Annotated in this window: 49 protein-coding genes and 4 pseudogenes (1 of these 53 running past the window's edge); 34 read left to right on the plus strand and 19 right to left on the minus strand. The window is 70.4% G+C overall.

All coding sequences use genetic code 11. From position 1 onward, the window contains the following. Positions 1-494: 494 nt before the first annotated feature. A complete protein-coding gene (locus BIV25_RS20995; RefSeq protein ID WP_071373912.1) occupies positions 495-2696 on the minus strand; it encodes a putative Ig domain-containing protein in 2202 nt (733 codons plus the stop codon). 974 nt (positions 2697-3670) lie between these two features. Between BIV25_RS20995 and BIV25_RS21000 the strand changes: the two genes are divergently transcribed. The 4 genes and pseudogenes from BIV25_RS21000 to BIV25_RS51170 all read left to right on the plus strand — a co-directional run bounded on the left by BIV25_RS21000 (position 3671) and on the right by BIV25_RS51170 (position 6064). Beyond that, positions 3671-4486, plus strand: coding sequence for a cytochrome P450 (locus BIV25_RS21000; RefSeq protein ID WP_071373913.1), 816 nt, complete (start codon positions 3671-3673; stop codon positions 4484-4486). Next, positions 4487-4615 (plus strand): hypothetical protein, encoded by a 129-nt coding sequence (locus BIV25_RS52950; protein WP_256255949.1) that lies wholly within the window; start codon positions 4487-4489, stop codon positions 4613-4615. Between the two features lie 2 nt (positions 4616-4617). Beyond that, a pseudogene (locus BIV25_RS54455) lies at positions 4618-4812 on the plus strand (TetR family transcriptional regulator); the annotation flags it as partial. 667 nt (positions 4813-5479) lie between these two features. Beyond that, positions 5480-6064, plus strand: a complete 585-nt coding sequence (locus tag BIV25_RS51170; RefSeq protein ID WP_256255950.1) for a TetR-like C-terminal domain-containing protein — start codon at positions 5480-5482, stop codon at positions 6062-6064. An 89-nt stretch (positions 6065-6153) separates the two neighbouring features. On the opposite strand, the gene BIV25_RS21010 is transcribed toward BIV25_RS51170, so the two are convergent. After that, positions 6154-7857 carry an NAD-dependent malic enzyme gene (locus BIV25_RS21010; protein WP_071373982.1) on the minus strand — a complete coding sequence of 568 codons (1704 nt, stop codon included), beginning with the start codon at positions 7855-7857 and terminating at the stop codon, positions 6154-6156. A gap of 602 nt (positions 7858-8459) precedes the next feature. Between BIV25_RS21010 and BIV25_RS21020 the strand changes: the two genes are divergently transcribed. Further along, positions 8460-9572, plus strand: a complete 1113-nt coding sequence (locus tag BIV25_RS21020) for a hypothetical protein (protein ID WP_071373916.1) — start codon at positions 8460-8462, stop codon at positions 9570-9572. A gap of 336 nt (positions 9573-9908) precedes the next feature. Here the strand turns inward: BIV25_RS21020 and BIV25_RS47260 are convergent, their stop codons facing one another. After that, a complete protein-coding gene (locus tag BIV25_RS47260) occupies positions 9909-10994 on the minus strand; it encodes an LUD domain-containing protein (protein ID WP_079176776.1) in 1086 nt (361 codons plus the stop codon). 151 nt (positions 10995-11145) lie between these two features. Here BIV25_RS47260 and sigJ point away from each other — a divergent pair, with 151 nt between their 5' ends. The 5 genes and pseudogenes from sigJ (at position 11146) to BIV25_RS21050 (ending at position 15612) form a co-directional block, all read left to right on the plus strand. Beyond that, a complete protein-coding gene (gene sigJ / locus BIV25_RS21035; RefSeq protein WP_079176777.1) occupies positions 11146-12204 on the plus strand; it encodes an RNA polymerase sigma factor SigJ in 1059 nt (352 codons plus the stop codon). A gap of 1055 nt (positions 12205-13259) precedes the next feature. Beyond that, on the plus strand, positions 13260-14015 hold the full coding sequence (locus tag BIV25_RS21040) for an AAA family ATPase (protein ID WP_079176778.1): 756 nt from the start codon (positions 13260-13262) through the stop codon (positions 14013-14015). Between the two features lie 244 nt (positions 14016-14259). Continuing rightward, positions 14260-14495, plus strand: a pseudogene (locus BIV25_RS52955) (hypothetical protein). Between the two features lie 117 nt (positions 14496-14612). Beyond that, positions 14613-15080: a hypothetical protein gene (locus tag BIV25_RS21045; protein WP_177235354.1), complete on the plus strand. Its 468-nt coding sequence runs from the start codon at positions 14613-14615 to the stop codon at positions 15078-15080. Positions 15081-15228: 148 nt separating this feature from the next. Next, complete coding sequence (locus tag BIV25_RS21050; RefSeq protein ID WP_071373984.1) at positions 15229-15612, plus strand: hypothetical protein; 384 nt, start codon at positions 15229-15231, stop codon at positions 15610-15612. 233 nt (positions 15613-15845) lie between these two features. Here the strand turns inward: BIV25_RS21050 and BIV25_RS21055 are convergent, their stop codons facing one another. Beyond that, a complete protein-coding gene (locus tag BIV25_RS21055; protein ID WP_071373919.1) occupies positions 15846-16448 on the minus strand; it encodes a TetR/AcrR family transcriptional regulator in 603 nt (200 codons plus the stop codon). Between the two features lie 108 nt (positions 16449-16556). Between BIV25_RS21055 and BIV25_RS21060 the strand changes: the two genes are divergently transcribed. Then, complete coding sequence (locus BIV25_RS21060) at positions 16557-17492, plus strand: alpha/beta fold hydrolase (RefSeq protein ID WP_079176779.1); 936 nt, start codon at positions 16557-16559, stop codon at positions 17490-17492. Between the two features lie 21 nt (positions 17493-17513). On the opposite strand, the pseudogene BIV25_RS54460 reads toward BIV25_RS21060, so the two are convergent. The 4 genes and pseudogenes from BIV25_RS54460 to BIV25_RS21075 all read right to left on the minus strand — a co-directional run. Next, positions 17514-17652 (minus strand): annotated as a pseudogene (locus BIV25_RS54460) (IS5/IS1182 family transposase); the annotation flags it as partial. Between the two features lie 141 nt (positions 17653-17793). Further along, on the minus strand, positions 17794-18357 hold the full coding sequence (locus BIV25_RS21065; RefSeq protein WP_071373985.1) for a GNAT family N-acetyltransferase: 564 nt from the start codon (positions 18355-18357) through the stop codon (positions 17794-17796). Positions 18358-18793: 436 nt separating this feature from the next. Continuing rightward, entirely contained in the window at positions 18794-19768 is a 975-nt protein-coding gene (locus BIV25_RS21070; RefSeq protein ID WP_071373921.1) for a magnesium transporter CorA family protein, read from the minus strand. Between the two features lie 383 nt (positions 19769-20151). After that, positions 20152-20394, minus strand: coding sequence for a hypothetical protein (locus BIV25_RS21075; protein WP_071373922.1), 243 nt, complete (start codon positions 20392-20394; stop codon positions 20152-20154). 36 nt (positions 20395-20430) lie between these two features. Between BIV25_RS21075 and BIV25_RS52960 the strand changes: the two genes are divergently transcribed. Then, positions 20431-21096 carry a hypothetical protein gene (locus BIV25_RS52960; RefSeq protein WP_256255953.1) on the plus strand — a complete coding sequence of 222 codons (666 nt, stop codon included), beginning with the start codon at positions 20431-20433 and terminating at the stop codon, positions 21094-21096. Beyond that, positions 21069-21541 (plus strand): annotated as a pseudogene (locus BIV25_RS47270) (IS5 family transposase); the annotation flags it as partial. The gene BIV25_RS52960 and the pseudogene BIV25_RS47270, both read left to right, overlap by 28 nt. 40 nt (positions 21542-21581) lie before the next feature. Here BIV25_RS47270 and BIV25_RS21085 read toward each other — a convergent pair. Next, positions 21582-22511, minus strand: a complete 930-nt coding sequence (locus BIV25_RS21085) for an NADP-dependent oxidoreductase (RefSeq protein WP_071373923.1) — start codon at positions 22509-22511, stop codon at positions 21582-21584. Positions 22512-22609: 98 nt separating this feature from the next. Here BIV25_RS21085 and BIV25_RS21090 point away from each other — a divergent pair, with 98 nt between their 5' ends. Next, on the plus strand, positions 22610-22909 hold the full coding sequence (locus BIV25_RS21090) for a helix-turn-helix domain-containing protein (RefSeq protein ID WP_256255967.1): 300 nt from the start codon (positions 22610-22612) through the stop codon (positions 22907-22909). A 367-nt stretch (positions 22910-23276) separates the two neighbouring features. Beyond that, positions 23277-23825 (plus strand): hypothetical protein, encoded by a 549-nt coding sequence (locus BIV25_RS51175; RefSeq protein ID WP_071373924.1) that lies wholly within the window; start codon positions 23277-23279, stop codon positions 23823-23825. Here BIV25_RS51175 and BIV25_RS54465 read toward each other — a convergent pair. Then, positions 23718-24308, minus strand: a complete 591-nt coding sequence (locus tag BIV25_RS54465) for a MauE/DoxX family redox-associated membrane protein (protein ID WP_079176780.1) — start codon at positions 24306-24308, stop codon at positions 23718-23720. The two genes, BIV25_RS51175 and BIV25_RS54465, sit on opposite strands and share 108 nt — an antisense overlap. 584 nt (positions 24309-24892) lie before the next feature. On the opposite strand from BIV25_RS54465, the gene BIV25_RS21100 reads away from it, so the two are divergent. After that, positions 24893-25372 (plus strand): C40 family peptidase, encoded by a 480-nt coding sequence (locus tag BIV25_RS21100; protein WP_177235357.1) that lies wholly within the window; start codon positions 24893-24895, stop codon positions 25370-25372. Between the two features lie 131 nt (positions 25373-25503). On the opposite strand, the gene BIV25_RS21105 is transcribed toward BIV25_RS21100, so the two are convergent. Beyond that, entirely contained in the window at positions 25504-26265 is a 762-nt protein-coding gene (locus tag BIV25_RS21105; protein WP_071373926.1) for an SDR family oxidoreductase, read from the minus strand. A 414-nt stretch (positions 26266-26679) separates the two neighbouring features. Here BIV25_RS21105 and BIV25_RS21110 point away from each other — a divergent pair, with 414 nt between their 5' ends. Continuing rightward, positions 26680-28701 (plus strand): SpoIIE family protein phosphatase, encoded by a 2022-nt coding sequence (locus BIV25_RS21110; RefSeq protein WP_071373927.1) that lies wholly within the window; start codon positions 26680-26682, stop codon positions 28699-28701. Between the two features lie 261 nt (positions 28702-28962). On the opposite strand, the gene BIV25_RS21115 is transcribed toward BIV25_RS21110, so the two are convergent. Beyond that, positions 28963-29877 carry an MBL fold metallo-hydrolase gene (locus BIV25_RS21115; RefSeq protein ID WP_071373928.1) on the minus strand — a complete coding sequence of 305 codons (915 nt, stop codon included), beginning with the start codon at positions 29875-29877 and terminating at the stop codon, positions 28963-28965. Between the two features lie 24 nt (positions 29878-29901). Further along, positions 29902-31164 (minus strand): MFS transporter, encoded by a 1263-nt coding sequence (locus tag BIV25_RS21120; RefSeq protein WP_071373929.1) that lies wholly within the window; start codon positions 31162-31164, stop codon positions 29902-29904. Between the two features lie 132 nt (positions 31165-31296). On the opposite strand from BIV25_RS21120, the gene BIV25_RS47285 reads away from it, so the two are divergent. The 3 genes from BIV25_RS47285 to BIV25_RS21130 all read left to right on the plus strand — a co-directional run bounded on the left by BIV25_RS47285 (position 31297) and on the right by BIV25_RS21130 (position 33750). After that, complete coding sequence (locus tag BIV25_RS47285; RefSeq protein ID WP_079176783.1) at positions 31297-31506, plus strand: hypothetical protein; 210 nt, start codon at positions 31297-31299, stop codon at positions 31504-31506. Beyond that, positions 31493-32884, plus strand: a complete 1392-nt coding sequence (locus BIV25_RS21125) for an amidase (RefSeq protein ID WP_071373930.1) — start codon at positions 31493-31495, stop codon at positions 32882-32884. The genes BIV25_RS47285 and BIV25_RS21125 overlap by 14 nt, the downstream gene beginning before the upstream one ends. A gap of 302 nt (positions 32885-33186) precedes the next feature. Beyond that, entirely contained in the window at positions 33187-33750 is a 564-nt protein-coding gene (locus BIV25_RS21130) for a TetR/AcrR family transcriptional regulator (RefSeq protein ID WP_177235358.1), read from the plus strand. 548 nt (positions 33751-34298) lie between these two features. Here the strand turns inward: BIV25_RS21130 and BIV25_RS21135 are convergent. Both BIV25_RS21135 and BIV25_RS21140 read right to left on the minus strand, forming a co-directional pair. Next, positions 34299-34625, minus strand: a complete 327-nt coding sequence (locus tag BIV25_RS21135; protein WP_218158471.1) for a putative quinol monooxygenase — start codon at positions 34623-34625, stop codon at positions 34299-34301. A gap of 661 nt (positions 34626-35286) precedes the next feature. Further along, complete coding sequence (locus BIV25_RS21140; protein WP_071373932.1) at positions 35287-35703, minus strand: hypothetical protein; 417 nt, start codon at positions 35701-35703, stop codon at positions 35287-35289. 636 nt (positions 35704-36339) lie between these two features. On the opposite strand from BIV25_RS21140, the gene BIV25_RS21145 reads away from it, so the two are divergent. The 12 genes from BIV25_RS21145 to BIV25_RS21195 all read left to right on the plus strand — a co-directional run bounded on the left by BIV25_RS21145 (position 36340) and on the right by BIV25_RS21195 (position 51478). After that, a complete protein-coding gene (locus BIV25_RS21145) occupies positions 36340-36909 on the plus strand; it encodes a chorismate mutase (protein ID WP_071373933.1) in 570 nt (189 codons plus the stop codon). An 881-nt stretch (positions 36910-37790) separates the two neighbouring features. Further along, positions 37791-40205, plus strand: coding sequence for a DNRLRE domain-containing protein (locus tag BIV25_RS21150; protein ID WP_143076671.1), 2415 nt, complete (start codon positions 37791-37793; stop codon positions 40203-40205). After that, a complete protein-coding gene (locus tag BIV25_RS21155) occupies positions 40202-40447 on the plus strand; it encodes a hypothetical protein (RefSeq protein WP_143076672.1) in 246 nt (81 codons plus the stop codon). Before BIV25_RS21150 ends, BIV25_RS21155 begins: the two co-directional genes overlap by 4 nt. A gap of 953 nt (positions 40448-41400) precedes the next feature. After that, positions 41401-41568, plus strand: a complete 168-nt coding sequence (locus BIV25_RS51180; protein ID WP_177235359.1) for a hypothetical protein — start codon at positions 41401-41403, stop codon at positions 41566-41568. 150 nt (positions 41569-41718) lie between these two features. Next, a complete protein-coding gene (locus tag BIV25_RS21160) occupies positions 41719-43305 on the plus strand; it encodes a radical SAM/SPASM domain-containing protein (RefSeq protein ID WP_071373936.1) in 1587 nt (528 codons plus the stop codon). Between the two features lie 109 nt (positions 43306-43414). Further along, positions 43415-45298, plus strand: coding sequence for a carbamoyltransferase C-terminal domain-containing protein (locus BIV25_RS21165; RefSeq protein ID WP_256255958.1), 1884 nt, complete (start codon positions 43415-43417; stop codon positions 45296-45298). 37 nt (positions 45299-45335) lie between these two features. Beyond that, positions 45336-46238, plus strand: coding sequence for a phytanoyl-CoA dioxygenase family protein (locus BIV25_RS21170; RefSeq protein WP_079176785.1), 903 nt, complete (start codon positions 45336-45338; stop codon positions 46236-46238). After that, the gene (locus BIV25_RS21175) at positions 46231-47505 is read left to right on the plus strand and encodes an MFS transporter (protein ID WP_256255959.1); all 1275 of its coding nucleotides are present in this window, start codon (positions 46231-46233) and stop codon (positions 47503-47505) included. Before BIV25_RS21170 ends, BIV25_RS21175 begins: the two co-directional genes overlap by 8 nt. 3 nt (positions 47506-47508) lie before the next feature. Next, complete coding sequence (locus tag BIV25_RS21180; protein ID WP_071373938.1) at positions 47509-48444, plus strand: NAD(P)/FAD-dependent oxidoreductase; 936 nt, start codon at positions 47509-47511, stop codon at positions 48442-48444. A gap of 40 nt (positions 48445-48484) precedes the next feature. Beyond that, a complete protein-coding gene (locus BIV25_RS21185; protein WP_256255960.1) occupies positions 48485-49402 on the plus strand; it encodes an Inducer of phenazine A in 918 nt (305 codons plus the stop codon). A 17-nt stretch (positions 49403-49419) separates the two neighbouring features. Continuing rightward, positions 49420-49620 (plus strand): hypothetical protein, encoded by a 201-nt coding sequence (locus tag BIV25_RS21190; RefSeq protein WP_071373939.1) that lies wholly within the window; start codon positions 49420-49422, stop codon positions 49618-49620. A gap of 1 nt (position 49621) precedes the next feature. Then, the gene (locus BIV25_RS21195; RefSeq protein ID WP_218158472.1) at positions 49622-51478 is read left to right on the plus strand and encodes a carbamoyltransferase; all 1857 of its coding nucleotides are present in this window, start codon (positions 49622-49624) and stop codon (positions 51476-51478) included. A gap of 209 nt (positions 51479-51687) precedes the next feature. Here the strand turns inward: BIV25_RS21195 and BIV25_RS21200 are convergent, their stop codons facing one another. From BIV25_RS21200 to BIV25_RS21210, 3 genes are all read right to left on the minus strand, one after another. Continuing rightward, a complete protein-coding gene (locus BIV25_RS21200) occupies positions 51688-52314 on the minus strand; it encodes a class I SAM-dependent methyltransferase (RefSeq protein ID WP_071373941.1) in 627 nt (208 codons plus the stop codon). 699 nt (positions 52315-53013) lie between these two features. Then, positions 53014-53631, minus strand: coding sequence for a hypothetical protein (locus BIV25_RS21205; RefSeq protein WP_071373942.1), 618 nt, complete (start codon positions 53629-53631; stop codon positions 53014-53016). Between the two features lie 979 nt (positions 53632-54610). Beyond that, a complete protein-coding gene (locus BIV25_RS21210) occupies positions 54611-55519 on the minus strand; it encodes a LysR family transcriptional regulator (protein WP_218158473.1) in 909 nt (302 codons plus the stop codon). A gap of 114 nt (positions 55520-55633) precedes the next feature. On the opposite strand from BIV25_RS21210, the gene BIV25_RS21215 reads away from it, so the two are divergent. Both BIV25_RS21215 and BIV25_RS21220 read left to right on the plus strand, forming a co-directional pair. Next, entirely contained in the window at positions 55634-55915 is a 282-nt protein-coding gene (locus tag BIV25_RS21215) for a hypothetical protein (protein WP_071373943.1), read from the plus strand. A gap of 28 nt (positions 55916-55943) precedes the next feature. After that, positions 55944-56276, plus strand: coding sequence for a putative quinol monooxygenase (locus tag BIV25_RS21220; RefSeq protein WP_071373944.1), 333 nt, complete (start codon positions 55944-55946; stop codon positions 56274-56276). Between the two features lie 478 nt (positions 56277-56754). Here BIV25_RS21220 and BIV25_RS21225 read toward each other — a convergent pair whose 3' ends face one another. Beyond that, positions 56755-57671, minus strand: the 3' portion of a protein-coding gene (locus tag BIV25_RS21225; RefSeq protein ID WP_071373945.1) for a serine hydrolase. It continues 289 nt past the right edge of the window; 917 of the gene's 1206 nt are visible here — the last part of the coding sequence; its start codon lies beyond the right edge, outside the window; the stop codon is at positions 56755-56757.

Below are 57671 nucleotides of genomic sequence, written 5' to 3' on the forward strand. Positions count from 1 at the left end.
CGTGGCGAGGGCGGCCGTGGCGAGGGCGGCGGGGACGAGGGCGGTTGGGACGACTGATCCGAAACCGACCGCGTGATATGGGGCCCCGGCCTGCCGCAATCGGGCCGGGGACCCCATGCCTCACCATTGTCTGACAAGACATGCGCCATGCACGCATCACCGGGCCCGGACTCCAGGTGTCACACCCTGGTGTCCGGGCGGCGTCGTTTCGCTCCGCAGGGGTCCCCACCTGGGGTTTCAGCTTCGAGGGCGCCCGCCGGGCCCGCCTGCCCGCGTCCTCGCCAGTGGCTTGTTTCCCGGCGTTTCCCAACCGCCGAACGGGTGAGATCGGCACTGTACGAGCCGCGTTTGCCCCCTGCACACGCACCGAGACGCACGCCCCGCCCGCCTCGTGTCACGCACCCCCAGGTCAGTGACGGTGGCGGTCGTGACCCAGGAGACTGTGTCGGGGGCGCGGCCGGGAGGCCGGGCTCCCTTCGGGTTTGGTTGAGGGGTCAGCTGACCGTGAGGGTGGTGTCGTCGAGGACGAATGAGGTCTGGAGGGACTGGTCCTCGGTGCCGGTGAAGGTGATGGTGACGTTCTGTCCGGCGAGGGAGGAGACGTCGAGGGTCTTCTGGGTGTAGCCGGTGGTGGCGTTGAGGTTGGAGTAGGTCGCCAGCGTGGTGGTGCCTGCTTTGACGGTGAGTGTGTCGTACGCGGTGGAGGTGGTCGTCTCGGCGGTGTCGATGTGGAGGTAGAAACTGAGAGTGGCTCTGCAGCCGGTCGGGATGGTCACGGGCTGCGAGAGGGTGTCGGTGTGGGAGCTGCCGTAGCCGTCCAGCCATGCGTCCCATGTGCCACTGTGCGGGGGCTCGCCCTGTGAGCCGTACTGGCCGATGACGCCCGAGCTGGCGGACCATGTCGTGTTGCCGGATTCGAAGCCCGGGTTGCCGAATTTCTGGCCTGTGCCGGTGCAGGTGCCGCCGCCGGCGGGGTTGACGGTCCAGGTGAAGGTGGTGGAGCCGGCGACGCCTGTGTCGTCGGTGGCGGTGGCGGTCACGTGATAGGTGCCGGCGGTGGTGGGTGTGCCGGAGATCAGGCCGGTGCCGGAAGCGATGGCGAGTCCGGGGGGCAGGCCGGTCGCGCTGTAGGTGAGCCTGGCGGACGAGGAGGAGTCGGCCGCGGTGATCTGCAGGCTCGCGGTGGTGCCGACGGTGCCGGTCTGGTCGCCCGGGGCGGTGACGGTGACGGTGTTGCCGCCCGGCTGTCCGGTGCCGATGGGCAGGCCGCCGGTCGGCGCGTACATCGCCACGTCGAAGGTGCTGCCGCTGGGGGCGTGGGCGATGGGGAGCACGGTGACGGCGTTGCCCCCGGACAGCACGGAGGTCGATATGTAGTCGCCGAACATCCGGCCTTGCGTGGTGTTCGGCAGCCAGGCCAGGGTCATGGGGCCGGCGAGTTGGGTTGGTGCCGACCACGTGGCGCCGCCGTCGGCGGAGGAGACGTAGCCGGCGTCGAGCTGGCAGGTGGTGTCCGTGCAGGAGGCGTTCGGGTAGTAGTAGTACGCCAGCCCGAGGCGCGCGGTGTTGCCGGAGCTGCTGGGGTCCACACCGATGCCGGGCACGAAATGGTCGGCCGGGCTGTTGGCGGCGTCGATGGGCACGCGGGCCGGTGAGCTCCACGAGGTGCCGTTCGTGGAGGTCGACATGATGATGTCGTTGCTGGTGCAGTTGGTGCGGAAGCGGCAGTCGGACCAGACCACGTAGACCTTGCCGGAGGCGTCGATCTCGGCGGACGGCAGAGGTCCTTCGCGCAGCGTGTCCAGCCGTGACATGTCGGCGGCGTCGTCCTCCAGCCCGGCGACCGGGTGGTGCGAGACGGTGGCGATCTGAACGCTGGAGCCCCAACTCCCCCCGCCGTTCGCGGAGATGAAGGCTCGCTCGCTGTCCTCGCTGCCGGAGGAGAAGGGGACGACGACGGTGCCGTCGGGCTGCACGACCGGCTGCCCGCCGAGCCCGCTCGGGCTGTCGGCCGGGCTCTGCTGTGTGCCCCAGGTCGCGCCGCCGTCGGTCGAGGTCTTCATGTGCTCGGCGTCGCCGGCGTCGGCGTCGTCGTATTCGGTGTAGCAGTGGCCGTAGTACGGGCTGGAGGAGTGGTTGTCGCAGGCCGTCCAGTTCTTGTCGTCGAAGGTGCCGGTGGAGACGGTGACCGGGGCGCTCCAGGTGTGGCCGCCGTCCGTGGAACGGCTCAGGTCCACATCGACGTCGTTTCCGGAGCCGATGCCCAGCCAGGAGATCATCCACACACCGTCCTTGGCGTCATAGGCCACGGAGGCGTCACTGGCGGCGGAGTACGGGCCGCCGGTGTTCGTGGTGGAGCTGGGCAGGAAGCCGTGCGTCCAGGTCTGCCCGCTGTCGGTGGAGGTCGCCCACCCGATGTTGGAGGCCCCGCCGCCGGAGACCCGCCCGACCTGGAAGCCGGCGACGACGGTGCTGCCGTAGCTGTAGGTGTCCGGCTCGACCTCGGTGGCGTGCTGGGCCTGCGAGTCGGAGTACGGGTCGCTGCTGACCTGGGCCAGGGTGGGGGCAGTGGCCTGGGGGACCGCTGAGGCGGTGGGGGAGGTCGACGGGGTGCCGAAGGCGGGGGCGGCGAAGGCCATCGCCGCGGTCAGCGTCCCGATGAGTACGGGGATTCTTCGTCTTGCCTGTCTGGACATGTCTCTCCTGCGGTGTGTGGAATCGCGAGGGCTGTCGGTGGAGGTGGCAGAAGCGGCGGTGACGCGGCATGGCGGAGGCGCGTCAGGTGCTGTCAGGTGTCGCGGGCACAGTGCGGGTGGGCTGCACGACGGGCCGGCGAAAGGCGTGTCGTTCGCGGCCGTTGACGCGAGCGCCGCTGTGATGGCGGATCAGCGCGGAGGCGCACCCCGGGCAGCGGCCACGTGAGGCGGCTGGGCGTGCTGACAGCGCCCTTGGGGCGGGGGGGAATGGCGTCGCTCCCGCCTCGCGGCTGCCGCCGGGGTGCGCCGGCTGTCGCCGTAGGCCGGGTGAAGGCGGTGTTGAGGATCTTCCGCCGGTTGTGGAGCGTGACACTGAACATCCCTTCAGACAGCCGGCGGGGATCCGGCGGTGGGGGTGAAGGACGTTCGCGCAAGGTGCACGCGTGTTCGCACGCCGGAGTCTGGACCCGTACATGACACCCCGCAAGGGGGTGGCACCAAGTTCGTTCTCGCGAACGGGAGCCGCCTGCGGCCGACGACGGCCGATGGTTTCCCTTCTGGTGGTGTAGTCGATCAGGGTGGCGGAATCCCCAGGTCACGGATCGAATCGCCCTCCCTGGAAACGCTGTTGGGGTTCGCCGAGCCGTGACCAGCGGCGATCGCCAGGAAGCCCGCGGTGGCAGGCACCGGACGGCTCCGAAGCGGAGCCGACAGACCGTGATCGGCTCCATCACCACGAGGGACACGGCCCGACGGCACCGGCACCGGCACCGGTTTCGGCAGGAGTCGGTTCTGTGCCGGTTCGCGGAAGGCGGGGCCGCTGAGATGGGCTCGGTCGTTGACCGGCGATCGTGCCGCTCGCGCCGACGCCTGGCTCGGAGGTGGACGACAACAGCGTTTCCGCTCCGTTCGTCGGCTCGGACGTCGCTCGGCTCGGGTGACGTGGGGCCGCGGGGCGGGGCGCGAGCGGTCCGATGGCCCCGCCCGTTCGCCCGGCGGCCTGGCGGCGGATGGCCGGCAAGTGGTTCACCGCCATGCGCATGCAGGCGCTGGTGCCCAGGATCGAGGCGATGACCGACCGGCTCATCGACGGCATGCTGGAGCATGGTCGGCCGGCCGACCTGGTACGGCACCTGGCCTTCCCGCTGCCGGTGTACGTCATCTGCGACATGCTCGGCGTCCCGGAGAGCGACCGGGACGACTTCAAGAACTGGTCCGACACGTTCCTCAACCTCTCCAAGTGCACCGCCGCCGAGATGGCGGCAGCGCACCGCGACTTTGCCGAGTACATGGCCGCCCTGGTCGCCGAGAAGCGGAGGGAACCGCAGGACGACCTGATCAGCCAGCTGATCGCGGCCACCGACGCCGAGGGCCGCCCGATGCCCGAGCCGGCTCTCGCCGCCACGGGGCAGGCGCTGCTGCCGGCCGGGCACGAGACCACCGCCGGCCCCATCACCACCATGGCGGGCGTGCTGCTCGCCGACCGCAGCCGTCGGGAACGTCTGCTGGACGATCGCTCGCTGATCCGCTCAGCTGGGGAGGAGGTGCTCCGCCTCGAGCCCTGCACCGGCTTCGGCATGGTCCGCTACGTCCATGAGGACACCGAGGTGCCGAGCGGAGCCGTGCCGGCCCAGGGCACCACCGTGGTGTGCAGCATGGCCGCGGCCAACCGTGACACCGGCACCTTCGCCGGCGCCGAGGACATGGACCTGGGCCGCACGCCCAACGCCCACCCCGCCTTCGGTGCCGGGCCGCACTCCTGCCTCGGCCAGCCGCTCGCCCGCGCCTAGATGCAGACCGTGCTCGGCGTGCTGCTGCGCCGCCTTCCCGCCCTCGAACTGGCCGTAGATCCCGACGAGTTGCACCGTGCCGAGGGTCTCATCACGATGCCGCTGAGCGAGCTTCCGGTGCGGTGGTGACCATGGGCGGTGGAAGCGTGCGCTCGGCCCGGACCCTCCGCACCGAGCGGGCCGGCGAGACCCGCGAGGCGATCACGGACGCCGCCGAGCGGCTCTTCGCGGTGCACGGTCCGGCGGCGGTGTCGAGCCGTCAGGTCAGCGAGGCGGCAGGGCAGGGCAACAACGCAGCGGTGGGCTACCACTTCGGCGGCAAGGCCGGCCTGATCCGCACGATGATCGACCGGAGCGCAGAGCCCGTCGAGCGCACCCGGGAGCGACTGCTGGCGGAGATCGCGGGCAGCGACGACGTCCGGGACTGGGCCGGCCGCCTGGTGCGGCCGGTCACCGAGTACCTGGCCTCGCCCGGCACGCCCTCCTGGTACGCACGCTTCGCCGCCCGGGTGATGACCGACCCCGTCCTGTGCGCGGTCGTCAGCGAGGCGGTCGCCGACCGGCCGCCACTGCGTCGAGCCCTGCACGAACTCGGTCGCCGCCTACCGGAGTTGCCGAGGCCCGCGCGTCACGAGCGCGGTGACATCGCACGGCTGCTGATCGTGCACACCTGCGCCGAACGGGAGCGCGCCCTGGCCGAGAGTGCGGACACGCTCCGTCCCTCGTGGCAGCACCTGGCAACGTCGCTGACCGACGCGATCACCGGCCTGCTGCCCGCCCCGTCACACCCCGACCCCTGGTTGCGAGCTATGCAGCTATCGCAAGTCGCCTTGCTTTGTAAGCTACGTCCGTCGGTCACATATCGCAACTGCACCTGCGTCACGCTCTGTGTCAAGACGGGTGAGAAGGAGGCGCCACCGCTCAGGCGTCGCGGCGAACGGATGCGGCAGGCCGTCCTGGCCGCCACCGCCGAGCTGCTGGCATCCGGAAGGGTTGCCCGCGACCACCTTGGCCGCCGTCGCGCGCGCGGCCGGCGTCCACGAAACGTCTGTCTGTCGACGCTGGGGTACCCGCGAGAACCTCATCTTCGACGCGCTGGCCAGCCATTCCGACCACGCCCTGCCGACCCCCGACACGGGCGACGTGCACACGGATCTGACCGTGTTGTTCACGGCGCTGGCCCGATACCTCGCGACGCCGGCGGGTGCTGCGCTGCTGCACCTCGGTACGGTGCGCGGAGAGAACGACCTGGAAGAAGGCCGGGCGCTCCTACTGGAGCGCCCGGCTGGAGCGTGCGGAGATCCTGGTCCGGCAGGGTGTCAGCGGGGGGAACTGCCCGCTGACACCGACGCGCACCTGCTCGTGGAGGCCATCACGAGCCCCCTGCTGGCGCGGGTCCTGCTGACCGGTGAGCCACTGGAAGAGACCTTGGTCCCCCGTCTGGTCGACTTGGTCCTGGACGGTGCGCGAGTTCGCCCTCCAGGCCGCCGTCAGGCCGTGCCTCTGCCCGCGGGTGAAGCGGGTGACCGTCGCGCCTCCCATCCAACGCGGCCACCGACATCGCGTCAGCGTCGGTAGACCGTGGCGCGCGACACCTGCCCGCGCGCAGCCTTCTCCACGAGGCGCTTGCTTCTCGGCATGTCGACCGTGCTGCCCGTGCCGGCCCGTCAGACCGCGACGACCGGCCGGTAGACCGGCTCCCACATCGCCTGGTGCACGCGCTCCTCGATGGTGTCGTACACGGTCTGTCCGGCCACTCCGTCCGCGGCCGCGGCGCGGGCCACGGCGACCGCCACCGCGGCTGACGTCCGGCGCAGTTCTGTCGTGAGCGGCAGCAGCGAAGCCCCGGGAGTGGTGGGGTCGACCTGGTGGGCGACGGCGTGGGCCGCGGCGGAGAGCATGGCGTCGGTGACCCGGGTGGCGCGGGCGACGACGGCACCCAGGCCCAGGCCGGGGAAGACCAGCGCGTTGTTGGCCTGGCCGATCTCGTAGGTGATCCCGCCGACGGTGACCGGGCCGAACGGGCTGCCGGTGGCGACGAGAGCGCGGCCGTCCGTCCAGTCCAGCAGTTCGGAGGGCACGGCCTCGGCCAGCCGGGTCGGGTTGGACATCGGCAGGATGATCGGGCGTTCGGTGTGCGCGGCCATTTCCCGCACGACGGTCTCGGTGAACGCGCCGCCCTGGCCGGAGGTCCCGATCAGGACGGTGGGCCTGACCCGGCGGACGACTTCCTCCAGGGAGATGCCTCCGACCTGGTCGTCGCGCTGCCATTCGGCGACCTCCTCGGCGGGCCGGGCGTAGGGGAGCTGGAAGTCCCGCAGCTCCTTCTGGCCGTGGCTGATCAGCCCGTAGCGGTCCACGGCCCAGATCCGTCCGGTGGCTGATTCGCGGGTCAGGCCTGCGGCGGTCATGGCGTCCCGCAGCTGGTCGGCGATGCCCATCCCCGCCGTACCGGCGCCGAAGACGACGACGCGATGCTCGGGCAACGGCACTGCGCTGGCCCGTACGCCGGACAGCACGGCGGCTAGGTTGACCGCGCCCGTGCCCTGGATGTCGTCGTTGAAGACGAAGTGCTCGCCGCGGTAGCGGTCGAGGATGCGGCGCGCGTTGGCCGGCCCGAAGTCCTCGAAGTGCAGCAGGGCCCCGGCGAACAGGCGCTCTGTTGTGGTGACGTACCTTTCGATGAAGGCGTCGTATGTCTCCGTGTCCACGCGGGGGTGACGATTGCCCAGGTACAGCGGGTCGTCGAGGAGTTGCTCGCGGTTGGTGCCGACGTCGAGGACGACGGCCAGGGTGCGCGCCGGGTCGATGCCCGCCGCGGCCGTGTACACGGCGAGTTTGCCCACTGAGATGTCGATGCCGCCGACACCCCAGTCGCCGATGCCCAGGATGGCTTCGCCGTCGGTGGCCACGACGAGGTCGACGTCCTCGGCCGTCAGCCCCGAGGCGCGGAGCGCGCGTTCCATGTCCTCGGGCGCGTCGACCGACAGGTAGATGCCGCGGGGGCGCCGGTACTCGTTGCTGTACCGCTCGATGGCGGTGCCGACCGTCGGTGTGTAGACGATGGGGAGCATCTCGGCGAGGTGGTCGCTCAAGAGCCGGTAGAACAGGACCTCGTTCCGGTCGTGCAGGGCGGTCAGGTTGACGTGCTTGGCCAGGTCGGTCGGCTGGGCGACGTACTGGGCGTAGGCGCGCTCGGCCTGCTGGTCGAGGGTCAGGACGCGGGGCGGGATCAGGCCGTTCAGACTCAGGTCCCGGCGCTCTTGTCCGGTGAAGGCCGTGCCCCGGTTCAGCCGGGGATCGGCCAGTACGGCGCGGCCTCGCGTGGAGGTCTCGAACCGGTTCTCCCGTGCGTTCCACCGAGTGTTCATCATCGCCTCCGTGAGGTGTGCGGGATGGCGGACGACCGGACGCAGCCCTGTCTTGTCCTCCAGGGTTGTGGTGGCTCGTTTCACGCGTCGTGCTACGCCGCCTTGATACGCACCATTCCATGCCTCAGTGGCTCGAATTCCGTGGAGGTGCAGGTGCTGCGGTGTTTCGTCGCCGTGGCCGGCGGTGAGTACGAACTGGCCTCCAACCTGGTCCGCGACGACGTCGAGACCCCCGGCGGTATCAAGCCCGACCTGCGGGTTTCCAAGGTCCGGCCCCGTGTCGTCCCGGTGCCGTACGGCCGATACGGCCCTCTCGTCTGCGCCACCTGCTGCCGGCATCGCCGCACCGGCGAGCCGGCGGGCTGTGCGCCCGCTGCGGCCGTACCAAGCCGGTCAGCACCTCGTCGGCCGATCGGGCCGGTCTGCTTGACCTGCCACACCGCAGTGCTCCGCTCACCGGCCGAGTGCCCGTGCTGCGGCTGATCCAGCGGCTGATCGCGCGGTATGACGACGACGCCGGGGCATGCGGACCATGTGTCGGCACTGCCGCCGACGACACGCACCAAGCTGATCACCCACCCCTCAAGCGCGAATATAGGCCCATGGAATACATCTCCGGCGCGACCGGGGCCCTGATCCTCATCCTGGTCCTGAGCAGCATCCTGCGCACACTCGTGGTACCCCGGGGCCTCTACTCCGCGCTGGTCTTTCGCCTGTGGTGGAGCCTGCGCAGACTCCTGCGGCTCACAGCCCTCCGAGGCGGCTACGACGCGATGGACCGCGGCCAGACCTGGCTCGCCCCGCTGATGCTCATCGGCATGCTCACCAGCTGGCTCGCCGGCGCGCTGCTCGGCTTCGGCCTCCTGCTGTACTCGCTGTCCCCGCTGTCCTGGACCACCGCGTTCCGGGAAGCGGGGTCCAGCCTGTTCACGCTCGGCTTCGCCGGCGGAGCCCGGTTGAAACTGTCGGTGCTCGACTTCATCGCGGCGGCCACCGGTCCGGTCCTGATCGCCCTCCAGATCGCCTACCTGCCCACCCTCTACGCCGCCTACAACCGCCGCGAACTGGAGGTCACCCTGCTCCAGGCGAGGGCCGGCGAGCCGGCGTGGGGGCCTGAGATCCTCGCCCGGCAGTGGCTCGTGGACACCGAGACCGCGCTGCCGGCGCTGTACCGGGCCTGGGAGCGCCTCGCCGCGGACATGGGCGAGAGCCACTCGACGTATCCCGTCCTGTTGACCTTCCGCTCCCCGCGTCCGCACCGCAGTTGGCTGGTCGGGTTGATCGCGGTGATGGACGCGGCGGCGATGCAGCTGGCCCTGGACCCGCGGATCGCCCCGCCGGAGGCCCGCTTGGTGCTGCGAGCCGGCTTCACCGCCCTGCGCGACATCGCCCGCGCCCTGCGTATCCCCTTCGAGGCGGACCCGTCGCCGGACGCGACGATCCGGCTCACCTTCGCCGAGTTCGACGCGGCCGTGGACATGCTGGAGTCTGCTGGGTTCCACGCCGAGCGGTCGTCCAAGGAGGCCTGGCCGCACTTCCAAGGCTGGCGGGTCAACTACGAGGCGATCGCCTACGAGCTGTGCCGCCGCTGCGACGCCGTACCCGCACTGTGGACCGGTCCCCGCGACTTTCCCGGCGGCCCGATTCCGCCCGCGCGCCCGGCGGACCGGCGGCCTGGCGCAGGGCCGGCGGAACTGCCCCCCGTCACCGGGTAGTTCCCGGCTCGTGGTGGGACGACCCCCGCGAAAGAGCAGGCTCCGACAGGCAAATGCGGGGCGGGAGACGGCCAAGGGCATCGACCCCTGGCAAGGACCGGCGGGCGCTGCCGCCTCGGGTCCTGTGCTGACATCTCCAGTACCCGTGCGGGTACGCCGTCCCGTCCTCGGTGTGCCCGGAACCGGCGGTGTCGCCGTGACCAACGGCGTGCTCCTCGTGGAGACGCCGGGGGAGAAGCGTCCGCCGGCCGACATCCTGAATCGATCAGCCGGACGCGACAGTAGTCACACCAGGCAGGGCCCCGTGGCGATCCGACGTACTCGTCACGCGCGACGTCAGAATCCGATGGCCTCACGCAGCAGCAGGACGGTGCCGCGCCCGGGCTGGGGCTCGGCGTTGAGGACGAGCAGACGGTTGACGGCACTCGGTCGCCCGTAGACCGCGCGGGACCGCGCGGACTCCAACGGAAGGGCGTACTCCTCGATCCGGCGCAGGGCGCTGCTCAGGTCGGGCACCACCTTCTGCGCCCCGACGACCCAGATCGCCTTTGCGGCGCCGCCGGCGGAGGCGGGCAGCTGGCTGCCGCTGCCCGAGGCGATGACGAGCGAACCGGTCTCGGTGACGGCCGCGACGCTGGCGACGAAGACGTCGGGGGTGGCCACCAACCGGCGGATCTGGTCGAACTCGGTGGTACGGTCCATCTCCAGTACGCGCGGCCGAACGGCCTGGTATCGGGCGCCCGTCTCGATGTCCTGCGCGATGCCGGAGAGCCGAAGCGTCTCGCTGGCCCCGGTGAACACACTCGCGCCCTCGGGGATCAGATCCTTGACGCGGGCGCGGGCCGCCGCGGCGTCGTCGAGCAGTTCGGCGGCAAAGCCGTTCGCCTGCAGCGTCCCGACCGCCCGGTCCAAGTGCTCGGCAGACGCCGGTTCGCTGAAGTCGTCGGCTGCCCCGGTCGTACCCGAGCCGTGCGCCTGAGTGCCGGGGCCGGGCGCCGAGCCCTCCAGCGGGGTGGTGTCGACGTACCGGACCTCGTAGACCCGCTCGGCGAACTTCCATCCCTGCGGAGTGCGCCGGTAGGTGTCGTGGTAGATGGCGAAGTTCAGCCCCGAGCGGCCGTCGAGGAGACGCGCGATCTCCTGCATGTAGGTGCGACCGGTGGCGGTGTCGCCGTCGATCCGGATCATGCCCGGGTGGCTGTTCTGCACGAAGAAGTCCCACTGGCTCTGCAGGCGTTCGCCGCCGGTCCTGATCTCCTCCCGTCCGATGAGCTCGACCGGGACGTTGGGCATGCGCAGAACGCCGATCGGGGTGAAGAGCGCGGCGAGACGGGCCCGGTCGCGCATCATCGCCGCGTCGGTGAACTCGCCGCGCAACGCCTCGATCTCGACGCGGTCGGCGATCTCCTGGAAGTCGTTCATGCTCAGCGTCCCGTCCTGTGGATGGTGTGTTCCTCTTCACCAGTCCGACAACGCAGCCCCGCCGAATGTGAGGCGAGCGGGCGACCTCACGATCCGCCGCTCTGATTTGTCGTAACGGAGAGGGAACGCGAACGAGGGAGCCGGAGAGCGTATGACCACCCCGTCGGAACAGGCACAGCGGCATGCGGACGAGCAGCGGGACCCGGGCCTGCGCGTGATCATGAGCGAGCGGCGACAACTGCTCAATCTCGCCTACCGGCTGCTCGGGTCCCTGGCCGACGCGGAGGACGTCGTCCAGGAGACCTACACCCGCTGGTACGCGATGTCCCGGGCGCAGCAGGAGGCCGTCGAGTCCCCGGGCGCGTGGCTGACCAAGGCGGCCAGCCGCATCTGTCTGAACCTGCTCGGTTCGGCGCGCGCCCGGCGGGAGACCTACGTCGGAGAATGGATCCCGGAACCCCTGCCCGCCCCGACAGAGTGGATCTCCGGGGCGGGCAGTGGCGCCGGAGCGGACCCGGCCGACCGGATCACCCTCGACGAGTCGGTGACCATGGCCTTCCTCGTCGTGTTCGAGTCGATGACCCCGGCCCAGCGCGTCGCGTTCGTGCTGCACGACATCTTCCGCTACCCGTTCGCCGAGGTGGCCGACATCGTCGGCCGCAGCCCGGCGGCGTGCCGTCAGCTCGCGTCTTCGGCCCGCCGTCGTATCGTCGCCGCGCGGGCCGAGTCGAGCCCGAACGCGGTCCGGCAGGCGAGCGTCGTCCGGCGGTTCCAGGCGGCCTGGGAGGCGCAGGACATCGAGGCTCTGCTCAGCCTGCTCGACCCTGGCGCCACTGCGATCGCCGACGGTGGGGGCCGCGCCGTCGCCCACCTGCTGCCGATCGAGGGCGCGGAGCAGATCGCGCACCTCTACCGCACGATCGCCCGGTTCGCTCCGCCCCGTGCGATCCTCGAACGCACGGTCAACGGGCTGCCGGGTCTGGTGGTCGAGAACCAGGACCGGATCGAGACGGTGTTCGCGTTCGCGGTCGCCGACGACGAGCGGATCACGCACATCTGGGCGGTGCGCAACCCGGACAAGCTCCGCCCATGGCAGCGGTGGCAACCGCACTCACGGGCCGGCGCCCGCATCGAGAACCCGCCAGGTGGCGCCAGACCGGCGTACTACACGGAGGACTCCTCGGGCGGCGCCTTCACCAGTACCGCCTGACGAGCCGCGCACTGCGCCCGCGTACCTGGCGAGACCGGCCGTCCTTGGCCAACGACCGGTGTGGATCCATGTCCGGGCGAGCTTCGCGACCCAGGCGGCGGCTGCCTCAGGAGAAGGCGGGGCGCGCCGCCGACGACGGGTTCGCTGATGCCCGCGGTGGCGAGGGCGGGCACGTGCTCCGGGGTTCCGTCGCTCAGCGCGACGGCGACGGTGACCTGGTCCGGGGCGCGGCCGTGACGGGCGCACTCGTCGGCGGGAACCGCGGTGCGCGCGGGTCCTCGGCCGCAGGGATGTCGCAGCCGTACCAGCTGTCAGCGTGCACGACTGCGCGGCGAAGGGCGGGGTTGCTGTTACCGCCGACCAGACCGGATGCCGACCGCCACGTGGCGGCTTCGTGTCGTCGACTCGCACCCACCGCGCCTTACACATCATCGGCATGCCCGCCCCTCCCGATGCCACCGACGCCGTCGTCCTGGTCGTCGCTGCCGCCAGGAAAGAGCGGACCGGCACAGGCCCCAGGGAGGCAGCTCCTGGAGCGGGACTGGCAGGGCCGGCCGGCGGGGAGAGCCGGGACGAGTTGTCCGGGTACACGGACCGGCCCACTCGGTTGGCGGCCCGCTTGTCCGCGCAGGGTCACGACGTCCTGACCCGGGCCCACGCCGGCTCCGCGTCTGCGCCGCGGCACTTGAGCGCGGTCACCGGGGAGATGCTGATCGAGCTGTACCGGGTGGAGTTGGAGGCGCTGGGGCTGTACGTGCGTCTCCTTGTATGTGCACCTAGGGGAGGGGGCGCGGGTTCCGCTGGCCGAGGGCCTGCGCCAGCCGCTGCACAAGGCGCGCCGGCTCGGGCATGAAGGGGGTGCCGGCGCCGCTCGCGACCACCCCTGAGAGTTGGCGCGGCGCACTCGCCCCTCGGCTGCGGATCCATTGCCCCATGGCACGTCACTACCGGGGTTCAGGCCTACGTACCCCCATGAATGTCAGTGCCTGGATCTATGGTCAGGGCATGACTCCTACAGATGGTGCTGCACCGGACCGGCCGAGGAGGGGCGGCCGATGACTCGCCATGGCCAGGGCTTTGTCCGGCATGTCGAGCTCGATGCAGGTGTGGGCACCGATCGCTATCCCTTCAGCCTCCCGGTCGTCACCCACCTCGCCCGCATGGGAAGACTCGATCTCGATCCCGGAGTGACGTTTCTGGTCGGCGACAACGGTTCGGGCAAGTCCACTTTGATCGAAGCACTGGCCACGGCCGCAGGGTTCAACGCTGAGGGCGGTTCACGGTCGTTCCGGTTCGCCAGCCGGGCCTCCGAGTCCGACCTGGGTGATCACTTGACGCTGTGCTGGAACCGCAGGCCGCGCACGGGATTCTTCCTGCGCGCGGAGAGCTACTACAACGTGGCCACGGAGATCGAGCGCCTGGACGAAGGCTCCGGGGAACTACTGCGCGCCTACGGCGGTCGGTCCCCGCACGAACGCTCCCACGGCCAGTCGTTCCTGGACCTGGTGTACCACCGTTTCGGCCCGAACGGTCTCTACCTGCTGGACGAACCGGAGGCGGCTCTGTCGGTGCAGGGATGCCTGGCGATGATGGTCCGGATCCGGGAACTTCTCCGACAAGGGTGCCAGTTCGTGGTGGCCACGCATTCGCCGATCCTGCTGGCCATGCCCGGCGCGCGGATCCTGCAGATCGAAACCGGCGGCACCATCGAGCAGGTGGCATACGAACAGGCCGAGCCTGTCGCCCTGACCCGCGCGTTCGTCAACCGTCCTGACCGCTTCCTGGACCGCATATTTGCCGAGGACACATAGGTCACCCGGTACGACGGCGCTCTGCCCGCACATTCACTGCGAGGTGCACACGAGCCTGGATGCCTGGCGCCCGGCCCGGAGGACGGACCGACGTGCTGTTCGCCGGTGACAAGCCCAGGGGTGCAAACTATGCAAGCCGGATCGCGGTCGGGCGCCTGAACCGTCGGTTCAGTCTCAACGGCGATCACTTCCGGGCCTGCCTTCGAGCGGGGATCGGGGGAGGGTGACGGTCTACGCTCGCGCCATGACGATCACCTATGAGTGGCGGGGCGGCTTCGACAACGTTGCGGTCAATGCGCTGCATGCAGAAGGCTTCAACCATCCTCGTCGGCTTCGTCCACACTCATCGCCGAGGCCGCCCGGCATGCCCGCGACGTCGGATGCGCATGGCTTCACGTCGACTTCGAGGACGACCTACGGTCGTTCTGTATCGACGCCTGCGGGTTCAAAGCGACAACGGCAGGTCTCGTCGCGCTCTGAGCGGCCTTGCTGCACGACGCCCCGGTCATGGGCGGCGGTGAAGCCCCTGGTAGGTGGAGTACCTCGCCGGCCTGCTGGCCGTCCACCGGCGGTGCATAGGCACCCCAAGACGCCTGCGTGAGCTCTGGCCTTTCCGGCAGGCGATTCTGGTACTGCGCCGGTTCCGCGCGCGACTGCGTGCACTGCCTGGCCCGCGACGCCGGCATCTCCCAGGCCACTGGCTGCCGCTACCTGAACGAGGGCATCGACCTGCACGACGTCCTGGCCCGCTGTCGGCGCGAGGCCATGAAACACGCCATCCTCGACGGCAGTCTGATCGAGCGGCAACGACCTGTGGATCGGCCAGAAGCACAAGGCGTTCGGCGGCAGCATCCATTTCCTGTCCGCTCCGGACGGCACCCCGCCGCCCGCATCCACGCCCTGTCTACCCTCCACAAGGCGGCGGCCGAGGGCCTGCAGGCCCTCGGCGAGAGCACCGCCGCCGAGCTCAAGCGGCGATGGCGCACTCTGCAGTACGTCACGCTCAGCCCCAGCCGGATCGGCGACGTCGCCCGCACGGCCCTTGCCCTCAACGGCATCCGGTAGTGATCACCGTGCAGGATCGCCAGATGACATGACCCTCGACCGGGGCGGTTCAGGCGCCGTGACGACATCCGCCGCCGGGCGGTCATTTCGGTTGCCGCCGCCCTTCCCTGCGACCGATCCTGTGTGTTCGGTCGGTGAGGAGGACATCGTGGGGCTCGTTCTGTTCCCCGGAGACGACGACACCAGCAGCCCGGATGTTTCCTGGTCCTGCACCGGCTTCGGGGCGTTCCGGCGGTGGCTGGCGCAGGCCGAGGGGTTCACTCTCGACGAGATGTACGGCTTCGGTGGACAGCGTCCCTGGAGCGACGTCTGCACCACCCTGGCGGCACTCCTCAAGCATGCCGACGACGCAGGTCCCGACCTCGCACCGGCCGAGTGCGCCGCGATCCTGCCCCGCCTGCAGGAGCTCGCCGATCAGCAGCAAGGGAGTAGCACCGACCCCCTCCTCCAACGGCACGTCGACGACGTCGGCCGGTTGGTGGTCGTTCTGCGGCTCTGTGTCGAGAAGGACGTCGAGCTCCTGTTCGGCTGATCGTCGTCTGGCGCTCCTCGTCCACTATGACCAGGAGTAACGGGACGGCTCTCAACTCAGGGTGTCCGACAGGTCGTGTGACCGACAAGCCCCGCAACTCGCGTGACGCAGAGGCCACTTCGCGGCATCCTCCGCCTATGTCTCGTGGGCGTGGCGGAGGCTCAGGGCGACACGACCGGCGGGACGAGGACTTCACGCGGATGTCCCGGCGTCGAGGTGCTGGCGTCCCTGCGTCAGGTCCGGAAGATGCGGTCCAGGTGGTAGCGGAGGACGGCCGCGGCGGATTCGGCGTCGCGCTGGCCCACGAGGACGCTGGTGCCGAGCCCTGCGGACATGGCCAGCAAGCCGACCGCTTCGGTGCGGGTGTCCGTACCGGCTTGGAGGAGGCCGGCGTCGTCCGCCTGCTGCAGCAACCCGATGAGGGTGATTTCGGCGGCGTCGGGATCCTTGATGAACGGCTGGGCCGCGAGGGCCTCGTCGGTGACCGACAGTACGGCGTACGAAGTGTAGAGGTGATGGAACAGGCGGCTCTCCTCGTCGACCGGCAGGGCTGCCGTCAGCACTGCCTCGATCACCGCTCGTGGCCCTGGGTTGTCACCGGCGGCGCGGACCCGGTTGGTCACCCGTTCCCCGAATCTGCCGGCCAGATGCTGCAGTCCGAAGAGGAGCAGTTTCTCCTTGGACTCGAAGTAGTACTGCACCACCCGCAGCGAGACGCCTGCCTCGGCCGCCACGTCGCGCATCCCTACCGCATGCAGCCCGAGCCGTCCGGCGGCACGGACAAGGGCCTGCGCGATCTCGCTGCGCCGCTCTGCGTGATCCACGCGCTTGGGCATGGTTTCGGCTCTCCGCTCTTCGGATCATGTCGCGAATTTTTGATGATACAGCTGTACCACTTTTGTGGTACGTTCGTATCACAAAGACCGACTGCCCAGGAGGTGGCCGTGCCCGAGTCCACAACAGCCCGTTCCCAGCCCGATGTCGGCCGCTTTGTCAGCGACGCCTGGCGCGATCGCTACTTCGCGGTCTGCGACGCGGTCTACGCGCTGGGCGCGCCGGCGTCCTGGCAGCAGGACGTGGAGACCTCTTTCGGGACAACGCACGTCTACCGCTACGACCCCGAGGACCCGGCCGCCCGCGAGCGCGTCCCCCTCGTCCTCGTCCACGGAGCCGGCTCCTGCTCCGCCATGTGGTATCCGAACACTCCGGCCCTCAGCGCCGAACGGCCCGTCTACGCCATCGACACCCCCGGCGACCCGGGCCGCAGCGTGCAGCGCGCGCCCATCCACGAGCCCGAGCGCGCCGCGCAGTGGCTGGACGAGACACTCGCCGCCCTCGGGCTCGACCATGCGCACCTGCTCGGCTCGTCGTACGGCGGCTGGCTCGTCCTGAACCAGGCGTACCGCGCACCGGACCGCCTCGCCTCGGTCACGCTGCTCGACCCCGGTGGCCTGGAGAAGGTGGGACCGCGTTTCTTCGTGTGGATCTTCGCCAGCCTGTTCGCCACCTTCGCCCCCAAGGCGCTGAGGCCACGTCTCGCGTCCTGGCTGGAACAACCCGTCCTCGTCGTGCCCGAACTTCGCACCATGATCCGCACCGGCGTACGCGCCTACCGCATCCGCCGGCCGGTGCCGGAGCCGCTCACCGAGGCCGAACTGTGCTCCATCCGCAAGCCGTTGTACCTGGTGCTCGGCAGGCGCAGCCTCTTGGTCCACCCCGACCGGCAGGTGGAACGCGTGCCCCGGCTGATACCCGGCGCGAGAGCCGAGATCATCTCCCGGACCGGCCACGGCCCGCAGATCGACCACGCGGAGCTGACCAACCGGAAGATGCTCGACTTCATGAACGCCGCCGACCTCGGCCTGCCGACAACGCGGTGAGGACTGTCCGGCTCGTCATGAATTGATTGTCCGCTCGACTTCGTCTCTGCGGGCGCAGCGCGAAAGCCGGTGGGTCGGCCTCCTTGCTGCCACTGCTCTGGCGGTGGGTCCGCTGGTCGTGGCGCTCGGGAAGGGTGTGTTTGATCTCCCGACGCCGCAGCCCGCCCTCACCGGCCAGGTGGAGATCGTACTCAGCCCGCCGCGTGCAGTCCGTGCGACCCCGCGTGCGGCCTGGTACGACGCCCGCCGTCCAACTGCGGGTTCCGGTGGGCGTGATGCGGAGCGGCTGTTCGCGCTGTGGCTACTGCTGCGCCCACTGCTCGCTGGTGATCTCGTACCGTACGCCTCCGAACTCGGAGCCCTCGATCATCTCCATGTCGGGGGGAGTGGGGATGGTGTCCGCGCGCGTCATGTCGAGCTTCTCCATCACGTTGCGCGAACCGTGGTTCACGGACATCGTCTCAGCCCAGACCATGTGCACCCCGAGCTCCGTGAACGCCTTGCCCACCAGGGCCCGTGAGCCCTCGGTGGCGTACCCCTTGCCCCAAGCGGCCTGCCGCAGCCGGTAGCCGAGTTCGACCTCGTCCAGCGGGCCGTCCGGCTCGGGACGCAGGATGAACCAGCCGATGAACGCGCCGCCGTCCTTCTCGTGCGCCGCGAACAGCCCGAGGTCGCCGCCCCACTTCTCGTAGCCGGCGAGGATGTTCGGCAGATGGCGCTCGCGGACGGCCTCCGGCGCGGTCGGGTTTCCGCCGGTCAGGTAGCGCATGACCGCCGGGTCGCTGTCCAGCTCGATGAGCAGGTCCGCGTCATCGGCGGTGAAGCGGCGCAGAGCCAGGCGCTCGGTCTCCAGATAGGTGTCCACGAGCGGATCATGTCTGAGGCACGTCGGGCCGGCCAACGGTTTTCCTTGGACACCGCCGGCCTGACGGCCGGTGCTGAGCTGTGCGGTCGCGGTGCCCGCCCGGTCCGCGGGTACCGCGTCGGGCAACTGCGCGGTCAGCGCCGTCACCGTCAGATCGTCGACGTCTGGTCGGCGACACTCCGCGGCCAGGACGCCACGCAGCCCCCCTCGGCACACCGCACACATGGACAGGCGGGCCGACCGCCTTGCCCAACATGTTGGCGGCTACCGCTCCGGCCGGCAACGCCGAACGCCTCACGGCACGGACTCCGTCAGGTCTGTCTTCGTCGCGGCGAGGTCCGGCTGGGCAGAGGCAGGTGACAGGCCTGGGTGTCATCCCGTCTCCATCCGGCTTGGGCGAGACCTCCCCGGCGTATTCCGTCGTCGCCTCATGGGGTCATATCCAGTCCTTACGCTTGAAGACCCAGTAGAGCAGCGCGGATGCGACGACCATGACGCCGGTGGAGGTGAGGAAGCCGACATGGGTGTTGACACCCGGATAGGGAACATTCTGTCCGTAGAAACCGGTGACGGCCGTGGGCACGGCCACGATCGATGCCCAGCTGGTGACCTTCTTCATGATCAGGTTCATGCGATTGCCCTGAACGGTGAGATTGGTCTCCATGATGGACGTGATCATGTCCCGCAGCGACTCGGTCCACTCGGTGGCCCGAAGGACGTGGTCGTACACGTCCTGGTAATAGGGGAGCAAGGGCTCGGCGACGACGTGCAGGTCGCGCCGGAGCAGGCTGTTGACGACCTCCCGCATCGGCAACACCACGCGGCGAAGCCTGGTCAGGTTCTTGCGCAGCGCATAGGAGTCCCGCTGGACGGAGTCCATCTGCTCGCGCCCCTCGTCGAAGAGTAGATCCTCCACTGCTTCGATACGGTCGTCGAGGTCCTGCACTGCGGCGAAGTGTCCGTCGACTATGTGATCGAGCAGTCCGTGCAGCAGGAATCCCACTCCGTACTTGGCGAGATCGCTGTTGTTGTCCCAGCGTTCGACGACCTTCTCCATGTCGAACCGATGATCAGGGCGAATGGTAATCAATGCCGTAGGCGTTATGAATACGGACAATTCGCTTGCGGTGAGTTGTCCGGTGGTCTTGTCCGTGCTGATGGCGTAGGCGCTGAGGAAGGCGTGGGTACGGTAACGGTCCAGCTTGGGCCGCTGGTGTTCTTGACGCGCGTCCTCCACCGCAAGCTCATGCAGACCGAACTCCTCGCTGATCATCGCGAAGTCGGCGGAGCACGGATCACAGAGGTCGAGCCAGACTGCCACGTCCGGATCGTTCACGTATTCCGAGATGTCAGCGGTCGGAAAGTCCTCCAGGATCAGGGAGCCGTTGCGGTAGAGCCGTGTGCGCGTCATGCCAGCGCACCATAAGGGGCCTCGGTAAGAAGCCCGGCTCCACTACGGTGAGCCAGAGGGGCTGCCTGTGGAAGTCCCCGGCCTGGCAACGCGTGGTGTGCACGGCTGTGCGTGGTGGTCGCGGATGGGAGCGGATCGCGGCGGATGGTCGGCGGCCCACGCGGATTCCACGCACCGTCGTGCAGCTCATGCTCGACGAAGGCCGGCCAGGAGCCACCGTCGCGACCCATAAGCCGGTGAACCGCATCTGGTCCTCGGCTCGGTCGCCCAGCAGAAGCCGCGGCTGTGCCTGGTCCACCACGCCGCAGCGGCCGGCAGCCGGGCCGCCCAGGCGGAGCACACGCCGTGCAGGGGGGGCGCTGAACAACGCTGTGCCGCGGGGGTCACCGGTGATGGCCGGCACTCCACGCGGAAGCGAGGTCGTCCAGCAGTACGTCCTCCAGATCGCTGTCCCACCGCGCGTCCAGGGGGAGCGGGGTGCTCTCGGACCACTCGCACGGCACGAGGCGTTCGGGCCGGCCGGCCAGGGCGCATCGGCCGTTCGGCGGGCGCGCATCCCGACCGTACCCGTGCGGCACCTCCTCCGAGCGCTCGCGGTGCCGGTCGACGACCGCCTCCAGCCGCACGCCTCCCGCGACGTGCCGACTTCTACCATGGTTCGCATGCCGTCACCCGTACATGCCCTCGTTCAGCGCCCCTTGACCACCGAAGCCGTCGCGGAACTCCTCGCGCTGCCGGACGAGTCCACCGTGCCCGACGACGTCGACGCCGTCGAGGAGGAACTGCGGCGGCGCGGGTGGGAATGGGAACACGTGGTCTGCGACTCCTTCCGCACCCGGCACGGGCACGTGCTGTGCAGCGAGTACGCCAGCCCGTTCGGAGAGCAGGACGCACGGTCCTTCCTCGTCTTCGGCGAGATCTACCCCGTCGATCCCCACGACGAGGACATGCGGAACGAGGAGTGGCTCAACGGCTGTGTCGAGGGCTGGCAGGGACTGCCCGGCTGGACGTGCCGGAGGCCGTCCACCGACCAGAACTGCGAGGCCGTGCTCGCGCAGGCCGCACGCGCGGTGACCGAGCATCTGGGCACGGCCCCGGAGCGGACGTTCGCTTCCGCGGCGGTGGCCGCCGGTCCGGCGCTGACCCATCGCATCTGGCGCACCGCCACCCAGGCCCTGATCCTCGGCCCGGCGGTGGACAACGGCCCGTACGGCTATCTCACCCACCTGCGTCTGTCCTGCAGCCCGCTCGGCAGCGGCCCCGACCTGCCGCCCGCCGGTGACGAGGACGCCCTCGTCTCATGGATCACGGCGCACGCCGACTGGTGAGAGAGGAGTGGGCCCGTCCGAGGCCTCATGTGCCGAAGCACGTTGGACGCAGCGGGTGTTGGAAGAACCACCGTCAGGTGATCAACGGGACCCTGTTCCGTCAACGCACCGGCGACCCGCTGCGGGACCTGCCGGCTCGGTTCAGGACGTGGGAGACGGTCATGACAGGCACCGCCGGTGGTCGGCAGACCGCACGTGGGACAGGATTCCGCAGGCCCGCCAGGCCGAGGCCGACGGGGAAGTCGCATCGACTGGTCCGAGATGAGTGTGGACTCCACCGTGTCCCGCGCTCACCAGCATGGTGCCGGTGCCCGCCCGTCATCGCCCTGATGAAGCCGTCGGCAGTTCACGCGGCGGGCTGAGCACAAACATCCACCTGGCCGGTGAGGGCGGGCTGCGGCCTCCGGCACTGCTGATCACGCCTGGGCAGTGGGCCGGCGCCCCGCACAGGACCCCCTTCGCTCACGCGAGGCCCCACGTCGGGGTCAGAGGGTGAGGACGAGCTTGCCCTGGAGGTGACCGTCGTCGAGCAGCCGGTGCGCGTCGGCGACGCGTTCGAACGGGAACGTCTCCTGCACGTGGACCCGGAGCCTGCCCTGTTCGACGAGTTCGGCGAGACCTCGCAGGGCGACCGGATCGGGGTCGACCGCGATGCCGCTGAAGCGCATGCCGGCCGCCTCGTACCTGGCGATGAGTTCCGCATCCTCCTCGGCGACCGCCGTCACCAGGTGACCGCCCGCGCGGAGCACGTCCAGCGACCGCTCGACGGTGTCGCCGCCGACCGTGTCGAGCACGACGTCGATGTCGCGGACGGCCTCGGCGAAGTCGACCGCCGTGTAGTCGATCACCTCGTCGGCGCCGAACCCCTCGACGAACGTCCGCTTGCTCCCGCTCGCGGTCGCGATCACGTACGCGCCGAGCGCTTTCGCGATCTGGATCGCGACGTGGCCGACCCCGCCACCGCCGCCGTGGACCAGGACGCGGTCGCCCTCCCGCACGCCGCCGAGGTCGACGAGGCCCTGCCACGCCGTCAGCCCGACGACCGGCAGCGCCGATGCCTCGACATGCGAGAGCGACGCCGGCTTGCGTGCCAGGTGCAACGCCGGCGCCGACACGACCTCGGCGTACGCGCTCGCCGCCCGTGGGAACAGCGGCATCCCGAACACCTCGTCGCCGGGCCTGAACCGCCATGTCTGCGGCGCCTGTTCGACCACGCCGCTGATGTCCCAGCCGAGGACGAACGGCGGCGGGCCGACGAGCGGGAACTCGCCGGCGCGCAGGCGCGCCTCCAGCGGGTTCAGCCCGATCGCCCTGACGCGGACGAGGACTTCGGTCGGGAGGGGCTGGGGCTCGGGCGCGTCCACGACGGTGAGTACTTCGGGACCGCCGAGCGTCCGCTGGGTGATGACTCGCATGACTCTCCTGGCTCGGGAGGGGAAGAGAACCCAGGCTAGGTTTCCGACAGGAACCGGCAGGTACCTTCGGCGCAGGTACCTTTGGCACCGAGAGCGGTCTGCGGTCCCAGTCCCGGTGTCTCTTTCTCACCGGCTGTCCGGCGCGTCCGGTGGTCGAGCTGATCGGCGGTATCTCCCGCAAGATGCTCACCCAGCCGCTCCTACGGCCTGAGGCGCACGGACGCGTCCGCCGCCACGTCTGCGACGAGGTGCCGCCCCGCGTCGAGTACGAACGCACCCCGCTCGGGGCGCCGCTGATCGATCCGATTCACATGCTGGCCGAGTGGGCGAGAGCGAACGGCGACGCGGTGCTCGACGCGCTCGACACCGGTCCCGAGCCGGTCGCCCACAGCGACTGAGGCCTCCCGCCCGAGGACCCCGGTCTTCGGTGACCGCTGGCAGACGGTCCGCCGCAGGTTTGCGCAATGGAGCCGGGATCGGGTCTGGGCCCGGCTCTACCGGGTTGTCCTGGACGAGTTCGGCGCGCAGCGAGCTCCATGGGGACAAGGGCTACGACCACGACCACGCGAGGCCATGACCGCGTGCACGTGACATCACCCGCGAATCGCCCGCCGCAGAGTCGGGAGTTCGGCTCGCCGCGGCTGTCTCCGCCAAGGGGGCGCGACGAACGGAAGCCCGAGCACCCCATGGGCTTCACGGCGACCGCGGTGATGGTCATCTGCCTGCGGCAGCTGGGTGTCAGCGCCGGCCGGTAGCGTCTGTCCGGTGACCGATGACGTTGTTGTCCGGAACCGGCTCGCTGCGTTGCTTCCCGAAGCCGAGGCCCAGGAGATGAGGGACTGCTGGGACATCGGCGAGCAGGAGGCGGGGCTTGGCCTGCTTGTCGCCGGGCTCCTCGCGCACCAACTGCCGATCAGTGAGACAGCCAGGGCGCAGATATCCGTGCTCGCGGAGACCTGGGGCGAGAGGGAGTTGCGCACGCCCCAGATCCTTCGATGCCGTGGGGACGACGCGCGGACCCAGCTAGAACTGATCGAGCGCGCCGACGACATCGTCATCGAGTCGTCGGGCGGGGCTGACGTTGCCCCGGCCAATGTTCTGGTGCCGTGGATCACCTGTACGCGATGCGGCCATGCCCTCATGCGGACCCACACCCGAGAACCCTGGGGAGGTCTCTCCTACCTGGCGGAAAACTACGTGATCACGTCACCGGAGAGCGGTGCGGTCCTGCGATCGTTCCCCGCTGACTCCGCCGGCGCGGCCTTCGCAGCCCTCTTGACCGAGTGCGCAGAACCCACGAACGATCGCTGGTGATGAACTGCTCCGCCTGTGCTGATCGCCGGTCGCGAGGCCACGGCCAAGACGATCACCGGGTGCGTCGGTGTGCGGCAACCCAGGCGGCACCGGCCTGAGGAAGTCCAGAGAGCTCAGTACAAGCCTGCTCACCGGCAACGGTACGAACAGCGTCCCGGGCCGGTTCTTGCTCCTCCTGCGAGCCGTCGGCCCGAGCAGGGCCTCTGCCCGATGGCTCGGCCGCCGGCTGTGTTGCGCGAGTGCGATTCCCAGAAGTCCGCTGGACGGTGCCAGGACAGCGCCCGGAGCGGTGGCTGCGACGAGCACCGCCACGGCCGCGAGAGGCAGGTTGTTGTACGACGGCGGACCGCTGATGGGGCGTGAGGTGCCGGCTGGACAACCGCAACCGATGCGCCGTCCGCGATGCCGGTTCACTGCCATTGCCGTTGCGAAGGCGACCATGCAGGCAGCAAGGAACAGTGCTGGGTGAGCGAGGCCGAACACCGGGCCGGAGGGGTCCAGTGCCGGCTCACCGCGTCATGCGAATGGACCAGCGCGTATCGCAGGTGTGCATGGCCCAAGCCACGCTGGCAGGGGAACCACGCGACACGGGTGGAGAACGAGGAGCAGTCCAGATGTCGAAGGAGCAATAGTCGGCCAGGCTCAGGGCGAGTGATGCGACCGGCCGCCTCGGGCAGTTGATCGGGGACACGGCCCTGGTCCGTCTCACGGACGCGGACGGCTACGGCATCGAGGGTTGGTGCACAAGGCGCAGGCCTCAGCTCGACTTCGCCACGATCCGCCTGTAGCCGGACTGACAGGCGGGCCCGGCCCATCTCATCACGGTACCGGCGGTTCGGCAGCTTCCGGCCTGAAGGGCGTTGGACGGCCAAGGCACAGACCACTGGGAACAGGAAGGGTGAACGTTGGACAACTCCGGATTCTCGTCCCCGCTGCTCGCACGGCGGAGGGTTTTGATGCGGTCGCTCGTTCTTACGGCGGGCTTGGGCGTGGGAACCGGGCTCGGAGGGGCTCGGGCAGCTGAGGGGGCCGAGCGGGCTCAGGCTGTCGGGTTGCGAGTGGTTGAGGTGGCCGAGGAGCAGATCGGTATTCCCTATGCCTGGGGAGGCGGTGACCGTATGGGCCCGGGCCCCGGTTTCTGCGACGACGGCAACGGTTACCTGAACGGGGTCTGCACGGCCGACTCCACCGTTGGCCTCGACTGCAGCGGCCTGACCCTGTATGCCTGGTACACCGCCAGCGGCGGCACCGTGGACCTGCCCCATTACACGGCTGCCCAGTACCGGACCAACCGGCCTGTGGATCGTGGCGAACTACGCCCGGGAGACCTGCTGTTCTTCTCCCGCCCGGATGCCCCCCTGCATCACACCGGGATCTACGCAGGCGGCCAGGCGATGATCCACGCGGAACGCACCGGTACCCGAGTCGCACGTCTTGACGGTGTCTTCCAGGATCCCCGGTGGGGGCCCGAGTACGCGGGGGCGGTCCGCCCTGCCCCGCAGCCTTCCTCGCCGGGACCTCGGAAGGCTCCCGCATCCCGTCGGTGACGCTCGCCGCAGCAGTCGCGCACCACCCGGCTCCGGCCTCGCTCCGGAAGGTCCTCCGTGAGGATCTCGGAGACCCTTCTTCATACGCCGGGAACATGCCGGCAGGGGCTCTCCACGGGGAACGTCGGGCATCACATGCGGGACACGGTGGTTCCTCCGTCGACGGGCAGCACGGTCCCGGTCACGAACTGGGCGTCGTCGCTGACCAGCATCGCGACGGCTCTCGCCACGTCGTCCGCCTCGGCGACGCGCCGCAGCGGTGCACGGTCGGCGAGTTGCTGCCGTAGCGCCTGTGGCATGTGGGCGCTGGCTTCGGTACGGACGAAGCCCGGAGCGACCACGTTGACGCGTACGCCCATCGGGCCCGCCTCGCATGCGAGGAAGCGCGCGAAGGTGTTCAAGGCGGCCTTGGCCGTTCCGTGGGCCGCCATGCCGGGAGCGGGCGGGCCGTCGGCCACTGTGCTGGAGACGAAGACGATGGTGCCTCGCTGCTGCTGTTCCATGAGGGCCAGCGCGCGCTGCACCAGTGTGTAGACGCCGGCCAGTTCGTCCGTCAGCTTTGTGCTGAAGTCGGCCCAGGGGAGCGTGCTGACCGGGGTGGGGGTGAAGGCTGCCGCGGCCGCGTTGCACACCAGGGCGTCCAAGTGGCCGTCGGGTGCCGCCTGTTCGATCAGGTGGGCGGCCCGGGCTTCGTCGCGCACGTCTCCTTGCACCGCGAAGGCGCTGCCGCCATCCGCTGCGATCTTCGCGACGACCGCGTCGGCGGCTGTGCGGTTGGAGAAGTAGTTCACCCCGACCCGGTATCCCGCCGAGGCGAGCCGCAGCGATGTGGCGGCGCCGATGCCTCGGCTTCCACCGGTGACAAGGGCTGTGGGTCGGACAGGGCTTGCCATGTCTCCTCCTGGGATCGGCGAGGACTTCATCGCGGAAGCTAGTCACGTAAAATCAACTATTCAAATTTGACTCCTTCCCCGACTTCGCGTCTCCGGGCGAGGCCTCATGTCCATTCCCGCCGGCCAGGCAACGCGTCCGAAAGCCTGACTGCCGGCTGCGCCCTTGCCCTCCAGGACGCGGCCCCCGTGCGCACGCGGCAGCGACGAGCGCTGGCGCTGAAAAGGCCTCCTTGACCCGGGGGCGTCCTGCCGGTGGCGAGGCTGGAGTCTGCCGCCCTCGGCGGGTCCGGCGCACCCAACCTAGACTCAAGGGGACGGAGCTCACGGCGAGACCGCCCTGCCGATGATTCGACCACCGGTTCGTGCGCAGGGCAGGGGATGTGCATGTCAGGTCCACGGAAGAGACGCGCACGTGTGGGGCTGGTGCCCCTTACCGCCGTCGCTGGTGGGCTGCTGGCCCTGCTGATCGGGCTGGCCTTCACGATGCTGCTCTGGTCGATCATCGGGCTCGGCGAGTCGACGGCGGCCGACCGCCACGCACAGGCGGCGCTCGCCCAGGCGAGGACGGTCGAGGGACTCGTCGTCGACCTGGAGACAGGCCAGCGCGGCTTCGTCATCACCGGGGAGAAGCAGTTCCTTGAGCCGTGGCAGACCGCACGGACCACGTTCTCCGGCCAGGCACAACAACTCGTCCACCTCAGCACCACCGCTGCCCAGAGGGCACTGGCCCAGCACATCAGGCAGGCCGGCGAGTCTCTCATCCACGACTACTCGATTCCGCTGGTCGCGGCCGCGAGCCGAGGGGATCCCCGGGCACACGGCGTGGCGGCGACGCTGGAAGGGAAGCGGCGGGTCGACGCGCTGAGAAAGCAGTTCGACCGGTACGACTCGACCCAGCAGACCCTGATCGCGGCGCGTGAAAGCGCAGCCAACACTGACGCCCGGGAAGCGGTCGTGGCAGCGTCGATCGGCCTTGCCGGCTCAATGCTCCTCATCGCGACCTTCGCCGGGTACGTGATCCGGGCCGTTGTCTGGCCGGTCCGCAGGGCGGCCGACGTGGCGTCTCGGCTTGCCGGCGGCGACCTCTCCGTGCGGATGCCCGAGACCGGCAGGGGCGAGATCGGGCAGCTCGGGACGGCGTTCAACACCATGGCCCGCTCCCTTGAGGAGAGCCGTGAGCAGGCGCGTCACGCTCGCAAACGTCTCGAACTGCTGTATGAAGCCGGAGTTGTCATCGGCACGACTCTCGACGCGAAGCAGACCGCACAGGAACTGGTGCGCGTGCTGGTCCCACGCTTCGCCGACTTTGTCACCGTCGATCTGGCCTTGCCCGTCCTGCTCGTCGACGAGCCGCCCGCCGGCCACGGCGCATGGGCCCGCCGCGTCGCACTGGGCGGGGTCCGCGACGACTCCCCGCTCGACCCGGTGGACTCACAGATAGCTCTCGCGACCGGGAGCGCGGGCGCGACCGTCGTCCCGGACCTTCAGGCCTCCCCCGTATGGCAGGCCCATCACGGCGACCAGGCCCGGACACTGCTGGACTACGGCATGCACTCGCTGATCACCGTCCCGCTGTACTCACGGCGCACACTCGTGGGTGCGATCGGTCTCTGGCGAGCGCAGAACCCGAGCCCGTTCGGGGAGGACGAGCGGTCCGATGCCGAGGAAATCGCGGCCAAGGCCGCCGTGGCGATCGACAACGCCCTCAGCTACGCCCGCGAGCACGACACAGCTCTGACACTGCAGCGAAGCCTGCTGCCCCGCAGCTTCGACCCACCCGGCCGTATCGAGATCGCCCACCGCTACCTGCCCGCCTCCGACGCCAGTGAGGTGGGCGGCGACTGGTACGACGTGGTCGCTGTAACCGCCGACAAGGCCGCCCTGGCCATCGGTGACGTCATGGGGCACGGCATTCCCGCCGCCGCCGTCATGGGGCAGATGCGCAGCACACTCCGTGCCCTCGTCCGCCTGGACCTGCCCCCCGACCAGCTGCTGCACCACCTCGATCAGACCATGCAGGACCTCGACGGCCCGATCCTGGCCACATGCCTGTACGGCGTCTGTGACGCTGCGGCCAACCGCTGCCGGATCGCCCGGGCCGGGCACCCACCACCCGCCCTGATCACCCCCGACGGCACCGCCCGCCTCATCGACCTGCCCCCCGGCGCACCGCTCGGCATCGGTGGCATCTCCTATACGACCACCGAGATTCCCGTCGCTCCCGGGACCGTGCTCGTCCTGTACACCGACGGGCTTGTCGAAACCCGGGACCACGACCTCGATGAGCGCCTGGCGGAGCTCACCCACCTCCTCGCCGGTACCCATCCGTCCCTCGACGAGTTGGCGGACACCCTCATCAACCGCCTCGCCCCGACGCCGGCGCAGGACGACATAGCCCTCCTCATCGCCCGCGTCGGCACGCCGCCTCCCGGGTGAACACCCTGGCCGCAGCGGTGTACGACAGCATGGACGCAGGCAGCACAGCGAGCGCCGGGCCCGGATCTTGGCCGTTGGGCGGGCATGGGCATGGGCACAGCACGGCCGCTAGCAGCGATGTGGCGCTTGGGCCGGCGGGTAGCGCACCGGCAGGCAGCTTGCGGTGGTTTCAGAGGTTCGACGAGGACTCGAAAGAGGGCTGCCCGGGATGGGTGGTGGCGGGCGGGGTCCGGCGAGCCGGCCATCACGAGCGTCGTTGGTTCAGTTCGAGTCGGCGGGGACGGGTGAGAGCCGGTAGGCGGGCCCGTGTGAGACGACCTGGCCTGCTGTGGGGGGAGCGAAGTGTGTGCCCAGCAGGAGGGTGTCCGTGTCGGCGAGTGAGGCGAGCAGTGTGCGGCGCGAGGTCTCGGACCGCTGCGGGTCGATGTCCACGCAGGCGCCGATGGTGGGGTGGGCGAGTTGCACGGGGTGGTGGATGCAGTCGCCGGTGATCAGAGCCCTGCGGCCGCCGCTGGTCAGTTCGACGGCGATGTGGCCCGGAGTGTGGCCGGGGGTGGGGAGCAGGCGCAGGCCCGGGGCGAGGTCGACACCTGTGGTGGGGACGTCGAGGAGGTCGAGCAGTCCGGCCTCTTCGACCGGGAGCACCGAGTCCCGGAACATCTGCGCGCGTGCCTCCTCCATGTCGTACCCGGCCCAGAACTCCCGCTCGGCGCGGGATGTGACATAGCGGGCCCGGGGGAAGGTGGGTACCCATTCGCCGTCCGCCTGCCGTGTGTTCCAGCCGACGTGGTCGGCGTGCAGGTGGGTGAGGATGACCAGGTCGACCTCGTCCGGGGGATATCCGGCGGTGGTGAGCCGCTGGAGGTAGTCGGTGTGCAGGTCGTGCCAGGCGGGGTTGGCGCGCTGCTTGCCGTTGCCGATGCCGGTGTCCACCAGGACGCGCAGTCCGTCGAGGGTGAAGGCGAAGCTGTGGCTGTCGAGGCGCAGGATGCCGGAGTCGTCGGCGAAGTGGGGGTGCAGCCAGTCCTGCCCGGTGACGAGGCCCGCGGTCGCGTCGGGCAGCAGCCACGCTCCGGTCGCCGGCGGGAGGGCGATCTCGTCGATGCGGTGGACGGTGACGTCACCCACGGTCCAGGAGGGAATGGCGGTGGGGTCGGTGGCCGGTGGAGTGTTCATGAACGGTCGTTTCCTTCGGTCTCGTTACGGATGGACGTCGTGTGTGCGGTGGGCTGCCCTGCGCCGCGACGCGGCCAGTGCCGTCAGGGCCGTGACGGCGAGCAGGGCGGCGGCGATGGCGTAGGCGTGCGCGGTGGTGCGCAGCCCGTAGTGCTGGGTGGCGGCGCCCGCGGCGATGGCGGGCAGGCTCATGGAGAGGTAGCCGAGGACGTAGTAGGCGGCCAGGGTCGCGGCACGGTCCTGCGCGTCGAGTGAGGCGAGCGTCATGCGCAGGGCCCCTTGGGAGACGGCGCCGAAGGCGATTCCGGCCAGGGCGGCACCGCCGTAGAGGGCGGGCAGGCCGGCACCGTGCAGAGCGCTCAGTGCCAGTGCCGTGGCGGGGATGACGGCCAGGCATCCGCGGGTAGCGGCGACCGGCGGCGCAGTACGCCGCAGTGTCCACACCGTGAGCGCCGCCGCGGCGGTGAGCGTGAAGAAGATCATTCCGCCGGCCGTCTGCGGGGCGCCGGGGGCCACGAGGCGAACAAGCGCCGGCCCGAGGGAGGAGTAGAAGCCACCCAGGGCCCAGATGGCGACGACACCGGTGCCGGTCAGCAACAGGGCGCGGCGTGCCCGGGGAGGCACGGCGAGCTCGGGGTGCAGCGAGCGCAGGGCACCGGCATGCGGGCGGGCCGTCTCCGCGGTGACCGTGACGGCGGCCGCCTGCGCTGCGAAGAGGACCGCGAGCACGACGTACACGGTGACGGTGGGGGCCGGTGCGAAACGGACGAGGAGGGTGGAGGTCAGGACGCCGGTGGCCATGCCCGCCGCCGGAGCGATGCTGTTCGTCAGGGCGGACCGGCCCGGACGCAGGGGGTCCTCCAGGTCGAGGAGGGCCGCGCCTGCGGCGCTGATGGCCGTGCCGGTGGCCGCTCCCTGCAGGACGCGGGCGGCGATCAGCGCACCGGCGCCGTCCGCCGAGGCCAGCAGCACCATGGAGGCGGCCTCCACCAGCAGGGCGCCCGCCAGGACGGGACGCCGTCCCAGGTGGTCGGAGAGCGCTCCGGTGGTGAGCAGGGCCAGCAGCAGGGCCAGGGAATAGGCGCTGAACACCACGGTGATGGTGAGCGCGGACAGGCCCCAGGCGTCCTGGTAGCGAGGGAAGAGCGGCGTGGGGGCACTGGATGCCGCGAGGAGGACGGCCAGGACCGAGGCGTTCAGGACGAACGGTGCCGCGCGGTTGGTCGTGCGGCTGAGGACGACGTGGCGGGGGCATTCCGCGGGTGCTCGTGGTGTGGCGGTGGGCATGGAACTCCTCGGGTACCAAACGCTACAGGTTTGCTTTAAGTCACTGTAGGCCTTACGGTCGACTAACGCAAATGTTTAGCTTTAGATGCCGTGGCTTTGCTGCGCAGCTCCAGCCCCGAGGGGAGAACGTCCATGTCCGCCGCAGAACTCACCACGCCGGAAGCAGCCCGCTGGGCTGCCCGCGCCGGACTCCCGTTGCCCGCCGACCGCCAAGCCTCAGTCGCGGCCGTCGCCGATCACATCCACTCCGTCGTCGCGGTCCTGCGCGAGCTGGACTTCGGGGACACCCCACCAGCCCCCGCCTACCGCGCGGGAGAGGAGAAGCACGATGCAGCCGTATGAACTGTCCCTGACCGCAGCCGCCGACGAGATCCGGGAACGGCGGTTGTCCCCCGTCGAGTTGACGGACTCCGTCCTTCAGCGCATCGCCCAGGTGGAGCCACACCTTCAGGCCTACGTCACCATCGGCGCCGAGCACGCCCGCCGGGCCGCACAGGAAGCCGCACACGACATAGCGGCCGGCCGCTACCGTGGTCCGCTGCACGGCCTTCCCATGGGCCTGAAGGACCTGATAGACGTCGCCGGTACGGCGACATCGGCCAGTTCCCGGGTCCGCGCCGACCACCACGCGCCGGCCGACAGTACCGTCGCCGCGCGCCTGAGGGCGGCCGGAGCCGTCCTGGTCGGCAAGACCCACACCCACGAGTTCGCCTACGGACTGACCACCCCGCAGACCCACAACGCCTGGGACCGGAGCAGGGTCGCCGGCGGTTCCAGCGGCGGATCGGCCGTCGCCGTCGCCTCGGGCATGGCGACCTTCGCCCTGGGCACCGACACGGGCGGATCGATCCGGGTACCCGCCGCGCTCAACGGGGTCGTCGGCCTCAAGCCGACCTACGGCCTCGTACCCCGCCACGGCGTCACGTCCCTGTCCTGGTCGCTGGACCACGTCGGCCCGATCACCCGCACCGTCGAGGACGCCGGCACGGTCCTGAGCGCCCTGGCCGGACACGACCCGCGCGACCCCGCCTCCCTGAGCACGCCCGCCGCGGACTACCGGCCGATCGCCGGCACGGACCTGCAAGGGCTGCGGGTCGGCGTGCCGCGCACGTACTACTTCGACCACATCGACCCGGAGGTCGAAGCCGCCGTCCGACGTGCGATCGACCGGCTCCAGACCCTCGGCGCACGCCTCGTCGAGGTCGAGACCCCCATGACCCGCTACATCCAGGCCACCCAGTGGGGCCTGATGGTGCCCGAGGCCACCGCCTACCATCAGGGCACCCTGCGTACGGTCCCCGAGCTCTACCAGGACGACGTCCGCATCCTCCTGGAGGCCGGCGAACTGATGCCCGCCGGTGACTATCTTCGGGCCCAACGCTCCCGCACCCTCATGCGACAGGAATGGGCCCGCATGCTGCGGGAGGTCGACGTGATCGCCGCACCCACCGTCCCCGCGACCGCCGTCGAAGCCGGCCGGTCCACGATCACCTGGGCCGACGGCGCCGTCGAGGACGTCTCCGACGCCTACGTGCGCCTGGCGTCTCCCGCCAACATCACCGGAGTGCCGTCCCTGTCCCTGCCGGTCGGTCACGACACGGCGGGCCTGCCGATCGGCATGCAACTCCTCGCACGGCCCCTCGGCGAGAGCGTGCTCCTGCGGGTCGGCCATGCCTACGAGCAGACCCAGCCCGCCCGCTCCCTCGCGCACGCGGCGTGAACGAGTGACGGGATCCGGCCGCATCACTTCGGCACCCGGCTCCGCCTCGCCCCTCTGCCAACGCCCTCTGCCGCACGAGGAAGGTGCCCGACGCCGGCGCCCGCGCCGGCGTCCCGGAAAGCGGCCGAGCGGTGGAGGTACCGGGGCATGGAGCGGAATACGGGTCTCGTCCTCGCAGGGCGTGCACCGTGGCGGCACTGACACACACCACGCGCGGTGAAAAGGCCGTCGAACGGCGGCCAGGGGGTCGCGCGGAGAGGACGGATCGCTAGACGCAATGAATTTGCTTTAAAGTAGGCTCCATGAGCAGGCAGATGGTGCGCCCCGGCGGACGCAGCGCTCGGGTGCAGGCGTCGGTGCACGCCGCTGTACGGGAACTCGCCGCGGAGGTGGGCCGGGATGCCCTGACCGTACCGATGATCGCCCAACGCGCGGGCGTGACCCCCTCGACGATCTACCGCCGCTGGGGAGACCTGCAGGAGCTGTTGTCGGACGTGGCGGTCGAGCGCTTGCGGCCCGACACCGCGCCCAGGGACCACGGCGCGCTGCGCTCCGATCTGACAGCCTGGGCCGAGCAGTTCCTCGACGAGATGTCCTCCGCCTCCGGCCGCGCCTACATCCGCGACGCCCTGCTCGGCGACCCGGACGGCGGCAACGCCGGCCAGTGCTCCGCCTACGCTGCCGAACAGATCGATGTCATCCTGACCCGTGCGACCGAGCGCGGGGAGGAGGCACCCGACGTCGAGACGGTCATGGACCGTGTCGTATCCCCCCTGATGTACCGCATCCTCTTCCGCCCGGACGGACTCGACGCCGCCTACGCCCGCGGGCTCGTGACAGGACTCCTCGGCCCGACCGGAGGATGACCGGGAGCCACAGCCCTTCTTGCACGGGCCGAGGGCACGTGGTACGGGAAGGCACCGGGACGTGAGCCTGGCTCCGAGACGGACAGCGGAAGGGCAGGTGGCGTGATCGGAAGCGAATTCCGGTCATGCCACCTGCAGCGGTTGACCATGCGGGGCGCCGCCGTATTGCGCGGGCCGCCCGCTGGCGCGCGGCGATCTTCCCGGGACCGAAGCGCCCTCTCCTGGGCGACGCTGCGGACGTGCGGGCGGGGAACATCCCCCTACAGTCACGTCCGGAGCTCGGTTCGCAGAGATTCCCGTCTGGAACAAGACCGCTCCCTGAAGACATCGCCTACGCCGACCGCCACGCAGCGCACGGGGACTTCCGCAAGTGGGCCCGGCTCACCGCCCACACCCTCACTGCCCGCCAACGGACAGGCCGCGCGGGTATGCAGTCCTGCCCGGCGTTCACCGAGGTTTCGCGGAGCTGGCCGTTCAACCATGCCGCTTGGCGCGGGGAGCAGATGCCGGCCGTGGGCAGCGCGACGGCCGGTTCGGCTCCAGCCCGCTCATGTGGTGCCCGGACGTGTACGGGGCTGGGGGTCTCCGACATGGACGGCGTGGCCGTAGAAGCCTTCGGGTTGCCGTGCCAGGAGTGGGGGAACCTGGCGAGTCACCGCTGCGACCGGTTCGGAACGGGTGGTCACGTCGTGCGCGTCCTTGTCGACCCACAACTGTGTCAGCCACACCGTATCCGGGTCGTCGAAAGCCGCGTTGATGCTGTACGCGAGCAGGCCGCAGTCTTCGCCGCCGGCGCGGAATCCGTCAAGGAGCAAGGCGATCAGCTCGTCACGCCGGCCAGGCAGTGCGGTCATTCGCCCGTAGACGCTGAACATCTTCCCACTGGACACGCGCGTTCACCCCTTCGCTTGATCAATCCGCGTTCGAGCCTGCGCCGCTGTCCCGGGAATTCTGTCACGCGACGCCCTCCGCTACTGGCGAGTTGCCGTCGGCCAGTACCCAGGCGCTGGACAGCACGCAGCGCTCTCGACCCGTGAACAGAGCAACTCCCCGGGCAGCCCGATCGCCCCGGAAGACTTGCCCCGGCGACTCGGCGGCGATCCCGGACAGTGCACTTCAGTGCCAGGAACCCGCCTCGCGATACAACGTGCGTCCTGACCATCGGGGCGGCCGCTACCGCAACGGCAGGCTGGGCACTGCCTCCGGTGCGTCGGGCCATGCGGTGGTGGATGGTGCCGATTCTGCTGCTCGCAGTGGCGGCCGGAGTCCGGTGGGCGGCGGACCCACGTGCCTAGCAGTTGCGGGTACGGAGACCGGCGTCCCACCCGAGCATCCCTCCCTGGACCATCAAGATCCACCGTGAGGGGTGTCCGCTCCAAAGGTTTAGCCTCAGGTCCCGCGGTCGCCTGTGACTCCTGACTCCGCGTCACCTGCCCTGATCGTCCGTGGGCGGCGGTCCCGGAGACCGGCCGGCACGTCACTTGGTCAGTAGACCCATCTGGCCGTCCAGACACGGATCCACTGACCCTTCGCGTATCAGCGGCCGTTGATGAACACCGGGCCGTGGTTGTCGCGGAAGCAGTCCGTGTCCTTCCACCGCGGCGAACCGTGGCCGTTGGAGTTCTTGCCGTTCGGCAGGTTCCGGAACCGGCTCGGGTTCCTGCAGTAGAGGTGGCTCTGGGAGTTGCGGACCAACTCAAGCGTGTGGCCCGCCCGGTTGTAGACGATCCCGCACGGATGCAAGACGGAGCCGCAGTCGCTCTCGCCCGTCGGCACCAGCGTCGTCGCGCCGGTCGGTCGGTCCGGGGACGCGGCTGCCGGCGCCGTCCTCGCGACAGGTGTCACAGCATGCGCCGCTCCTGCGGCGGCTGCCGGCCGGCCGATCGCGAGCACCCCGGCCGAGAGAGCCGTTGCGGTGTGCTTCACTCCACTGATGACCTTGCTGGTCTTCATGCCATCCCCCATTCGCCGCCCGGCCGGGTGGCCGTACCAGGCGCACGGCCTGACCGCGGCTGGTTGCGGGCCGTGGATACCGTGGAGCGTCCAGGCTCCCCAGACCGACGGCCAGCAGGCAAGACACGGGCGTCCCGCATGCAGCCTGGGATGCAAGAACGCCCCCGAACTGGGGATTCCCAGGCTGCTGGGACGCAGCGGCGGCGCCCGGGCGCCGCTGGTAGTCGCTCGATGATCTTCGGGTTCACCCTTGACGACGAGGACCCGGAACAACGTGGCACCGACCGACGTCCCGGTCATGTTCCACACGGGATGCGGGATCGAGGAACGCCTGGAACACTTACTCGTCCCCGATGCCACCTGCCCCCGGATCACCGCCGCCTTCGTCAAGACGTTGAGGAGACCGGAGGTCTCGACTGAGGTGCCCCTTCTCGGCGACCCACCCGCGTGCCGCAGCGAGACCTTCCTTTCGTTCCCGGGAAGAGACCCACTGACGAGGCGGTGCCGCCCGACACGGCTGTCCGTCATGCGCTTCACGGAATTCCCAAGTCAGCTTCCAGGGAGGTTAATTGAGGACGCTTTCGGTGCGATCGCGTTTCCTGGTGATCGTAGGATCGACTCGACCGAGGAGGAATCATGCGTCAGACGATCATCGCCGCGCTCATGACGGCCGCCCTGGCCATCGCCGTCGCCCCTGCGGCGGCCGCCGAATCCCCCGCCCGTCCGTCCCTGGACCCGCTGGCACGGCTGTCCGCCGAGCGGGTCCTCATCTCCGACCAGGTGGCCGCCGCCAAGTACCGCTCAGGGCAGCCCATCGACGATCCTGCCCGCGAGCAGCAGGTGCTCGACGACGTGGCCGCGCAGGCCAGGGCACTCGGCACCGACCCGGCCGAGGTCGTAGCCGTCTTCCGCGACCAGATCGAGGCGAGCAAGATCGTCCAACGCGGGCTGTTCCGGACCTGGGACACGGATCCGTCGAAGGCACCGACCAGCAGCCCCGATCTGTCAGTGATTCGCGTCGAGATCAACCGCATCAGCGGCGAGCTCGTTCAGGTCATCGCGAACACCGAGGCCTCCCGCACCAGCCCGCAGTGCGGAGGTCGGCTGCTCGCCGCATACCGCGACATCGACCGTACGATGCGGCTGAACATGCTGCACTCGATCGCGCTCGGGCGTTCCTTGCCGCACGTGTGCGAGGCGAAATAGCTCCTCACGCGGCCTTGCCGGGTGATCCGGTCCGTGGAGACGGGACGTCGACTGCCTCGCCAGTGCCGTCGGCGCGCCGGGGGGCGGTCAATCGCGCAACGTCTGAACACGATTGCACGGGTCCTGTTCACTCTCGCCCGTGCACAGGGCGCCGATTCTCTTCGAAGCAGGGCGCCTGCACCCGCCGGTCTCCCCGACGCGGTGGGCAGTCCCGGCGATCGGCGCCGTGTGATCGAGAAGGACGACGAGACCGCGGCGCTTGCACGGATCACACCGGGTCTTGAGTCCAGGGAGGGGAGTCCCGGGTGGGTACCTGCACGAACGCGGCGGAGTTCCGGGCCGGCGCGGTGGCGGCGGCCCGCTCGGCGGGCACGCCCATCCGCCGATCGCAGCGGCGACCGACCGCGCACTCACTTCGGGGCCGATCTCGTCGACGGCCCCAGCCGGCTACGAGGCGTCCCGCTCCGGACTGGCGCGACACCTGAAGGTCGACCCGAACAATCTCGCCCCGACGGGTACCAGTAGCCGCCGAGCTGGGCACCTTGCTTACTGTTTGCTCTCTCTTTGCGATTCCTTTAATCTTGCGTCGTTACTGACCATGGGTCACGCCCCGCACTCCAGGGGCCGATCCTGAACGCAAGGACATGCATGTCGTCGATACGACGCGGGCATCGCCGAGCAGTCGCCGCGGGGAGCGTCTCGGTGCTGGCGGCGCTCGGCCTGCTCGGTTCGTCCGTCCCGGCCATGGCTGGTGAGGGGGGAAGCGGAGACGCCTCCGGCGGTACGGGAGGCTACGCGCGCGAAGGTTCCCGTGGGAGCCGGTCACCGAAGCCGTCACCGCCGAAGCCGCACTGCTCGCGGCACAGGCGTTCGGCCGCAAGGTGGAGGTACTGGACCGCAGGACCGAGACATCCACTACATGGGCCAACCCGGAGGGCACCCTCACCACCACGGTCAGCGGCGGCCCCGTGCGGAAGCTGGAGGAAGGCCAGTGGGTCGACCTGAACGCCACCCTGCGACGGCAGGCGGACGGCGGGATCGAGGCCGAGGCACATCCGGGCGACCTGCGCCTGGCCGGCCCCGGCGGCGACAGGGCCCGCTCGGTGAAGGAGGCCGCCGACGCTCCGGCAGCTGCCGCACGTGACCTGATCACCCTGGGAGCCGGCGCCCGGAAGATCGGTGTGCAGTGGAAGGGAGGCCTGCCGGCCCCTGTCCTGGACGGGGCCAGGGCGACCTACCCGGATGCCGTGCCCGGGGCCGACCTGGTGGTGGACGCCACCCGCACCGGCTTCGAGCAGTTCCTCACCCTCAAGCGGCGCCCCGCGGGCGGCGTCGCGCCGATGACGCTGCCGCTGAAGATCCCGGGTCTGAAGGCGGCTCAGCAGACCGACGGCTCGGTTGCCTTCACCGAACGCGCGACCGGCGAGCAGATCGCCACCATGCCCGCACCAGTGATGTGGGACGCCCAGATCGACGAGCGTTCCGGTGAGCGCAGGCACAGCACCCGGGTGCCGATGACGGTCGTCCAGGACGGCGACACCGTCGAGCTGAGGCTCACCCCGGATCCGGAGTTCCTGGCGGATCCGGCGACGCGGTACCCGGTGACCGTCGACCCGGCCACGGACACCCTCTCCGTGCTGTTCGACACCTTCGTCCAGGGCGGAGACAGCACGGACCAGTCGGCGTCCACGGACCTCGAACTGGGCTGGCCCGGCGATCACGCCGGTGCCGCCAAGCGCACCGCTCGCTCCTTCATCACCTGGGAGACCGGACAGTTCGCCGACGCGCTCGTCACGGACGCGAAGCTGGAGCTTTACAACTACCACTCGTGGTCATGCGAGAAGCGCGGCTGGGAGGTCTGGGCGGCCGACCCGGCGAACACGTCCAGCCGCTGGAGCAAACAGCCCGCGTTGAAGCAGAAGTACGCCACCTCCACCGAGACCCGCAGCGGCAACTGCGACAACGCCGGCTGGGTGAGCGCGGACGTGACGGAACTCGCGAAGACGTGGGCGAGCGCCAAGGCGGCGACGGGTTCCATGGCGCTCAAGGCCGTGGACGAGTCCGACACGTACGCCTGGAAGCGCTTCTATTCCTCTGAGGCCACCGAGGACAAGATCCCGAGGCTGATCGTCACCTTCAACTACCGGCCCAGGACCGGCAGTAACCTCCAGGCGGGCCCGCCCTTCTACAGCCAGGGCGGCGTCTACAAGGCCGACAGCCTCACCCCGACGCTGCGCTTCACCACCGAGGACGTCAACGAGGACGATCTGGTGCAGGGCACCTTCGAGGTCACGGACAAGGCGACCGGTGAGGTCGTCGCACTCTTCAAGTCCGCGTTCGTGCGCTCTGGTGAGACCGCGTCCGCCAAGGTCCCGGCGGGCAAACTCGTCACCGGCCGCGCGTACGCCTTCCGTACGACCACCTACGACGGAGCGCACTACGCCAGCGGCTGGTCGGCGCCGGTGACGTTCACCGTGGACACCGCATGGAAGCCGGGCGCGGCCATCGACGCCCTGGGTGCGGCCAACGCCGTCCTGGACGCTGCCGACATCACCCCGGCCACCACCAGCGACAGCCGCTATGCCGCGATCGCCGAGACGGCGACCGGCACGGTCACCGTGCCGTGGGACCCGAAGGGAACCATCGAAGTCAGACCGGACGACATCGCAGCAGTCGGTATCGGCTCCGCCGCGCAGCAGCAGCGCGGGGTGAACGTCAACGGCAGCGTGGTGCACGCCGACGCCGCCGCCGCGGTGGACACCGTGATCCAGCCGACCCTGGCGGGCGGCAGCCGTACGCTGCAGGTCATCAAGCAGGCAAGCGCGCCGCATGAGTACCGCGTTGCGGTAAGCCTGCCCGAGGGCGCCAGGCTGCGGCAGGAGGCCGACGGCTCCGTGGTGATCGTCCCGGCGAACCAGGACGAGCCGGTCGCCGCCATCAATGCCCCCTGGGCGAAGGACGCGCGAGGCAGGGACGTTCCCACCTCGTACCGGCTGGACGGCAACACGCTGGTGCAGAGGGTGGACTTCACGGCGGTCACCGCCTTCCCGGTCGTCGCCGACCCCTGGTGGAACCCGTTCAGCTGGAAGTGGAAGCGGATCGGCAAGACGGTGAAGAAGGCGGCGAAGAAGTGCGGCATGGGCGCCCTCGCCGCGTACGTCCCCGTCCAGGCCCACCACGTGAGCGTCAACGTCCAGCGTGCTCGCGCCGGGCTGCGGATGGTGAAGTTCGCGGGCGGCCCCTTGGGCTACGTCTCGATCGCTGCGGCCGGCTGCCTGATGGGCCAGCTGTCATGAGCGGCGACAAGCGCAGACGCGTCTCGGAAATACTGGGCATGACCGGTGCGGACCGGCCGGGCAGCCGGCGGGCGGCGGCCGTGGACCTGGCGCTGATCCTGGCCGCGCTGGTCAGCGCGTTTCTCGTATGCCGCGTCCTCGGCATCGGCTCCTGGACCGGCATCCTGACCGGCGGCTGCGCGGGAGCCATCACCACGCGCCTCGGTCTCGGTGCACGGATCGCACGACGCAGGCGAGACTGAGCATGGGGGCGGTACGGGGCTTTCGCGCCGTGCCGCCTCCCCGTGTGCGGTGTTGGCCTGAGCCGGCGGTCTGTGCTGCGCGGTGAGCTGAGCGAGTACGTTCCCGCGGCGGAGGCCGAGCAGCCGGGGCCAGATCACGTCCTCGGAGATGGCGTACGCCCGGTTCACCCGCCCCGTCGGGCCGGGCGCGACACCGGACCGTTCCTTGGGCGGCGGATGAAGCCGCTGTTGCTCTCCAAGGAGCGGCTCGGCGGGCTTGCTACGGCTCTGCCGGTGGACCTCGGCGGCTGACCGCGTCGCAGAACCCCCTCCAGAATTACTCCAGTTGGCCCGTGGGCGCGCACTGCGACGGCCGGTTCGCGCTCGTGGGCAACAGGTCCGCCTTCGCGATGCGAACCGTGGCCGCCGAGCGTCCCTGGTCGCGGGATCCGCGGGCAGGCACACGCGGATCGTCATGCCGACCCGCGGACGGTGACGGGTGCCCTGGCCCACGAGGGCCATGTACTGGTGCTGACCGTCGGCGGGGCCCGATGCCCCCCCTCCACACCGACGCCGTCGCCACGGTCACCGCGGCGGTTCGGGCCACGGGACCGGACGGCCCGCGTGTCGTGCGCATGGGCGGCGGCGCCGGCCGGGCCCTCGACAAGGGCGTCACTCGGACCTGTTCCTGCTCGCCATCGCCTCACATCGCCCTCGTCCCGGATTCCTCGAACGGCGCACGTAAAGCGGTGCCGTCTTGCGATCCGCCACCGGCGTGCGTGGCGCGAGCGGGTGTACCGGTGCGCGCGGGGTGTGTGCGGAATACGGCGAACAACAGAATGGAAGATCAATCCCTCCCGCGCGCCCGACTGACAGGCGGCATTTTCCAACCATGGCCGGATGATGACTTATTGGTGGTCTTCACTTCTGCTTCATTGGAACGCGTTGTGTGTCGCACCTACCGAGGAGGCCGCATGGCCGAAGTCAAGAAGGTCGTCCGCCCCGCGATCACCGCGTCGTCCCGCCCCTGCGCGTTCGTCTCGCCGGACAAGGGCAACGCACCCACCATCACTCCCGTCCGCAAGGAGGCCGACCCCGTCTCCGCCCCCGATGAACAGCGGAAAGAGTGTGCGTCGGCCTGACGGCTGACGTCCTCCGGGGCCCCGGTCCACGGCCGGGCCCCGGTCTCACGCGGACCGTACCGCGGACCGGGACGGACCGCTTTCAACGGCTCCGTGCCGCACATCGCACGTCCCCTCGGAAGTCGTGAGACGCAGGGAGAAGACTCCGCCATGCAGAATTCGATGTACCAGTCCTCGCGTTACGTCCGCACTCTGCGTGCCACGGGCGACCGGGATTTCACGTCTTTCGGAGGCCGGCTCGATTCCTACCAGGACGACGAGCGAACCATGGCCTTTCATTCACTCTACGGAAATGCGCGGTTGATCGACCGCGACATCGTGGAACTCCTCAAAGAGGCCTCCCCGGGCATCAGTTGGGACCGGCTGCGGGAAAGGGTCGACGAGGAATCCCTGCGCGACCTCGTGGCAGCCCGGTTCCTGGTGGAGGCGGGGCACGACGAGGCCATGGAGATCGACACCCTGCTGGAGAGCCGGCAGAGCGCCCTCGGCAGCGGTGTGTTCCACTCCTCCATCCAGCTCGTGCTCACCAACGCCTGCAACTTCTCCTGTCAGGGCTGTTTCGCGTACAACTTCGACGGCGGCGTCGAGGAGCGCAACACCTCCGGCGAGTCGGTGAAACCGGGCCCGGTCCTGGTCGAACTGCGTCGCTCGCGCGAGGACACGGGGTCCGCCGCCCGCCAGGACTCCGGCCCGACGCTCGCCAGGGGCGACTGGAACCACGGCTCCGACGAGGCCCGCAACCCCTCGATGCACATGTCGCGGGAGGTGGCCGAGAAGACCATCAAGGAAGCCATCACCCTGCGCAAGGCCAACGGGGGCGGCCATCTGACGGTGTCGTTCTTCGGCGGCGAACCCACCCTCGCCCGGGGCACCATCCTGCACGTCCTGCGCACCTTCGGGGACCGCCACGACGGGGTCACCCTCTCCTACGACCTCACCAGCAACGGCTCCCGCATCGACGACGAACTGCTCGCCGCCCTCGCCGAACACCGCGTCGACACCACCGTCTCCATCGACTATCTCGTCCCGGAGACCGGTGAGTTCCGCGGTGGGCAGCAGCAGCGCACCCCCTGGGCCGTGGTCCGCAAGGCGATCCTCGACATGAAGGCCGCGGGCGTCCCCGTGAGCATCACCTCCGTGCTCTCCCAGTACACCTGGGACAAGTGGGGCACCCCGCTCATCGACTTCGTCGCCGAGGCCGGCCTCGGCACCCTGGACGTCATCGTCTCCTTCCAGGCCAAGGAGTTCTTCCAGCAGCACAGCCCGCACGACGTGGCACAGCGGCTCCTGGCCGCCGTCGACTACGGGCGCGAGCGCGGCGTCCAGCTCAGCGGCTACTGGTACCAGACCTTCCAGATGATCATCGACGACGCCAAGTGGGCCGAACAGGCCGACTACAAGACCTGCCCCGCGGTGGGCCGTCAGCTCTCCATCGAACCGAACGGCAGCGTCTTCGCCTGCAAGGCCACCGCCCGCAAACTGGGCACCATCGACGACTGGCGCGGCATCTTCGCCTCTCCCGCCTACCAGGACTACGGCATGCGCGCCTACACCAACGGCCCCGGCTGCCAGGGCTGCGAGCTCCAGGGCACCTGCTCGGGCGGCTCCGCCGGAGCACTGGAGGAGGAGAACGGCTCGATCCAGGTGATGTCGCCCGGCTACTGCGCCTACATGCGCGAAGTGGTCCAGGGCCTCCTGGAGCGCCACCACACGCAGAGTCTCGCCACCCTGTCCTGATCCCGGCCCCGACGCTCCCGCAACGGCCCGCCCGCACGCCGGGCGGGCTGCCGATCCACGATCCGGCCCCGCGACATGAGGTCCGGGCCCAGGAAGGGTGACTGGTTCCATGGCAACGATCGGCATGCACTTCGGCCACGACGCGGGCGCCGCGCTCACCGACGCGGGCGGCTACCGTGTCATCGAGGCCGAGCGCCGCCTGGGATTCCGCCATGTGTGCGGCGGCAACGGCGACTTCCCGCAGGCCGCCGCCGCATGGCTGGCCGAACTGCGCGCACGGGCCGCGAGCCCGGTGACCCGCATCGCGGTGGCCGACTGGTACACACCGCGCTGCCAGGTGCTGCCCCCGGCGCTGGTCGAACTCGTCGGCGAGGACGCCCGCTGGACCGCGCCCGGAGGCACCGGCCTCGCGGACGCCGTGACCCGCGTGATCAAACCCCTGGACTGGCCGCTGGCCAAGGGCTTCGACGACGTCACCCTGACCGCCGTACGCCACCACTACGCCCACGCCGCCCTCGCCTACTACACCTCCGGCGCCCGCAAGGCCCTGGTGCTGGCCCTGGACGGCACGGGCAACTACGCCGAGTGCGGCATGGTCTGCCTCGGTGACGGCGACCGGCTCACGCCCGTACAGTCCTTCACCAACCGCACCGGCCCCCGCTTCGGCCTGGTCTACGAGGCGCTCGCCCGGCGCATCCACGGCAGCCAGTTCGACACCGGCAAACTGCTCGGACTGACCGCCACCGGTGAGACCGACGCCACGCTGCTTCCCGTCCTGCGCGCCATGCTCGTCCCGCAGTCCACCCGGCGCGCCTCCCCGGATCTCCACGAGCCGCTGGACGACGACCGCCTGACCGGCACGGCGCTGCGCTACGCCGACACCTGGTGGGAGTACGACCCGGACAGCGGCGGCTATCTGGACGCGGGCCTCGCCGACTCCTCCGACGACGACGTCGTGCACTCCTTCGGCTCGGTCTTCCCTGACGAGATCCGCACCGCCGACGGCACCACCACGGCGATCGGCACCTCGCCGGACGACCGCGTCTGCCGGGATCTGGCCGCCACCCTCCAGACCGCAGTGGAACGGGACCTCACCCGGCTGGTCACCGGACTCAGCCGGCGCTTCCCCAGCTACGCCACGCTCTGCTACGCGGGCGGCTGCGCGCTCAACATCACCGCCAACAGCAGGCTCGCCGAGTGCGGCCAGTTCACCCGCGTGTCCGTCCCCACCTGCTGCGACGACTCGGGGATCGCCCTCGGCGCGGCGCTAGCCGTCGCCGACCCCGCCGACCGGCCCGCTCTGATCAGCCGATCGGGCTGGGCGTCCCTGGCCTACGCCGGGCCGTCCCTGCAGGGCCTGGACCCGCTCGACCGCGGTGCCACGTCCCCTGCCGACGGCCTCGCGGCGCGCCTGCGCGGTCTCGGACTGTCCCTGTGCCGCGCGGACGACGACGAGGAGTTCGTCCAGGCCGTCGCCGAACTGCTCGCCGAACAGCGGTGCGTGGCCTGGCTGGAAGGCGGCCTGGAGACCGGCCCGCGGGCCCTCGGGCACCGCTCGCTGCTGGTCTCCGCCCACTGGCCCGGCGCCCGCCAGTACGTCTCCGAGACCATCAAACAGCGGGAGTGGTTCCGGCCCGTCGCCCCCATCTGTCCGGAAGAGGTCGCCGACCAGTACTTCACCGGCCCGCTGGACCACACCGAAGCCATGCTGTTCGCCGTACGGGTACGGCCCGACCGGGCCCGGCAGCTCGCCGAGGCACGGCACATCGACGGCACCGCCCGCCTGCAGACCGTACGGCCGGACACCCAGCCCCTGCTGCACCGGCTGTGCCACGCGGTCGCCGCCCGCACCCGGCTGCCCGTCCTCATCAACACCAGCGCCAACGGCGGCGGCCGCCCCATCCTCAACCACGTCGACGAGGCACTGGAGTTGCTCACCGAGACCGAACTGGACGCCGTGGCGCTGCCCGACCGCCGCCTGATCGCCGAGTGAACCAGCCCGCCCCCGCACAGCACCCTGGAGAGTGTCCGTGGCAGCCACCCAACTCCGAGACATCCACAAGAGGGAACCCCTGCGCGTCCTGTCTCCCGCGGACTGGGAACACTGGATCGACCGCGGCTATGTGATCGTCCGTCAGGCGGTGGCGCCGGACACCGTCGCCGCCCTCGCCGACGGCCTGTGCTCCTTCCTCGACATGCGCCGCGACGACCCCGCCACCTGGACCTCCCCGCACACCGGGAACGACCGGCTGCCGGGCCACAGCGGACTGGTCGAGATGTACAACCACCAGGCGCAGTGGGACGTACGGCAGACCCCGCGGGTCTACGACGCCTTCGCCGACATCTGGGACCGCACCGACCTGTGGGTCACCATCGACTTCGCCAACGTCAACCCGCCCAACCGGGGGCCCCGTGCCTTCGACGGATTCATCCACTGGGACGTGGACACCTCCACCGACCCGCTGCCCGTGAGCTGCCAGGCGGTGCTCTCGCTGACCCACGGCGACGAGGAGATCGGCGGTTTCCAGTGCGTGCCGGAGATCTTCACGGAGTGGGAGAAGTGGGTGAGCGGGCAGCCCGCCGACCGCGATCCGTTCACCCCGGACATCACCGGCCACACGATCACCACCCCGCAGGTGGCACCCGGCGACCTCATCGTCTTCAACAGCCTCCTGCCGCACGGCGTACACCCCAATGTCTCCGCCTCCCGGGTGCGCATGGCCCAGTACCTGACCATGGCACCCGCCTGGGAGGACCACGCCGACCTGAGGGAGGCCCGGGTGCGGTTCTGGCGCGACCGCCTCCCGCCGCATCCGCCCGAGGGCGGAATCCGCAAGGCCGAGGCCGACCTGTACGGCCCGGCGACGCTCACCGGACTCGGCGAACGCCTCCTGGGCCTGCGGACCTGGGCCGAGGGGGGCGCTGTTGGCTAGCACCACCCGCCCCGTCACGCCCCACAGCCGAAGAACGGACCTGGGCCGTCCCTTTCGGTGGCTGTGGGCGTCCACGGCTGCCTCCAACGCGGGCGACGGCATCACCCGTACGCTGCTGCCACTGCTGGTCGTCGCCCACCACCCCGACCCCGCGGCGGTCGCCGGACTGACCACCGTCAACATGCTGCCCTGGCTGCTGTTCGCGCTCCCGGCCGGCGTCCTCGCCGACCGCTTCGACCGGCGCCGCATCGTCCTCGGCAGCAACGTGGTCCGTGGCGCGGCCCTGCTCGGCGCGGCCCTCGTCCTCGCCACCGACCGCGCGCTGCCCCTGCTCTACGGGCTGGCCTTCCTCCTCGGCAGCGCCGAGACCCTCGCCGACACGGCGGCGCCCGCGATACTGCCGCGGCTCGTCGAGGCACGGCAGCTGGAACGCGCCAACGGACGGCTGTCGGCGGCCCAGATCGTGCTCAACGAGATGGTCGGACCGCCCCTCGCGGGCCTGCTCGCCGGACTGACCGCCGCGGCCGCGCTCGCCACCGGCGGCACTCTGTACGCACTGGCCGCGCTGCTGCTCCTGGGCCTCGCCCCGCTCGCCCGCACCGGTCCCGAACCCGCACCCCCTGAACCCGGACCGCCCGGGGCACGCGACGGGGTGCTCCGCGACATCCGCAAGGGCCTGCGCTTCGTCCTCGGACACCGCACCCTCCGCCTCACCCTGGCCGCGAGCGCTCTGTACGGCCTGGTGTTCTCGGCGACCTTCTCGATGCTGGTCCTGCTGAGCGAGCGCACCCTGCGGCTGAGCCAGACCGGCTACGGACTGCTGCTCGCCGCAGGGTCGGTGGGCGCCGTCGCCGGCAGCTGGCTGGCGCCCCGCGCCGCCGACCGGCTGCCCACCGTACGGCTGGCCCGCTGGTCCCTGGCCGGCTCCGGGGCCGCCTACGTCACCCTCGGCCTGGTCCGCCACCCCGCCCTGGCCGCGCTCGCGCTCGCCGTCAACGGCGTTCTCATGATGGGCTGGAACATCCTGGTGATGTCCCTGCGCCAGCGGCTCACCCCGGAGGACCTCCAGGGCCGGGTGATGAGCGTGTCCCGGCTGTGCTCCTGGGGCAGCATGCCCGTCGGCGCGACCCTGGGCGGCCTGCTCGCCGCCGCACTCACCGTGCCCGCGGTGTTCGTGGTGTGCGGAAGCGTCCTGGCCCTCGGTGCCCTGCTCCTGCTCGCCCCCCTGCGTGACGAACCCCCCGCCCCACCGCACGAAAAGGGATGACCATTGGATACACAGATCTATGACACGGTGATCGTCGGCGGTGGCCCGGCCGGCCTCAACGGCGCGCTGTACCTGGGCCGTTCACGCCGCCGCGTGCTGCTCGTCGACTCCGGCGACGCCCGCAACATGGCCGCGGGTGTCATGCACAACGTCCTCACCAACGACGGCGCCGCCATCGCCGACTTCCGGGCCCGGTCCCGCGCCCAACTCGCCTCCTACGACGTCACGTTCCGCGACGACGAGGTCGTGTCCGCCGAGTCCGGCGGCGACCATGTGGTGGTCACCACCAAGGAGTCCGGCACCGTCCGCGCCCGCACCCTGCTCTACGCCGCCGGGGTCCGCTCGGTGCTGCCCCCGGTCCCGGGACTGGCGGACCTGTGGGGCACGGCCGTCTTCGAGTGCCCGTACTGCCACGGCTGGGAGGTCCGCGAACGCCGGTTCGCCGTCTACGGCGGCGGCGTGCCCAGCGAGTGCCTCGCCGCGACCCTGACCGTGTGGTCCGGCGACATCACCTACCTCACCGACCGACGTACGCTGCCCCAGGACGAACAGGACCGGCTCACCGCCGCCGGAGTGCCCGTCCTCGCCGACGGCGTACGCGAGGTGAGGCCGCACCCCGAGGGCGTCGAGGTCGTCTTCGACGACGGTGGGACCGTCCCCTACGGGGCGCTGTTCCTGCACCTGGACATCGAACCCCGGGTCGCCCCGCTGCGGCCCTGGCTGGAGGCGCCGGACCTGGAGTCCGTACAGACCGACGACCGCGGCCGCACCAGCCTGCCCCGCCTCTACGTCGCCGGCGACCTGGGCCGGAACATGCAGCAGGCCGCGATGGCCGCCGCCAGCGGCGGACTGGCCGCCATGGCCATCAACGCCGACCTGATCCGCGAGGACCGCCCCGGCTCCCTGCCCGAGCCGCCGCCCCCGACCCCGACCCGCTGAGCACCCGTCCACCCCGTCCACGCCAGGGAGCCCCTCCGCGATGACCTCACCCCGTGCCGAGTTCGCCCCGCACATGGAGCACTACACCTTCGTCCTGGAGGACCAGCCGTACCTGGGCTACTTCCAGTACGGCAACGAGAAGACCCCCGTCTACACCACCGACCGGCACGGCTTCCGGGCCACCCCGGGCCCCGGCGGGCAGTTGGCCACGGTCGGCGACGACCGCCCCGACGGACCGGCGCGGCTGCTTGCGGGCAGCTCCGCGGTCTTCGGCGTGGGCGCCACCGGCGACGCGGCCACGATCACCGCACGCCTGTGGACCGCCCACGCACCCCGCCTGCCCTGGCTCAACCTGTCCGGCCAGAGCCACAACTCGGCCCAGGAACTACTGCTGTTCACCCTCTTCCAGCACGAACTCCCGCCTCTTGAGGACATCGTGCTGCTGTCCGGCGTCAACAACCTGGTACTGAGCCGGCTGCCCGAGGACAAGCAGGGCCGGCACGGCGCCTTCTTCGACTGCGGGCCCGCCCCCGACGTCGTACCACCGCCCGACCAACGCGTCGCCCATGCCACCGAATTGACTGTCCGTCACCTCGCCGGGTGGAAGACGCTCGCCGACGGCCTCGGCGCCCGGCTGACCTTCGTGCTCCAACCGCTCGCCCCCTGGGTGCGCGAGGAACCGCTGCCCCGCGAGAAGCTGCTCTTCGACGAACTGGACGAGGTCTCCAACTTCCGCCGCTTCCACAACGACATCTCCACCATGGCCGTCGGCCGCGCCTACGCCGACCGGCTGGCCGCGGGATGCGCCCGGCTCGGCGTGCCCTTCCTGGACATGAACGTGGCGCTCGGTGCGGCCGCAACGCCCGAGGACTGGCTGTTCATCGACCGCGTCCACGGCACCGACCTCGGCTACGACCTGGTGGCCCGGCAGCTCGCGCACCACCTCGACCTGGCATGAGGATGAGGAGCCCATCCATGAGCGACCCGACGAGCGGGGACGCCGGCCGGGCGCCCGCATCGGCCGTCCGCCGCCTCACCACCTGGCTCCGGCACCGGAGCGGCTCACACCCGGAGACCCCCACCGCGCCACCGGACCAGCCCGTCGACCTGCCGCCGCCCCGGTCCCGGCTGCGCCCGCAGCCCGCGGACGACGACTCCGTCTACCCCCTGTTCTGACATGAGTACAGGCATGGGCGACGGCCCGGTCCTGGGTATCTCCGCCTACTACCACGACAGCGCGGCCGCCCTGGTGGCGGACGGTGTCCCGCTCGCAGCGGCCCAGGAGGAGCGGTTCACCCGGCGCCGCCACGATCCCGGCTTCCCCGCCCACGCCGTCGCGTCCTGCCTCCGCGAGAGCGGAGTGCGCCTCGACGAGCTGGCGGCCGTGGCGTTCTACGAGGACCCGGCGCTGAAGTTCCGCCGCGTCCTGGCCACGTGGCTCGCGACCGCCCCGCACGGCTACCCCGTGTTCCGGCGGGCGTTCCCGCAGTGGGCCGGCTGGAAGCGCCGGGCCCTGGACGACGTACGGGCGCGGCTGGCCGAGCTGGCGCCCGGACAGAAGCTCCCGCCGCTGGTGGCGTACCGGCATCACGCCTCGCACGCGGCCTCGGCCTTCTATCCGAGCCCGTACCCGTCGGCCGCGGTGCTCTGCGTCGACGGGGTGGGGGAGTGGGCGACGACAACCCTGTGGCACGGCCGGGACACCGGCCTCGTCCCGCTCGCGGAACTGCGCTTCCCGCACTCGCTCGGCATGCTGTACTCCGCGTTCACCTACTTCTGCGGCTTCAAGGTCGACTCGGGCGAGTACAAACTGATGGGCCTCGCCCCCTACGGCACCCCCCGCTACGCGCCCCTGATCCGCCGGCGGCTGATCGACGTGAAACCTGACGGCTCGTTCCGTCTGGACCTGCGGTACTTCACCTTTCAGTACGGCCGGACCATGGTCGGCCGGGCCTTCGAGGACCTGTTCGACGGACCCCGCCGGATACCGGAAGGCCCTCTCACGGCAAGGGAGTTCGACCTGGCAGCGTCCGTGCAGCAGGTCACCGAGGAGGTCATGCTGCGCCTGGCCCGCACCGCCTTGCGGCGCACCGGCGAGCGACGGCTGTGTCTGGCCGGCGGGGTCGCGCTGAACTGCGTGGCCAACGGCCGTCTGCTCGCCGACGGCGTCTGCGACGAGATCTGGGTCCAGCCGGCGGCCGGCGACGCGGGCGGGGCGCTCGGTGCGGCCCTGGCCGAATCGCACCGCCGGGGCGCCCCCCGCACCCATGTGCGACACGGCACGGACGCCATGGCGGGCGCACTGCTCGGCCCCGGCTACCGCGACGCCGAGATCGAGCGGTTCCTGAACCGCGGCGGACGCCCCGCCGTACGGCTCCCGGAGCGGGAACTGGTCGAGCGGGTCGCCGCGGAGCTGGCGCGGGGCCGGGTGGTGGGGTGGTTCCAGGGGCGGATGGAGTTCGGCCCGCGAGCGCTGGGCAACCGGTCGATCCTCGCCGACCCGCGCGATCCCGCGATGCAGTCCACCCTCAACCTCAAGACGAAGTTCCGCGAGTCCTTCCGCCCGTTCGCCCCCGCTGTGCTCGCCGAGGACGCCAAGGACTGGTTCGACCTGGCGCAGGAGAGCCCCTACATGCTGCTGACGGCGCAGGTCGCCGCCGCCCGGCGACGGGAGTGCGCAGCCGAGGCCGAGCACGCCACGGGACTGGACCTGCTGCGCGTGGCGCGCTCGACCGTCCCGGCCGTCACCCACGTCGACGGATCGGCCCGGGTGCAGACGGTGACCGCCGAGCACAACCCCCGCTTCCACGCGCTGCTCACCGCCTTCCGGGGCCGCACGGGCTGCCCGGTGCTGGTGAACACGTCCTTCAACGTGCGCGGCGAGCCGATCGTGCGTGACCCGGCGGAGGCGTACGCCTGCTTCATGCGCACCCGGATCGATCTCCTCGTCCTCGGCAACCATCTCCTGGACAAGCGCGACCAGCCCGCATGGCGAGAGGAGGGCGACTGGCGTGCAACGATCCCGAGCGACTGAGCGAATGCTCCAACTCGGCCTGGGCGTACTGTACTTCGCAGTGATCACCCCGGCGGGGCTGTGCGCCCGCGCGGTTCGGGACCCGCTGCGACGCGCGTGGCACAGCGGCCGCGCCAGCTATCTGGACCGTCCAGCCGGTGCCCGACCGGGCGCGCGGGCCGGGAATCGCGCGGGCGGCTGATGCGCCACGACCGAGGTCGCGCACGGGCTCATCGCTGGTCCGGGCAGGTCGCCGACGTCACCACCACACGACGCGTGCCGAGGACCAGCACCCGGGAAGCGGCCCCGGTGAATCCGCAGGACTCGGTCCAGGCACTCGCCTCCTGCGCACCGCCCGGCAACGGCACATCCCGCGCGAGGAGTTCGGCGAAGCGCTGCGACGGACGGAAGTGCGTGGCCAGCGGCAGCGAGAAGCCCACCCGGCCGCCCGGCCGCAGCGCGCGCCGCCAGTCGGCCAGGGCCCGGACGCCCAGGAAATGCAGCGAGGACGCGCAGAACACGACGTCGAGCGACTGATCGGGGACCGGCAGCGGTACGGCGTCGCATACCCGCCAGTCGATCGCCGGGGCACACTCCAGCTCGACGGCGCGGGCACGGCCGACGGCGACCATGCCGGGGGACAGGTCGACGGCCAGGACGGGCCCGGCGGAGGCGGAACGGTTCCGTGCGAGCTGAAGCGCGACGGCTCCCGCACCGCAGGCCACATCGGCGACCGCGTCGTCCACACCCGGGGCCACCCAGGAGATCAGCGCCCGTGCGATCTCCTCGTGGTGCCCGTGGTCATAGCTGTCGGCCAGATCGTCGAAGACACCGGCCAGGTGTGCGCTCTGGATCACCGTCCGATCGTAGCCGCACGCCCGGACTCCACCCGGCAGCAGCCGTTGGTGCCGCTGAGGGGATCCGGCCGAAGTGGCCGCTGCCAGGCCGGCTGGCTGAGCCTCTGTTCGACGAAGGCGGTCACGTCGGTGAATTCCGTGAACGCTCGCACCACCCCAGGGCGACTCCGGCACCTCGGCGGAGTCGATCAGCGGCACTCTGGGCTTATTCGCACTCGGCCGGGCCACCGTCTGCGCACTGTACGAGAGCCGATGGAAGAGACCGGAGCCCGGCCGCCGAGGCGGGCCGTTGCCGGCCCCGGGCGGCTGCTTCGGCACCTGCGGCTCAGGCAGCGTCGACAGCGTCACACCGGCACATCGCAAGAGTCACCTCAGAGTGACCGGTGGCCAATTGAGGAACGTGGGCAGGTCAGCAGGGTAGCCCCGGCACGCGGCGAGGACCGCGGGCTTCACGCGTGGATGTCCCCTCGGCGCCATCGCCCAGTTCCAACACACCCTGATGTCCGAGCGGACCGAGCACCGGCTGGAAGCCGTTCGCGCCCAGGCCACGACGGCGGCCAGAAGTCCTGGCTCGGCCCCGCCAGGTCCACCGGTTGATCAGGCCCCCCGCTCGGCCGGCCGCTCCGCCTCGGTCACGGCGTGCGTGCTCGGCAGGACCGTACGGCCCGCAAGATCGGTACGACAGCAGGGTCTGACATTTCAACGGGCCGACGAACGCCTGAGCTGGAGGGTCTCAGCGGCTGCGCCGACGCGGCGGCTCGCGTCCGCACGCCGACGGCGGACGATGTGAATGACCGCGCCGACGGCGACGGCCAGCACTGAGAAGACCATCAGGGCGATCTCTGACATGACGGCAAACACGACATCGGCCCGGGCGCCACTGACCTGCCAGTCGAATTCCGGATCGACCAGACCCCCGGGGTCCCGCACCACCACGACGTGTTCGCCCGCCCGGTCTTCTGCGCCGCACGCGACGGTGTCGGTGACTGGTGTGGCAGAGCCGTCGTATCGGACCGTGCAGTCGTACGTGGTCGACTTCCCGTGGTGGACCTCGATCCGTGTGACGGCGGCCGACCGGGACACGCCCCGAGCCTGCAGGACCAGGGCCTGGGACGCCTGCATGGCGCACAGCGGCGTGGCGATCATCGGCGCGAACATCAGCGCCAGGGCCACTCTCCGCAGCACCTCGGAAGGAGACAACGACATCACGGCGACCAGCAGCCAGACCACGCCGCCGACACACAACACGATCGAGGGCACCAGCATCCAGCGCAGCGGCCCCAACATCCCACCGACCAGGGGCAGCAGCGCGGCCACCGGAACCGACAGAGCGGTCAGCACCGGACGCCGTGGGTATGCCAAACCGCCCGCGCGCTTGCCCTCGCCCTGCTTCGTACCCGTCGTCAACGCATCCCCCGTCCCACCGCCATAACCGTGTCAACGATCATTCTCGGACAGGTCCGGACCGTGTCGCGCGCCGGGGCGTTCACCGCTCGCTGAGCGCCTTCCCGGGCTGCACGCGTCCGGTACGCCCGCAGCTGCGTGCCTGCGGATTACACACACGACCATCGCCGTCCAGCCATCCATCACGGAGGACAGCACCGCGGTCGGCGCCATCCACGAGCACTCCTGCATCCGTTGCATCTGCCGCAGGCCGGGAGCCGTGGACGTCCATCTGGGGTACGGCCGTGCTCCTGGCGGCCGCGGCGCACGCGCTCGCGGCCGACGCCGTGGCGCACGGCCCGCAGATCGCTGCCCTGCCCCTGGTCGCCCCGACCGGACAGGAGAGCGTGCTCACCCCGCTGGACGCTGACGCTCAGTCCGCGCTCCAGGTCTGTCGCGCCGACGAACTGGGCGCAGAAGAGCGCGGGCAGTTGCTCGCCGTACGGAGCCGCATCACTCGGCCCAGGCGGCTCCTCAAGCCTGCCGCGCCGTCTCCGCTGTCGTTGGCCAGCGCCTCGCGCAAGTCGCGCAGTTGCCCCATGCGCACGCCGGCCGCGAGGCATGTCCGACGGCGTAGCCGATGGCGAGGCTCGCGGACCCGCCGGGCGGAGAGTTCGGGCAACAGGGAGGGCTCTGAAGCTGTTCGGCTGTGTGCTCTTGCAGCGCATACATGCCGAGGCTGGCGGCACGGGCCCGCTCCTGGGGCACGATTCCGGGCCATGCTGCGACCGGCCCGGTGCCAGGCCACGAAATGCTCCCGGACCGTGCGAGGGACCCGGCAATGCCCGACCGTCCGAAGGGTGACGCGGTCGCGGCTTCTCTGCAGCCGGCGCTGACTCAGCCGTCGGCAGGGTCAGCCGAGCAGGTCGGTGAGGTGGTCGGGGCAAAGGCGCGCGCTCGTCTGCGCGATGGCGAGGAACTCGGCGATCAGCGGGTGCGGTGCAGGCCGGGCGAACACGGCCAACCTGCGTCGGTGGCGCGGGGTGAGGCGTAGCACCGTGCCCGGGAAATCAGGGGTCAGGACGTTGGCGGGGACGATGCCGACGCCGAGCCCGGCGGCAACCAGGTGAGGAATCGCGGCGGTCTGCGTCGAGCGGGTGGCGGCGCTCGGGGTGAACCCGGCCTCGGCGCAGATCTGTTCGACGTGCCCGGCCAGGCCGTGCGTGTGCCGGTACTGCACCCAGCGGCGGTCCGCGAGGTCCGCCGGACGCACTGTCGTACGGCCCGCGAGTGGGTCGCCGGGAGGGACGATGGCCACGAACTCCTCGGCGCCGAGCGAGTGGTGGGGGCCTTCCCAGGCATCGGGCAGGGGACCGACCGCCACGTCGGCGGTGGCCTCGGCCATGGAGGCGGCGAAGGAGTCCAGGCCGTCGTACTCGTGCAGGACCACGTCGACGTACGGGTGCTGGGCATGCCAGGCGGCGAGCACGGAGGGCACCACGCCGAGGGCGACGGACAGCACCGAGGCCAGGTGAAGCTGGCCATTGACCATCCCGGCGACGGCGCGGGCGGCGCCGGTGGCCCGCTGTGCGCCGGAGATGGCATGGCGGGCGCCGGGCAGGAATGCCCGGCCTGCGGGGGTGAGACGGGCGCCCCGTGGGGTGCGCTCCAGCAGCGGCGTGCCGACCGTCTTCTCCAGTGCTTTGAGCTGCTGGGAGAGCGTGGGCTGGGAGACGTGCAGGTGGGCGGCCGCGTCGCTGATGGAGCCTGTCTCGGCGACGGCCAGGAGGTATTCGAGCTGCCGCAGGGTCCCGATAGACATAGCCTCATTCTATGTATCCGTGTGTTATTTCGTCTTTGCTCTATGGATCGGTGATTCCTAACGTGGTGGGCGTACCGAAACGAGGCGAATTCCCTGAGACGGAGCACCCCCGCCATGAGCACCGCCGCTGACACCTGCCACGCACCACCCCGGACCGCCGCGCGCCGGCCGCTGAACGGCCTGGCCACCCTCGCGCTCGCCTATGGCGTCATCGCCGTTGCCTCAGCCCTCTTCCCCGCAGTCCGTGAGATCACCGGTAGCCTCGGTGTCCCCGCGCTCGTCCTCGCGGCCACCGGCCTGGCCAACGCCCGCCGACTGAACGGTGCAGGCACCAAGCAGGCCATCGCGGGCATGGCCCTCGGTCTCACCGGCCTGGCCATCAACCTGACCGCATAGCCCCCACCCCGAGAAGGAAACCACCGTCGTGATCTTCATAGCCGTGAAGTACCGCATCCGCCCCCACCTCGCCGACACCTGGCTCGACCGGGTCGACGCCTTCACCCAGGCCACCCGCAGCGAGCCCGGCAACGTGTTCTTCGAGTGGTCCCGCAGCACCGACGACCCGAACGGCTTCACCCTGCTGGAAGCCTTCACCGGCCCGGAGGCGGGCGAGGCCCACGTCGCCACCGCCCACTTCGCCCACGCCATGGAGATCATGCCCGACTACATCGCCGAACGACCACAGATCATCTACATCGCCGACGCCCCGGACGGCGGCTGGGGACCGATGGCTGAACTCACCCCCCGCAACGGGTAGGGAGACCGCTGCGACCTTCCACGCCATCGCCCAGTTCGACGACCTCGCCGACCGCGCCGGCGACTTCACCGCCCCGCCCTGTTCCAGGCCACCCGGCTGCTTCTCCCGCGACGAGTGCTGCACCACCCCACCGCGTTCGAAGGCCACCAACAGGGTGCGGTCACGCATAAGTTCCGCGAACTCGTCCCACTGCACAGGCGAGTTGTGCCCGGGGCGATGTCGCCTGACTGACGACGCTCCTCAAGAGCGCGTCCGCCGCCGCGACGGTCGGCGACCGCTGGATAGAGTTGCACCGGCACCGGGAGGCCAGGACCTGCCAGATCGGTGAACTGCGTCGCCCGCCGACCGGGTCGTCCGGGAGCAGGACCTCCAGCCCGGCTCAGCAGATGCGATGAAGTGCGCCACGGACTCCTCACCTCTTGGCTTGACCGAGGGCCCGGCACCGAGACGGATCAGTGCGTGACTTCTCCGCGGACGCTCAGCGTCCAGGCGCTGGACGGGTCGTGCAGAGCGCTGTCTGGACGGCGGCTGCCACGTCTGTGTCCTGGGCGTCGGTCTCGCCCGGGTAGAGGTTCGCCATGGCCGTGGCCTGCCTGCCGTCGGTCGTGACCGCGCTCGTCGTCTGGTACCCGACGATTCCGCCGTCGTGCCCCCAGGCGAGGCCGCCGCACGGCAGTGGGTGGCTCTCCAGACCGAGGCCGTAGGCCCCGCCGTCCGGGGAGCCGGTCGGCCGGGTCTTCATCATCTGCCGGAGCTGGGCGGGCCGGAGGAGCCGACCGTGGACGAGCGCGTCCAGGAAGCGGTCCATGTCGGCGGCGCTGGAGATCATTGCGCCGCTCGCGCCCGCGACCATGGGGTTGAGCGCGGTGGCATCCTTGAGCGGCGCGTCCTTGTCCTTCCGCACATAGCCGCGGGGATGCGGACCAGGGATCTTCGCGGCATCGACCGGAACAGAGGTCTGGCGCAGGTGGAGCGGTTCGATGATGCGTCGGCGGATCTCGTGGCCGTACGTGTGCCCGGTCACCCGCTCGATGAGCATGCCGGCCAGCAGGTAGCCCGTGTTGGAGTAGCGCCAGCCGGTGCCCGGCGCGAAGGAAGGGCGGTGGGAGAGCGCCAGCCGCACGAGATCGCCGGTGTCGTAGTGGGTCAGCGGTTTGTCGATCACCTCCTGCGGTTTGAGGTAGTCGAGGTAGTCGGGCAGGCCACTGGTGTGCTGGAGAAGTTGACGGACTGTGATCTTCCGCCCGTCGTTGCCGTGGCCGCGGACGATGCCGGGGAGGTAGCGCTCGATCGGCGCGTCGAGGACCACGCGGCCCTCGCCCGCCAGTTGGAGCACGACGGTCGCCACGAACGGCTTGGTCATGCTGCCGATCCGGAACGCGCTGTCTTCGCGCA

Origin of the sequence: Streptomyces sp. MUSC 14 (genome assembly GCF_001866675.1) — a bacterium.
GTDB lineage: Bacteria > Actinomycetota > Actinomycetes > Streptomycetales > Streptomycetaceae > Streptomyces.

Coding starts and splice junctions, on each gene's coding strand:
- BIV25_RS20995 (WP_071373912.1), bottom strand. CDS start 2,696: ATGTCCAGACAGGCAAGACGAAGAATCCCCGTACTCATCGGGACGCTG.
- BIV25_RS21000 (WP_071373913.1), top strand. CDS start 3,671: ATGGCCCCGCCCGTTCGCCCGGCGGCCTGGCGGCGGATGGCCGGCAAG.
- BIV25_RS52950 (WP_256255949.1), top strand. CDS start 4,487: ATGCAGACCGTGCTCGGCGTGCTGCTGCGCCGCCTTCCCGCCCTCGAA.
- BIV25_RS21010 (WP_071373982.1), bottom strand. CDS start 7,857: ATGAACACTCGGTGGAACGCACGGGAGAACCGGTTCGAGACCTCCACG.
- BIV25_RS21020 (WP_071373916.1), top strand. CDS start 8,460: ATGGAATACATCTCCGGCGCGACCGGGGCCCTGATCCTCATCCTGGTC.
- BIV25_RS47260 (WP_079176776.1), bottom strand. CDS start 10,994: ATGAACGACTTCCAGGAGATCGCCGACCGCGTCGAGATCGAGGCGTTG.
- sigJ (WP_079176777.1), top strand. CDS start 11,146: ATGACCACCCCGTCGGAACAGGCACAGCGGCATGCGGACGAGCAGCGG.
- BIV25_RS21040 (WP_079176778.1), top strand. CDS start 13,260: ATGACTCGCCATGGCCAGGGCTTTGTCCGGCATGTCGAGCTCGATGCA.
- BIV25_RS21055 (WP_071373919.1), bottom strand. CDS start 16,448: ATGCCCAAGCGCGTGGATCACGCAGAGCGGCGCAGCGAGATCGCGCAG.
- BIV25_RS21070 (WP_071373921.1), bottom strand. CDS start 19,768: ATGACGCGCACACGGCTCTACCGCAACGGCTCCCTGATCCTGGAGGAC.
- BIV25_RS52960 (WP_256255953.1), top strand. CDS start 20,431: ATGCCGTCACCCGTACATGCCCTCGTTCAGCGCCCCTTGACCACCGAA.
- BIV25_RS21085 (WP_071373923.1), bottom strand. CDS start 22,511: ATGCGAGTCATCACCCAGCGGACGCTCGGCGGTCCCGAAGTACTCACC.
- BIV25_RS21105 (WP_071373926.1), bottom strand. CDS start 26,265: ATGGCAAGCCCTGTCCGACCCACAGCCCTTGTCACCGGTGGAAGCCGA.
- BIV25_RS21115 (WP_071373928.1), bottom strand. CDS start 29,877: ATGAACACTCCACCGGCCACCGACCCCACCGCCATTCCCTCCTGGACC.
- BIV25_RS21120 (WP_071373929.1), bottom strand. CDS start 31,164: ATGCCCACCGCCACACCACGAGCACCCGCGGAATGCCCCCGCCACGTC.
- BIV25_RS47285 (WP_079176783.1), top strand. CDS start 31,297: ATGTCCGCCGCAGAACTCACCACGCCGGAAGCAGCCCGCTGGGCTGCC.
- BIV25_RS21125 (WP_071373930.1), top strand. CDS start 31,493: ATGCAGCCGTATGAACTGTCCCTGACCGCAGCCGCCGACGAGATCCGG.
- BIV25_RS21130 (WP_177235358.1), top strand. CDS start 33,187: ATGAGCAGGCAGATGGTGCGCCCCGGCGGACGCAGCGCTCGGGTGCAG.
- BIV25_RS21135 (WP_218158471.1), bottom strand. CDS start 34,625: ATGTTCAGCGTCTACGGGCGAATGACCGCACTGCCTGGCCGGCGTGAC.
- BIV25_RS21140 (WP_071373932.1), bottom strand. CDS start 35,703: ATGAAGACCAGCAAGGTCATCAGTGGAGTGAAGCACACCGCAACGGCT.
- BIV25_RS21145 (WP_071373933.1), top strand. CDS start 36,340: ATGCGTCAGACGATCATCGCCGCGCTCATGACGGCCGCCCTGGCCATC.
- BIV25_RS21155 (WP_143076672.1), top strand. CDS start 40,202: ATGAGCGGCGACAAGCGCAGACGCGTCTCGGAAATACTGGGCATGACC.
- BIV25_RS51180 (WP_177235359.1), top strand. CDS start 41,401: ATGGCCGAAGTCAAGAAGGTCGTCCGCCCCGCGATCACCGCGTCGTCC.
- BIV25_RS21160 (WP_071373936.1), top strand. CDS start 41,719: ATGCAGAATTCGATGTACCAGTCCTCGCGTTACGTCCGCACTCTGCGT.
- BIV25_RS21165 (WP_256255958.1), top strand. CDS start 43,415: ATGGCAACGATCGGCATGCACTTCGGCCACGACGCGGGCGCCGCGCTC.
- BIV25_RS21185 (WP_256255960.1), top strand. CDS start 48,485: ATGACCTCACCCCGTGCCGAGTTCGCCCCGCACATGGAGCACTACACC.
- BIV25_RS21190 (WP_071373939.1), top strand. CDS start 49,420: ATGAGCGACCCGACGAGCGGGGACGCCGGCCGGGCGCCCGCATCGGCC.
- BIV25_RS21195 (WP_218158472.1), top strand. CDS start 49,622: ATGAGTACAGGCATGGGCGACGGCCCGGTCCTGGGTATCTCCGCCTAC.
- BIV25_RS21210 (WP_218158473.1), bottom strand. CDS start 55,519: ATGTCTATCGGGACCCTGCGGCAGCTCGAATACCTCCTGGCCGTCGCC.
- BIV25_RS21215 (WP_071373943.1), top strand. CDS start 55,634: ATGAGCACCGCCGCTGACACCTGCCACGCACCACCCCGGACCGCCGCG.